The 57671-nt window shown below is 32.3% G+C and carries 43 protein-coding genes (1 of these 43 cut by a window edge); 10 read left to right on the forward strand and 33 right to left on the reverse strand.

What is annotated here, in order from left to right; translation table 11 throughout:
• On the forward strand, positions 1 to 138 hold the final stretch of the coding sequence (locus NYQ10_RS17260; RefSeq protein WP_289877462.1) for a hybrid sensor histidine kinase/response regulator. It extends 3828 nt beyond the left edge of the window; only the last 138 of its 3966 coding nucleotides appear in the window; the start codon falls outside the window, past its left edge; the stop codon is at positions 136 to 138.
• Between the two features lie 26 nt (positions 139 to 164).
• Here NYQ10_RS17260 and NYQ10_RS17265 read toward each other — a convergent pair whose 3' ends face one another.
• Positions 165 to 698 carry a hypothetical protein gene (locus NYQ10_RS17265; RefSeq protein ID WP_289877463.1) on the reverse strand — a complete coding sequence of 178 codons (534 nt, stop codon included), beginning with the start codon at positions 696 to 698 and terminating at the stop codon, positions 165 to 167.
• Between the two features lie 738 nt (positions 699 to 1436).
• On the opposite strand from NYQ10_RS17265, the gene NYQ10_RS17270 reads away from it, so the two are divergent.
• Both NYQ10_RS17270 and NYQ10_RS17275 read left to right on the forward strand, forming a co-directional pair.
• Complete coding sequence (locus tag NYQ10_RS17270; RefSeq protein WP_289877464.1) at positions 1437 to 2417, forward strand: helix-turn-helix transcriptional regulator; 981 nt, start codon at positions 1437 to 1439, stop codon at positions 2415 to 2417.
• 34 nt (positions 2418 to 2451) lie between these two features.
• On the forward strand, positions 2452 to 3444 hold the full coding sequence (locus NYQ10_RS17275; protein WP_289877466.1) for a helix-turn-helix domain-containing protein: 993 nt from the start codon (positions 2452 to 2454) through the stop codon (positions 3442 to 3444).
• A 79-nt stretch (positions 3445 to 3523) separates the two neighbouring features.
• On the opposite strand, the gene katG is transcribed toward NYQ10_RS17275, so the two are convergent.
• From katG to NYQ10_RS17330, 11 genes are all read right to left on the reverse strand, one after another.
• Positions 3524 to 5794 (reverse strand): catalase/peroxidase HPI, encoded by a 2271-nt coding sequence (gene katG / locus NYQ10_RS17280; protein ID WP_289877467.1) that lies wholly within the window; start codon positions 5792 to 5794, stop codon positions 3524 to 3526.
• Positions 5795 to 6146: 352 nt separating this feature from the next.
• On the reverse strand, positions 6147 to 8936 hold the full coding sequence (locus NYQ10_RS17285) for a M16 family metallopeptidase (protein ID WP_289877469.1): 2790 nt from the start codon (positions 8934 to 8936) through the stop codon (positions 6147 to 6149).
• A 385-nt stretch (positions 8937 to 9321) separates the two neighbouring features.
• Positions 9322 to 11256: a protein-disulfide reductase DsbD family protein gene (locus tag NYQ10_RS17290; RefSeq protein WP_289877470.1), complete on the reverse strand. Its 1935-nt coding sequence runs from the start codon at positions 11254 to 11256 to the stop codon at positions 9322 to 9324.
• 15 nt (positions 11257 to 11271) lie between these two features.
• Positions 11272 to 11718: a protein-disulfide reductase DsbD domain-containing protein gene (locus tag NYQ10_RS17295; protein WP_289877471.1), complete on the reverse strand. Its 447-nt coding sequence runs from the start codon at positions 11716 to 11718 to the stop codon at positions 11272 to 11274.
• 80 nt (positions 11719 to 11798) lie between these two features.
• Complete coding sequence (locus tag NYQ10_RS17300; protein ID WP_289877472.1) at positions 11799 to 13013, reverse strand: TlpA disulfide reductase family protein; 1215 nt, start codon at positions 13011 to 13013, stop codon at positions 11799 to 11801.
• A gap of 29 nt (positions 13014 to 13042) precedes the next feature.
• Positions 13043 to 14254: a TlpA disulfide reductase family protein gene (locus tag NYQ10_RS17305; RefSeq protein WP_289877473.1), complete on the reverse strand. Its 1212-nt coding sequence runs from the start codon at positions 14252 to 14254 to the stop codon at positions 13043 to 13045.
• An 18-nt stretch (positions 14255 to 14272) separates the two neighbouring features.
• Positions 14273 to 15481, reverse strand: a complete 1209-nt coding sequence (locus NYQ10_RS17310) for a thioredoxin family protein (protein ID WP_289877474.1) — start codon at positions 15479 to 15481, stop codon at positions 14273 to 14275.
• 189 nt (positions 15482 to 15670) lie between these two features.
• Positions 15671 to 17167, reverse strand: a complete 1497-nt coding sequence (locus tag NYQ10_RS17315; RefSeq protein ID WP_289877475.1) for a RagB/SusD family nutrient uptake outer membrane protein — start codon at positions 17165 to 17167, stop codon at positions 15671 to 15673.
• Positions 17168 to 17198: 31 nt separating this feature from the next.
• Entirely contained in the window at positions 17199 to 20678 is a 3480-nt protein-coding gene (locus NYQ10_RS17320) for a SusC/RagA family TonB-linked outer membrane protein (protein ID WP_289877477.1), read from the reverse strand.
• Between the two features lie 124 nt (positions 20679 to 20802).
• A complete protein-coding gene (locus NYQ10_RS17325) occupies positions 20803 to 21954 on the reverse strand; it encodes a FecR family protein (RefSeq protein ID WP_289877478.1) in 1152 nt (383 codons plus the stop codon).
• 144 nt (positions 21955 to 22098) lie between these two features.
• A complete protein-coding gene (locus NYQ10_RS17330; RefSeq protein ID WP_289877479.1) occupies positions 22099 to 22647 on the reverse strand; it encodes an RNA polymerase sigma-70 factor in 549 nt (182 codons plus the stop codon).
• A 1210-nt stretch (positions 22648 to 23857) separates the two neighbouring features.
• Here NYQ10_RS17330 and NYQ10_RS17335 point away from each other — a divergent pair.
• The 3 genes from NYQ10_RS17335 to NYQ10_RS17345 all read left to right on the forward strand — a co-directional run bounded on the left by NYQ10_RS17335 (position 23858) and on the right by NYQ10_RS17345 (position 28244).
• Positions 23858 to 25561, forward strand: coding sequence for a T9SS type A sorting domain-containing protein (locus NYQ10_RS17335; RefSeq protein WP_289877480.1), 1704 nt, complete (start codon positions 23858 to 23860; stop codon positions 25559 to 25561).
• A 46-nt stretch (positions 25562 to 25607) separates the two neighbouring features.
• Positions 25608 to 27101, forward strand: coding sequence for a hypothetical protein (locus NYQ10_RS17340; protein WP_289877481.1), 1494 nt, complete (start codon positions 25608 to 25610; stop codon positions 27099 to 27101).
• 159 nt (positions 27102 to 27260) lie between these two features.
• Complete coding sequence (locus NYQ10_RS17345) at positions 27261 to 28244, forward strand: SDR family NAD(P)-dependent oxidoreductase (protein WP_289877482.1); 984 nt, start codon at positions 27261 to 27263, stop codon at positions 28242 to 28244.
• 307 nt (positions 28245 to 28551) lie between these two features.
• On the opposite strand, the gene NYQ10_RS17350 is transcribed toward NYQ10_RS17345, so the two are convergent.
• Positions 28552 to 28995 (reverse strand): response regulator, encoded by a 444-nt coding sequence (locus NYQ10_RS17350; RefSeq protein WP_289877483.1) that lies wholly within the window; start codon positions 28993 to 28995, stop codon positions 28552 to 28554.
• A 274-nt stretch (positions 28996 to 29269) separates the two neighbouring features.
• On the opposite strand from NYQ10_RS17350, the gene NYQ10_RS17355 reads away from it, so the two are divergent.
• The 3 genes from NYQ10_RS17355 (at position 29270) to NYQ10_RS17365 (ending at position 31328) form a co-directional block, all read left to right on the forward strand.
• Positions 29270 to 29728, forward strand: a complete 459-nt coding sequence (locus NYQ10_RS17355) for an RNA methyltransferase (RefSeq protein ID WP_289877484.1) — start codon at positions 29270 to 29272, stop codon at positions 29726 to 29728.
• Positions 29729 to 29903: 175 nt separating this feature from the next.
• Positions 29904 to 30482 (forward strand): TetR/AcrR family transcriptional regulator, encoded by a 579-nt coding sequence (locus tag NYQ10_RS17360; RefSeq protein WP_289877485.1) that lies wholly within the window; start codon positions 29904 to 29906, stop codon positions 30480 to 30482.
• Positions 30483 to 30536: 54 nt separating this feature from the next.
• Positions 30537 to 31328: a glucose 1-dehydrogenase gene (locus NYQ10_RS17365; RefSeq protein WP_289877486.1), complete on the forward strand. Its 792-nt coding sequence runs from the start codon at positions 30537 to 30539 to the stop codon at positions 31326 to 31328.
• Positions 31329 to 31407: 79 nt separating this feature from the next.
• Here NYQ10_RS17365 and NYQ10_RS17370 read toward each other — a convergent pair whose 3' ends face one another.
• The 9 genes from NYQ10_RS17370 to NYQ10_RS17410 form a co-directional block, all read right to left on the reverse strand.
• A complete protein-coding gene (locus NYQ10_RS17370) occupies positions 31408 to 34602 on the reverse strand; it encodes a glycoside hydrolase family 2 TIM barrel-domain containing protein (RefSeq protein ID WP_289877487.1) in 3195 nt (1064 codons plus the stop codon).
• 262 nt (positions 34603 to 34864) lie between these two features.
• Positions 34865 to 36859, reverse strand: a complete 1995-nt coding sequence (locus NYQ10_RS17375; RefSeq protein ID WP_289877488.1) for a RagB/SusD family nutrient uptake outer membrane protein — start codon at positions 36857 to 36859, stop codon at positions 34865 to 34867.
• 40 nt (positions 36860 to 36899) lie between these two features.
• Positions 36900 to 40415 carry a TonB-dependent receptor gene (locus tag NYQ10_RS17380; protein WP_289877489.1) on the reverse strand — a complete coding sequence of 1172 codons (3516 nt, stop codon included), beginning with the start codon at positions 40413 to 40415 and terminating at the stop codon, positions 36900 to 36902.
• Between the two features lie 124 nt (positions 40416 to 40539).
• Positions 40540 to 41664, reverse strand: coding sequence for a FecR family protein (locus NYQ10_RS17385; RefSeq protein ID WP_289877490.1), 1125 nt, complete (start codon positions 41662 to 41664; stop codon positions 40540 to 40542).
• 75 nt (positions 41665 to 41739) lie between these two features.
• A complete protein-coding gene (locus NYQ10_RS17390) occupies positions 41740 to 42270 on the reverse strand; it encodes an RNA polymerase sigma factor (RefSeq protein ID WP_289877491.1) in 531 nt (176 codons plus the stop codon).
• A gap of 423 nt (positions 42271 to 42693) precedes the next feature.
• On the reverse strand, positions 42694 to 44061 hold the full coding sequence (locus tag NYQ10_RS17395) for a 3-keto-disaccharide hydrolase (protein WP_289877492.1): 1368 nt from the start codon (positions 44059 to 44061) through the stop codon (positions 42694 to 42696).
• 12 nt (positions 44062 to 44073) lie between these two features.
• Complete coding sequence (locus tag NYQ10_RS17400) at positions 44074 to 45288, reverse strand: Gfo/Idh/MocA family protein (RefSeq protein ID WP_289877493.1); 1215 nt, start codon at positions 45286 to 45288, stop codon at positions 44074 to 44076.
• Between the two features lie 18 nt (positions 45289 to 45306).
• Positions 45307 to 46326, reverse strand: coding sequence for an FAD:protein FMN transferase (locus tag NYQ10_RS17405; RefSeq protein WP_289877494.1), 1020 nt, complete (start codon positions 46324 to 46326; stop codon positions 45307 to 45309).
• Positions 46327 to 46368: 42 nt separating this feature from the next.
• Positions 46369 to 47796 (reverse strand): Gfo/Idh/MocA family protein, encoded by a 1428-nt coding sequence (locus tag NYQ10_RS17410; RefSeq protein WP_289877495.1) that lies wholly within the window; start codon positions 47794 to 47796, stop codon positions 46369 to 46371.
• Positions 47797 to 48322: 526 nt separating this feature from the next.
• Here NYQ10_RS17410 and NYQ10_RS17415 point away from each other — a divergent pair.
• Positions 48323 to 48610: a hypothetical protein gene (locus tag NYQ10_RS17415; protein ID WP_289877496.1), complete on the forward strand. Its 288-nt coding sequence runs from the start codon at positions 48323 to 48325 to the stop codon at positions 48608 to 48610.
• A gap of 325 nt (positions 48611 to 48935) precedes the next feature.
• Here NYQ10_RS17415 and NYQ10_RS17420 read toward each other — a convergent pair whose 3' ends face one another.
• The 11 genes from NYQ10_RS17420 to NYQ10_RS17470 form a co-directional block, all read right to left on the reverse strand.
• Positions 48936 to 50228 (reverse strand): hypothetical protein, encoded by a 1293-nt coding sequence (locus NYQ10_RS17420; RefSeq protein WP_289877497.1) that lies wholly within the window; start codon positions 50226 to 50228, stop codon positions 48936 to 48938.
• Positions 50229 to 50435: 207 nt separating this feature from the next.
• Positions 50436 to 50810 carry a hypothetical protein gene (locus NYQ10_RS17425; protein WP_289877498.1) on the reverse strand — a complete coding sequence of 125 codons (375 nt, stop codon included), beginning with the start codon at positions 50808 to 50810 and terminating at the stop codon, positions 50436 to 50438.
• A gap of 137 nt (positions 50811 to 50947) precedes the next feature.
• On the reverse strand, positions 50948 to 52228 hold the full coding sequence (locus NYQ10_RS17430; RefSeq protein WP_289877499.1) for a PIN-like domain-containing protein: 1281 nt from the start codon (positions 52226 to 52228) through the stop codon (positions 50948 to 50950).
• A 151-nt stretch (positions 52229 to 52379) separates the two neighbouring features.
• On the reverse strand, positions 52380 to 52634 hold the full coding sequence (locus NYQ10_RS17435; protein WP_289877500.1) for a HigA family addiction module antitoxin: 255 nt from the start codon (positions 52632 to 52634) through the stop codon (positions 52380 to 52382).
• Between the two features lie 5 nt (positions 52635 to 52639).
• Positions 52640 to 53809: an AAA family ATPase gene (locus NYQ10_RS17440; RefSeq protein ID WP_289877501.1), complete on the reverse strand. Its 1170-nt coding sequence runs from the start codon at positions 53807 to 53809 to the stop codon at positions 52640 to 52642.
• Between the two features lie 5 nt (positions 53810 to 53814).
• The gene (locus NYQ10_RS17445; protein WP_289877502.1) at positions 53815 to 54669 is read right to left on the reverse strand and encodes a hypothetical protein; all 855 of its coding nucleotides are present in this window, start codon (positions 54667 to 54669) and stop codon (positions 53815 to 53817) included.
• Position 54670: 1 nt separating this feature from the next.
• Entirely contained in the window at positions 54671 to 55489 is an 819-nt protein-coding gene (locus tag NYQ10_RS17450; protein ID WP_289877503.1) for a hypothetical protein, read from the reverse strand.
• Positions 55486 to 55701 (reverse strand): hypothetical protein, encoded by a 216-nt coding sequence (locus tag NYQ10_RS17455; protein WP_289877504.1) that lies wholly within the window; start codon positions 55699 to 55701, stop codon positions 55486 to 55488. The genes NYQ10_RS17450 and NYQ10_RS17455 overlap by 4 nt, the downstream gene beginning before the upstream one ends.
• A gap of 308 nt (positions 55702 to 56009) precedes the next feature.
• Complete coding sequence (locus NYQ10_RS17460; RefSeq protein ID WP_289877505.1) at positions 56010 to 56219, reverse strand: hypothetical protein; 210 nt, start codon at positions 56217 to 56219, stop codon at positions 56010 to 56012.
• Positions 56220 to 56296: 77 nt separating this feature from the next.
• Positions 56297 to 56425 (reverse strand): hypothetical protein, encoded by a 129-nt coding sequence (locus NYQ10_RS17465; RefSeq protein ID WP_289877506.1) that lies wholly within the window; start codon positions 56423 to 56425, stop codon positions 56297 to 56299.
• 324 nt (positions 56426 to 56749) lie between these two features.
• Positions 56750 to 57595 carry a toprim domain-containing protein gene (locus tag NYQ10_RS17470; protein WP_289877507.1) on the reverse strand — a complete coding sequence of 282 codons (846 nt, stop codon included), beginning with the start codon at positions 57593 to 57595 and terminating at the stop codon, positions 56750 to 56752.
• Between the last annotated feature and the right edge of the window lie 76 nt (positions 57596 to 57671).

Below are 57671 nucleotides of genomic sequence, written 5' to 3' on the forward strand. Positions count from 1 at the left end.
ATTGGTCAGCACAAAGTATATGAAATTGCTGAAATAGTAGGTTATAATTCGCAAACAACATTTGGACGTAATTTTCAGAAACAATTTAAAATGACGCCTACAGAATATGCGCAAATAAATGATAGCGGTACAAAGTAAAAAAGAATTATAGCAAAATATAATTGCTACACTTTTAAAACCTGGATAACATTTTTTTCTAGAAAATCTACCAATTCCTGCATTTTTCTAAATTCGCAGTTTTTGGTAGATATTGAAATAATGTATGCATTTTGCTCTTTTAAGTAAAGAAATAAAGAATCTTTAGTTAGAATTACTTTATCAATTTTAGACCATTTATGCGTCAGCTCTATAAAAGGCGAGCAAATACAAATATCTGTGTAGTTAAAAACTAGTTTATATTGTCTTTGAAATTTATCAAACTTTAATAGTCGCTTTATTATTCTATAAATCATTTTAGAAATAAAATCAACCGTTAACATCTGAATGATTACTATTAAAATGATAAATATTAAACTTTTTATCAACCATTCTGCTTGAGAATCTGTATTAATAAAATCTAAAATGACGTAAAGGCTAAATACGACAGAAAAAGTGCAAAAGACAATATTATGAAGCAAATTTTCAATATACATCTTATTCAGTTTTTTTATTTCAGAATTCTTTAGTTGGAATTCTAATAAAAAAGCAACTTTACTCATAAATTTTATTGTTTGGAAATTCTATTTTCTGCACAAAAATATTATAGAATAAATTCTTTCTTTGGATGCATAAGATTTTAAAATATCAAAATAAGACTTTTTAACTTCGGAAAAGTACCATAAAATCAAAAGGCCTCAAAAAAGGATAAAACGTATTATTTTTCATAAAAAATTATATTTAAAAAAATACCTTACAAAGGCATAATTATAGCACTATAAGCTAAAAACGTAATTTATATTTAGTTTATTTTCAAATAATTAACAAAAAATATTTTTTAAGATTAAGCTGTAAATTATATATATATATTTGATGCAGATTTATAATTTATCAGAATATTTCTTATCATAAAATATAGTCTAAATACAGTTTTTTAAAGAAAAAAGAATAAACTATTTTGTATATATTAAAAACAAAAACTACCTCAGATACGGCCAGATTTTACCCAAATTTTTTTCTAGAATATTTCATAAAAGAAATTACAAAAAAAACAATTTCGTATCATTTCTGTTGCCAAATTTTACCAATCGAATTACCGACATTAAAAAAGTGAAATCTAATTAATGAATATAAAATAAACCATTTTTTTATACGGATAATTCGTGAATAGCTTCTAAAATTATAACCACCATAGAAGTATTATTCATTTAAAAAAACTACCACCTTAACCAAAACAATTGAAAATCAGAAATTTATTAAAAAAATTTTCTTAACTTTATTATCAAACACATCATTTTCAATTGAAAACAATCGAACATTATTACAGCGCAGATTTAAATTGGGTTGAAAATTTTGCGGCCCAGCTAGGAGGAAAAGTTGAAGGCAATTTCATTACTGCTTCTGAAGATATTCAGACAGGAATACGCTATTTTTTAGAATGCCAAGAAGGAATCATTGCTTATTATATTGATGTTGAATACAAAAAGAACCTTCATCTTATCCAAAAAAATATTGATAAAGATTTTATTGGTTATTACTACAATCTTACAGACGGAGAAGCCACAGTTTCAACACATAATTTCATTTATAATGTAAGCCGCTGGCAATATAATTTATCCGTAATAGACGGAACTTTAGATTCAGAATACAACGTTAAAAGAGGAAGTAAAACTTTTGCTTTACTAATATTTATAAAAAAAGGAATAATTGAATCTTACATTAGAGAACATAATATAAATCTGCCTGATGTAAAACAATTGATTGATCCTACGAAAAATACTGTTATACGCTTTGACAGAATGAGCAACGAGAGTTTTCATTTACTGCACGATCTTCGAAAATTAAAAGTCGGAGGTCCTGTATTTGATTTAAATTTAGTTGGCACCGTTCATCTTTTAATTTCAAATTATCTTAAAAAGATTTCGAAAAATCGTATTATAATGCAAACGGTTAACCAGCAGGATTTAAATACAATTATTTCAATTCAAATTTATATGATTGAGAACATTATGCATCATTTTCCTAGTATTAAGTCATTATCAGAAAAGGCGAATATGTCTGAATCAAAATTCAAAAATCTTTTTCTCAAGATTACCGGAAATACACCAAACGTTTTCTTTATGGAAAACAAACTACTGCGTGCCAAGGAGATGCTGCAAGAGAAGCAACTAACAATTTCTGAAATATCCGACAAGCTTAATTTTACAAATAATTCTTATTTCGCTTCAAAATTTAAAGAACACTTTGGAATGTCTCCCAAAACATTTGTAAAAGAATTATAAAAAAGGTTATTAAATATTCCTAAAACCATTTATCATGAAAAAGATATTTCATTACTACAGTTTAGATACTGAATGGTTATATAAGTTTGCAGAACAAGTTGACAGCAAAGTAGTAGATAATTCTACGATAGTTTTTCCAAAAGAAATTGGCAAAGGACATTGCTATTTTACACAAATAACAACTGGAGTTTCTGTTTTTTTTATTGATATTAACTTAGAAAATCCCATAAAGATATGCAGGCAATCGTCTGAAAATGAATTGTATATTTTTCATTACGATTTAAGCGAACATGTTAATTTAATTAAAATCAATAATAAAGATTATGAAATTGGCTCTTATGACAAACTTGATCTGGCTATTATTGACAATCAAATTGAAAGTTCTTATAAACCGGCTCTAAATGAGCGAACATTTGCATTGCGCATACTTGTTGATAAAAAACTGTTAACTGATTTTATAAATAAATTTAAAAAGAAAGAATATAAAAGTCCGCCAAAAGGAGAATCTGAAAAACAGGTTTTTTATCACTATGGCAACATCGATAGTAATAGCGCCTTACTTATTCAATCTCTTAAAACAGTTTCTATTTATGACTTATCATTTGAATCTTTTCTAAAAGGGATTTCACTCAAATTGTTAGGTAATTTTTTTAATCGTTTTTACGAAGTTGAAAATAAAAGCAAATTAACTGATATTGAAAGTAATGCTCTAAACAAAACTCGTGATTATTTATTAGATAACATACATGGACCATTTCCTTCGCTAATTTTTTTGGCGGCAATGGCAGGAATGTCTGAAACAAGATATAAAGCAAAATTCAAGGAATGTTTCAATATTACACCAAAAAACTTTTTTATTGAACAAAAAATGATACGTGCAAAAGAACTTCTGCAAAGTGGAAAATATAATTCTCTAACTGAAATAGTTTATGAACTAAACTACACAAAATTAAGTTACTTTACCTCAAAATACTTCGAACTTTTTAATAGAAGACCTATTGATGATTTTATAAAAAACAGAACATAAATCAATTTTCTTTAGATAAATTTAAACATAAAAAAAGACGCCTAAATTAGGCGTCTTAAAATGATATTTTTTAGTGAGATTATAAGTTAAATCTATCTAGATTCATGACTTTATTCCATACTTTAATAAAGTCGTTGACAAATTTTTCATGTGCATCAGTACTTGCATATACTTCTGCAATGGCTCTTAATTCTGAATTAGATCCAAAAACAAGATCTGCACGAGTTGCAATCCATTTAGGCTGTCCTGTTGTCCTGTTGTTTCCAGCATATAGTTCTTTATCATTTGAAACTGCTTGCCATTGTGTATTCATGTCTAGCAGATTTATAAAAAAATCATTCGTTAGCTTTCCTGGTCGATCTGTAAAAACGCCATTTTTTGAACCATCGGCATTAATGTCTAATACTCGAAGACCACCTAAAAGCACAGTCATTTCGGGAGCCGTTAAAGTCAATAAATTAGCTTTGTCTATAAGAAGTGCTTCTGTTGCTATAGAAGATTTTGTTTTTCTGTAATTTCTAAAACCATCAGCTTTAGGTTCTAAATATCCAAATGATTCAATATCTGTTTGTTCTGAAGAAGCATCCATTCTACCTGGTGTAAAAGGTACTTTAACAGAATATCCTGCATCTTTAGCCGCTTTTTCAACTCCAGCTGTACCTGCCAGAACTATTAAATCTGCCAATGAAACTTTTTTTCCATCGTTTTGTGAAGCATTATATTCAGATTGAATATTTTCCAATTTACTTAAAACCTGAGCAAGTTTAGAAGGATTATTTACCTCCCAATCTTTTTGTGGCGCAAGTCTGATTCGTCCGCCATTGGCACCTCCACGTTTATCCGAACCTCTAAAAGTCGAAGCTGATGCCCAAGCCGTAGCAACTAATTGAGATATAGTTAAACCTGAATTTACTATTTTCTCTTTCAGTTGGTTAATATCATTTTCATCTATTAATTTGTGATTTACTGTTGGAATAGGATCTTGCCATAATAATTCTTCTTGCGGAACATCTGGCCCTAAATAGCGCTCACGAGGTCCCATATCACGATGCGTTAATTTAAACCATGCACGCGCAAAAGCATCTGCAAACTGATCTGGATTTTCTAGAAAGCGGCGTGATATTTTTTCATACTCAGGATCTAATCTTAACGATAAATCTGTAGTAAGCATAGTTGGAAGATGTTTTTTTGTGCTATCAAAAGCGTCTGGAATAATAGCATCTGCATTTTTTGCAACCCATTGATTTGCGCCCGCAGGACTTTTAGAAAGCTCCCATTCAAATGCAAATAAGTTTTCGAAAAAATTATTACTCCATTGAGTTGGCGTTTTCGTCCAAGTAACTTCAAGTCCGCTTGTAATTGCATCAGCGCCTTTTCCAGAACCATAACTATTTTTCCATCCAAATCCCTGTAATTCTAAATCAGCGGCTTCAGGCTCTTTATCTACATGGTCTGAAGGAGCGGCACCATGCGTTTTACCAAAAGTATGTCCGCCTGCAATCAATGCAACTGTTTCTTCATCATTCATAGCCATTCGTCCGAATGTATCTCTAATATCTTTTGCAGCTAAAATAGGATCAGGATTTCCGTCTGGACCTTCAGGATTTACATATATTAATCCCATTTGAACAGCTGCAAGTGGTTTTTCTAGATTTCTATTATGAACTTTTCCATCGGCATCATCATCGGATGAAACAACTCCATGATCTTTAGGCACACCTTCAGAACCATTCGCGTAACGTTCGTCACCGCCTAACCATGTAGTTTCAGAACCCCAATAAACCGATTCGTCTGGTTCCCAAACATCTGCTCTACCTCCAGCAAATCCAAATGTTTTAAAACCCATTGATTCTAGAGCAACGTTACCCGTTAATATCATTAAATCTGCCCAAGAAATTTTTTGTCCATATTTTTGTTTTATGGGCCAAAGAAGTCTTCTTGCTTTATCAAGACTGACATTATCTGGCCAACTGTTTAAAGGTGCAAACCTTTGTTGTCCTGCTCCTGCTCCACCACGACCATCATGTACACGATAAGTTCCAGCACTATGCCATGCCATTCGGATAAATAGACCGCCATAGTGACCAAAATCGGCTGGCCACCAGTCTTGCGAATCAGTCATAAGATCATGAAGATCTTTTTTTACTGCTTCAAGATCAAGACTTTTAAAAGCTTCCGCATAATCAAAATCTTTGCTTAAAGGATTAGATAATGTTGAATTCTGTCTCAAGATATTCACTTTTAGCTGTTTCGGCCACCAGTCGTTGTTTTTAGTACCTGATGCCGCTTGATTATCAATGCCACCATTATGAAAAGGGCACTTGCTGATGTCGTTTGATTGGTTCTCCATAGTTCAAAAGTTTTTTTACTAATTTACAAAGTATATAAAGAGGATGTTACTAGTTAATATCATTAATAATTCTTAGCTGATAGATAAAATTTATTCTATCTGCCACTAATAATAAAAGATAACAATTTCACGAATAGATTAATGACTGTCTTAATTGTTTTTTGTTTTAGTTTTTATTAAAGTTAATACATTTAAATAGAATTTTTAGACTTCTTATTTCTGCAGATTTCAGATTTAACTTCTTTTTATGATGTTTTCATTCCATATATAAATTGTTTTTTCAATTCATGATGTTATAAAAAAAAGCAACCCTAAGGTTGCTTTCTTAAATAATAATTATGGAATAAATAACTTATTTCAAAGGATTCCCGTCTTTGTCTAAAGAACCCGATTTGATGATAATCATTTTATCCAGTTTCACATATTTTTTAATGGCATCGTTTACCTGCTGCAAAGTTGCTTTTTGGATATCATTCGGATATTGTTCAATGTAATTTGGTTCCAATCCTCTTTCGATAAAATTCAGAATCGTTCTCGCCATTCCGTTTGTGGTTGACATTCCGACTTTAAAGCTTCCGATAAGATTGGTTTTCTTGTTTTCCAATTCCGATGCCGTAATTCCTTCTTTTACCCATTTGTCAACTTGAACCATAGTTGCATCAAGCCCTTTCTGGAAAAGATTTGGATTAAATGAAGCATTTACAAACCAATAGCCTCCAGTTTCAATATTTCCTCCCAAACCGGAAGAAATGTTATAAGTAAGTCCGTCATTATCACGAACAGTCTGCATTAAACGGCCTGCAAATCCAGCGCCTAAAGTATAATTTCCGATGTAGAACGGAATATAATCGGCATCGGCTCTTTTTAAACCTGTAAATTGTCCAATATATAATTCTGCGCTTGGCTTTTCTGGAATTGTAACCACTTCCGTTTTTGAATCTGATTTTGAAGCTTCCTCAAATTTCAGTTTTTCCGTAACGCCGCCATTCCAGTTTTTGAATGATTTTTTTAGGGAAGCATTTAAATTGGCACCGTCCGTATCTCCCACAATTACCAGACGCATAGAAGCCGTTCCGAAATATTTTTTATGGAAAGCCTTCACTTCTTCCAAAGTCGCTTTTTTGATGTTTTCGATATTGTCTTCAACGCTTAAGCTGTAATTTGGATTTGTTTTCGGATAAATCGCCTGAGACAAAGCGATATCGCCTCTTTCGCCAGGATCGTTCAGGCTCTGCTGCGTGTTTCCTATAAATTGCTGTTTTAAATTTTCGAATTCTTTAGCATCAAATAATGGATTTTTCAATTCTTCAGCCAATAAAGCAATTACCTGATCCAAATCTTTTTTCAGGCATTTGAATCCGATGTTGATTTTGAAAGTGGAAGCGTTTACATTTAAATTAACGCCCAGTTTCTGAAGCTTTTCTGAGAACTTGAATTTGTCATTAAGCGTTGTTCCTTTTGAAAGCATTGAAGCCGTTAAAGCAGGAATAATGTCATTTTTAGTTTCGCTTGCATAATTTCCTAATGAAATGCTCGCTGCAACAGTCACAAAATCTTTTGCCGAAGTTTTCACGGAAACCACATCAATTCCTGAAACTTTTTCTCTTTTAAAAGCCGATGCCGATTTTTCAATTGCAGTATCATCAAAAGCTGTTTCTGGATTATTTTTTCCTTCTAAAGAAATAGCTGCCGGACTTTCTTCATGCGAATGATCATTTTCTGGATGTCTGTAGTAAAACGGACCGTTTTCTTCGATAAAATTATTTGCTTTGGCTGTGTCTTTATTTTGAGGACTAGACTGTTTCGGAATAAAATATCCTGTTGTGCTCTGGTCTTCAACCAGATATTTATTGGCTACACGCAGAACATCGGCTGGAGTTACTTTTTTCAAACGGTCAACTCCTGTAATATAATCTGTCCAATCGCCCGCAGCAATCGCTTCGTTTAATGCCGATGCAATTACTCCGGAACCATCGCGAGCCAAAATCGTTTGGGCGCTGATTTTTGCCACAACGCGGTTTACCTCATCTTGGGTTACGCCTTCTTTTTGGATTTTCGCCACAACTTCGCTGATTTTCGCATCAATATCTTCGTGTTTTGAAGTCGTCGGAAATCCAACCCCGATTGTAAATAATCCAACTTCTTTAAAGTCTGTTGCACTTGCGTATGAATAAATTCCTAAACGGGTGTCAACAAAAGTTTTGTTCAGAATTGCAGAAGGTCCATTTCCGATAATTTGAGCTAGAATTCCTAAAGCAGGAAGATCTTCGTGCAACGCTCCAGGAATTTTATACGCTTTGTTTATAACACCAAGTTCTCCAGGTTTTCTAACTGTAATTTTACGCGGACCATATTGCTGAGGCTCTTCCGTGTAAGGCTGCGGCATTGCGTGCGGTGCTTTGGTGATTTTTCCGAAATACTTTTCGATCAGTTCAAAAACGTTCTCTTTTCTGAAATCTCCGATAATGGTCAGCGTTGCGTTATCTGGCCAATAATAGGTATTGTAGAAATTCTTCAAAACCTCAATCGGCGCTTTTTCGATATCAGATTTCCACCCAATTGTAGAATGGTGATATGGATGAGCAATATAAGCCGAAGCCCAGATTTCTTTATCCAACAGACTATTCGGATTATTTTCGCCACGTTCAAATTCGTTGCGGACTACCGTCATTTCTGCTTCTTTATCTTCTTTAGTTAAAAGAGAATTTCTCATTCTGTCGGCTTCAATCTGGATTGCCAATTCGATTTTATCGCTCGGAAGCGTTTCAAAATAATTGGTTCTATCATACCAGGTTGTGGCATTCAGTTGCGCTCCGGTATTCTGAAGAACGTCCGTAATTGTATTTCCATTTTTTTTGTTGAAAGTTGGAGTTCCCTTAAACATCAAATGTTCCAAAAGATGCGTCGATCCCGTGTTTCCCAATACTTCATGTTTAGAACCCACGCGATATACAATCTGCACCGTTGCAACAGGAGAAGCATTGTCCTGCAGAAGCAGAACGCTCATTCCGTTTGGCTGGTACAGATATTCTTCGATTCCGCCCAGTTCTTTGATTTTCTTAAAATTAACCGATTTGTTCTGCGCTGAAATTAGGGTGCAGAATGCAAGCGAGCAGTAACCCAAAAAGATGTATTTTTTCATGTTTTATAATTAAGATTATTTTTAGTTTGCAGTCGCAATTTACGGTTTTCAGTTTTCACTCAGACCGAAAAATGAAATTTAAACTAGAACAATTTAGTTTATTTCCTTAAAATATGCTTTTACTAACAATGATGATTCTTTGGAAATCATGACCGAGAATTCTCGATTGCTGATTTTTTTAAATTCTAATTTTTCACGCCAGTATTTCTTAAATAATTTCAATGGTTTCATAATGTCTCAGAATTTATAGTTTTTTATCCAAAGCTTTTCAAGAGTTTTAAATCAGAGTTAAAAGAGCTGTTTTCACAGCTCTCCTATTTGGTTTTTCTGTTAAATTACTTTTTGCTCACTAATTCAAAATAAAAATTGAAACATAGAAAAACCGTTATAACAATTTGAAATTGCTTATTCCTTGCTCTAGCCAATTCTTGTAAAAATCAATATCAGGATTATATGCCGTTGGAGTATTCAGAGCTTTTCCTTCATGATCAATCATTACATAATAAGGTTGTGCGTTGGTTTTATATTTCAGAATCTGAAATTCACTCCATTTCTGTCCTGTATATTTTAATTTTTCTCCCGTGATTTCTGAAACCGTTTGTTCATTTTCAGGTATTTCTCTTTTATCATCAACATACAGAGAAATTACAATCACATCATTTTTCAAATGTTTTAAAACATTCTCATCAGGCCAAACTTTTTCTTCCATTTTTCTACAGTTTACGCAAGCATATCCTGTAAAATCGAGCATTACGGGTTTATTTTCTTTTTTAGCGTAAGCCATTCCTGCTTCATAATCATGAAACGTGATTATATTATGCGGTCCTGATTCTGCACCATTTGGAATAGCTGATTCTGCAGTTATGGCTGAACTCATCGAAGTTCCAATTCCATCTGGAGATTCGCTGTAATGCATTGGAGGAGGAAATCCACTAATTAATTTTAAAGGTGCGCCCCAAAGTCCAGGAATTAAATAGATTGTAAAAGTTAAAACCAAAAGTCCAAACCCAAGTCTGCCTACTGAAATGTGGTTCAGCGGAGAATCATGAGGAAGTGTAATTTTTCCAAATAAATAAAAAGCAAGTGCTCCGAAAACTGCAATCCAAATAGCTAGAAAAACTTCTCTTTCTAACCAATGAAGCTGTAAAACCAAATCTGCATTGGATAAAAATTTGAATGCCAGTGCGAGTTCCAAAAATCCAAGAACTACTTTTACTGTATTAAGCCAGCCTCCAGACTTTGGCAATGCATTTAACCAACCCGGAAAAGCAGCAAATAATGAAAACGGAAGTGCTATAGCGGTTGAAAAACCAAGCATTCCTGCAATTGGAGCGATTCCGCCTTTTGAAGCCGCTTGAACTAATAATGTCCCCACAATTGGTCCTGTACATGAAAAGGAAACAACTGCCAAAGCCAAAGCCATAAAAAAGATGCCTATTAATCCGCCTCTGTCTGCTTGAGAATCTACTTTATTTGCCAGTTTATTTGGAAGCACGATTTCAAAAGCACCAAGAAATGATATGGCAAAAACTACTAATAAAATAAAGAATATTAGATTAAACCAAACATTTGTAGAAAGTGCATTGAGCGAATCTGCACCAAAAATTGCGGTTACAAGCGAACCTAATAAAACGTAAATAATTATAATTGAAATTCCGTAAATTATAGCATTTCGGATTCCTGCTGCTTTTGTTTTACTCTGTTTTGTAAAAAAGCTAACCGTCATCGGGATCATTGGAAAAACGCAAGGTGTTAACAATGCAGCAAAGCCTGATAAGAATGAAACAATGAAAATTGCCAGAAGTCCTTTATCTGAATCTGATTCGTTTTTTATGGGTTCTGAAATTGCATTTTCTTTCTTTGGCGAAATAGTTTTGGTTAAATCAAAAACCAATTCAACACTTTGAAGTTCAGAAACTGATGTTTTATTTCCTATTGCAAACTCAACGAAAGCTTTAACCGAATTTGTTTCTTTTGAAACCTTGATTTTCTGTTTAAATGTGACTTTCTTTTCAAAGACTTTTGTTTTAGATTTTAAAACAGAATCTTCTATTATTATACCCTCATCTTCAGTTGTGTTTCCTAAAAGGCTAAAATTACCTTCACTGTCATCAAACATAAAAGTAGTTGCGATTGTGCTTTTTCCCGAAACATTTTGAGAATATAAATGCCAATCTGGAAGAATTTCTGCTTCTGCCGACAAAATATATTCTTTATCTGATATTTTTTCTACCGCAGTTTTCCAGAGCACCGAATCCGTTTTTTGTCCGTAACTAAAAGTCAAGGTTAAAAAGAACAGTAAATAAATTACTTTTTTCATAAATCTGGATTTCTGTTATTTCATTTTAAACAACAATTCAGCTTCTTTTGGCGGAAGACATTTTGTATCATCACAAGCCATAAATTCAACAGAAGCCTTAATCTGTTTGGGCGATTTATCTTTTAATTTAATGCGCTGTTTAAAAATGGTTTTATTTTCAAAATATTTGATTTTCATTCCGTAAATCGGATCATTTACAACATGTCCTTCTTCTTCTTTGGTATTTCCTTTTTTCAAATATTCTCCTTTTCCCTCAAAAGAAAATTTAGTTGGAAGAGGTCCTTCTTCTGGAACGGTTTGCGAATATAAATGCCAGCCTTTTTCTATTGCCGCTTTTGCAATAAGTTCATATTCTGATTCTGAGATTTTTACGACACTTGTAGTCCATTTTACTGGATTGTATACTTGAGCTTTAACCCCCACAGTCAACAACAATAAAAGGATTGCTATTATTTTTTTCATTTTTTTTACTTGTTTAATCTTATTTTACTGCGATGTTTTTACCTGCCTAAATTCAATATTTAAGCAGGCCTATTTCAGAATTATTTATTAGCAAAAATTCTTTTTAAATCTTCGTCCATTCTTGCGTCATCATCTTCTCCTCCATCATATCTGGCAACGATAATTCCGTTTGGATCAACTAAAATTTTGGTTGGAAGTACATGAATATTATAGCCTTCGCTAATATCTTTTTCAGGATTTATTTTTTCATAAGTTCCTTCTTTAAGCTCATAACCTCTAAGAACATGTTTCCAAACTCCAATTCCGTCTTTTTCTACCGCTTTTCTCCATTTATCATGCGCTCTATCATCGTCAGAAACGCCTAAAATTTCCAATCCTTTTGGTTTGTATTCACCATACAATTTTAATAAATGCGGATTTCCTTTTCGGCAAGGCACGCACCACGAAGCCCAGAAATCAACCAATAAATATTTTCCTTTAAAATCATCTAGTTTTATCGGATTTCCATTAATATCAACTGTGTTGAAAGGTCCAGCCGCTGCGCCAGGAACGCCTTTTTTCATGTTTTCTATATCGGCTTCCAGACTTTTAGCCATTTCTCCTTTTTTGTATAATGGATTAAAGCTATCATAATACGCTTTCGCTTCATCGTATTTAAGATTTCTAGTATTCATTCGTAACAAAAACAAGCTATAATATGATTTTGGATTGTCCTTCATAAACTGAAAAGAGGCATTTTCGTATTCTTTGTACATTGGTTCTAAACGTCCTCTTGCATCATTGTCTTCATACTTAATGGCTTCAAGAACTTCTTCACTTTTTTTAGCAACTCTTGCGTCATCGTATTTTTTTCTAATGGCATCAAACTGATCTAATTCCTTTTTATATTTCAATCTAATCTTGTCGGTGATTGCATTGTATTTATAGACATCGTCCTGAGCTTTTGAACCTTTAAGTTTTGATTTTGATAAATCTGCATAATTTAATTGCAACGTCATTGGAGACGGTTCTGCAAAAAGAGATACATAAGCTTTCTCAGTCATTTTTCTTTGATCAGAAGTATTGGCGAATGCAACGTATTCAACAGGATCTTGTAATTCTCCAGTAATCTGAAATTTTCCTTTATTTACTTGAATACTGTCCGTTTTTTTTCCGTGCATAAAGTAAATTTTACCATCAGTTAATCCCGTTACAGTTCCGTCAATTTTAAATTTTCCTTGCGCTTCACAGTCATTTGCAAAGCCTTGAAACAGCAGACATACAAGCGCTGTCTTAATTATATTTAAGTTTTTCATTTGCTCTTTTTTTAAGTTTTAACAATCGATTATTTTGTTTTAAAAATCTTCGCCAAATCTTCATCCATTTTTTTGTCGTCTGCTTCACCACCGTCATATCTGGCAACGATAATTCCGTTTGGATCTACTAAAATTTTAGTTGGCAAAGAATGAATATTATAGCCTTCGCTAATATCCTCATCGATATTTATTCTTTCATGCGTTCCTTCTTTGTATTGAAGTCCTCTTAAAACATGGCGCCAAACTCCAATTCCGTCTTTTTCAACAGCTTTTTTCCATTTATCCTCATTTCTATCATCATCAGAAACACCTAAAATTTCCAATCCTTTTGGTTTATATTCTGCGTATAACTTTAATAAATGCGGATTTCCTTTTCGGCACGGAACGCACCAAGAAGCCCAGAAATCAATCAAAACATATTTTCCTTTAAAGTCTTCCAATTTTAAAGGATTTCCGTTAATGTCTTTGGTATTAAAAGATCCAGCTGGAACGCCAGGAATACCTTTCTTCATTTTTTCTATTTCAGCCAGTAAGTATTTTCCTGACTCAGTATTTTTATAAAGCGGATTAAAACTGTCGTAATAAACTTTAGCTTCGTCATAAGTCATTCCGTTAAGGTAGTACAACAGCGTATTCATACTGAAATAAGATTTCGGATTATCCTTGATGAATTTCAATGTTACCGTTCTCATTTCAGCGTAAGCTGGTTCTAAAAACTCTTTTGCATCATTAATTTCATATTTGATGGCTTCCGTAGTTTTTTCATCTTTTTTTGCAGCTACAGCGTCATCGTACTTCTTGCCAAGAACCTCAACTTTGTCAAACTCTTTTTTGTACTTTTTTGTAATTTGAGCTATTAAAGCATCGTATTTATAATTATCATCTTGCGTTTTAGATCCAGTTAAAACACCTTTTCTAAAATCAGTATAATTTAGTTTTAAAATCTGATTGCCAGGCTCCACAAAAAAAGACACAAAGGTTGATTGATCTCTATAATTTATTTCTGAATTTTTCATTAAAGCCACATTAGCTACAGGCTCAGTCATTTCAGCTTCAAATTGAAACTTTCCATTTTTTACTTCGAGCGGTACAACAGTGTTATTTTTATAGGTGTAGATTTTACCATTAGTTAAACCTGTAATAGTTCCATCAATATGAAATTTCTGCTGCGCCGATACCTCATTCAAAGCGCACAAGAACAAGCTAAGAACAGTGATTTTTATTATTCCAAAATGTTTCATAATGCTATATTTTTAATTTTATAAATTTTCGATTTTGGTTTTTAGAGCCAGTACTCTTGCATTTGGTTCATCGCCTTTATCAGAAGATTTTTTGATGTAAGCGTTGATGTTTTCTAATCCTTTTTCTTTATTAGACGTTTTAAGATAAAGACTTGCCAAACAATAATTTACTGCCAATGATTCTGGATCTGCATTTTTTACATTTTCAACCATTGTAATTGCTTTTTGTTCTAAACCTGCTTTTTCTAAATCAGGATTAACTGCTACGCTGTAAGCCGTGTTAATGTAACTTGACAATGCTTCTTTAGGATTCTTTGCAAATGCTTCGTCTGCTTTTTTCTTGTTGAAATCAAACCAGGTATCATATTGTTTTTTAGCTAAATAGTATTGTCCGTAGTAGTAATTATTCATTAAATCTTGCTGTGGAGAAACATAATCTTTCTGTGTTTCTGCAATCGCTTTGTCTAATTCTGGCAATGTTTTTTTAGTGGCTATTTCTGTTACATAATTTGATATTGCCGTTCCAATTACATAATCATAACTTTCTTTTCCGATGTATGGCTTCTCAAGAAAAGCTTTCTTGTTTTTTATAAGATAATTGTAGATTTTGCTTTTATAATCAACTCCAGCATGTGCAATTACAGTAAAACCATCTTCTGTTAAATATTGTTCTGGCTTCATTGTTGGAAAAACATCTTTGCCCACTTTTGCTATGGCTTCTAAATTGTATGCTGTATATAAAGCTTTTACATATTGTGCTAAAAAAGCCATATCACGATTTCCAGACTGATATTGTTTTTCAAGATAATCAAGCTGTTTTGTAGGATCGAAAGCAATTTTTGCCTGCTGAATAAAATCTTCTGCTTTTTCTGCACCTGTAGCTCTGTGTACCACTTTGCCATCAGAATCCATAAAAAGCAGCGTTGGATAAGCATTTACACTATACGTTTTTGCTAATTCGATTCCTTCTCCTTTTTCCATATCCATCTTGATGCTTACGAAATTGGCATTCATATATTCTCCGACTTGTGCTTGCGGAAAAATTTCTTTTGCCATCATTTTACAAGGTCCACACCAAGTCGTAAAACAATCCATAAAAAGCAGTTTCTTTTCTGCTTTGGCTTTTGCCAGCGCTTCTTTGAATGTATTGTGCTCAAAAGAAATTCCTTGTGCGCCTAGTTTTGGTAACACCAAAAACATTACTATTACAATTGCGATTTTTTTCATTTTTTGTTGATTAGATTATTTATAGTTATTATTTTTTCTTTGAAATTGCCTTAAAAAAAGACATAAGAATGGCTGTACACCTATAAAAAATAAGTGAATTCTTAAATTTTTAAAATTCAAATTGAATAATTAAGACTAGGGAAATTTGCAGAGGAAAAAATCAAATTTCCCTAGTCTTTATTTTAAAGATTAATACGACGGATTTTGTTTAATAACGTGATTCCCCGCATCTATAGATTCTGTTGGAATTGGCAGAATAAATTTGTCTGAATTTGTTGCTGTTGCTTTTACATCAGACACTTTAAATCCAGTTCCAAAACCATCAGCATAATCGTATCTGATTAAATCAAACCAAGTTTCACCGCCTTCGGCATATAATTCGGCTAATTTTTCAAAACGAACAGCTGTCAAAAACTGAGATAGAGAAATTATATTTGGATAGGTTTCAAAACCATTTCCGCCAGTTGTTACTGCTCCTGCTCTGGTTCTAATTGTATTTATTGCCGAAAGTGCATCGGTAGTTACTGCATTATTTGCTCTTGCGCTGGCTTCGGCTAAAATTAAATAAACCTCCGCCATACGCATATGGTAAAACAATTCATTAGTTCCTGATGTGAAATACGAAGTATATTTAGTCGTATAAAAACCTCCGTATTGAAGATTGGTTATAAAAATAGAAGTTCTTGCAGTATCATAAGTAATAGTTTGTGAACCAACAGTCATACTTCCAGCAATAGCATTTTTATAAACTTGAGAAATATTAGCCGAAAATCCGCTGTAATAATTTCCAATTCCCAATCCTGCATTTGATTCACCAGCTGTTCCGAATAAAATTTCAGAGCTTGTAAAAATAGTAGCCGAATCATGATCGTCAAAAATAGCTCCATAAGTCGGTTCTAGTTTAAAATTAGAACCACCTGTCGCAATAATATCTTTACATAAAGCTGCGGCATTCGCATAATCGCCTTTATACAATAATACTCTAGCTTTTAATCCTTTTGCAAAGGTTTTATTGGTGTATTTTTTATTTCTAAGATCCGGTGCATTTGCAATACCTTCATCCAAATCGGCAATTATAGCCGTGTACGTTTCGGCAACTGTATTTCTTGGACTTATTTCTGAATTTTTTACTGGCGCAGTTCTAACTAAAATTCCGTATTCTGAATTCACATCATAAAACTGTCCGAAAGTACGAAGCAAATAAAAATGCCCTAATGCTCTTAAAATCTTGGCTTCTGCCAAAATCTCCGCTTTTCTTCCTGGCGTTGTAAAAACTTTATTATCAAGTAACGTTACTTTTTCGATAAGCCAGTTTGTACGGTTAATTAAATCATATAAACCACCGTAAATATATTTTGTATCTCCAGCTCCTGTTGCAATTGGGTTATTATTTGCCCAACCAGATGGTTCAGGTTGTGCAGCTCCACTTGAACCGTTATTACTGTAACCGCTCATAATATCTGGAACTAAATAAAATATCGGAAATGCACCTCCCGCACTTTTTTGTCTAAATGCTGCATAAGCACCTGTAAGCGCTAATTCTGCTGACGATTCACTATTAATTGCTACATCAGCTTCTAGTGCGTAAGGCGGTTTGTAATCATCTAAATCTTCAGTTAACTGGCACGAAGTTACAGTAAGCGCCGCACTTACTAAACCTATGTATATATATTTTAAATTTTTCATTTCTGTCTTTTTTATAATTATTTACAATCAATTAGAAAGTAACATTTAGAGAAAATGTAAAAGTTCTGACATTTGGATATGAATTTCCACCGTCTCTTGTAAAACCAGTTGTTCTGTTAGCAAAAGAAGTCGAAATAACATCTTCAGGATCTAGTCCAGGATAATCTGTAATTGTTATTAAATTATTACCGCTCAAAGACAATCTTACTTTAGAAAGTCCAGTATTTTTAAATAAACTTGAAGGCAAATTATAACCAATAGAAGCAGAACGTAACTTGATGTAAGATGCATCTACAACCGATCTAGATGTTGCTGTATAACCATGTGTTGGCGATGCATATCTTGCGTAAGAAGCATTTGGATTTTCTGGTGTCCAAGTGTCAAAAACCTCTGGAGTAGGATTTGTAATAGCATCTGTATAGTACAAATTTGAAATTTTCTCGTACTGTCTTTGCGCTCCTTGAGAGAAGTTCCAGTTCATTGTGAAATCCCAGTTTTTATAGGTTACAGTATTATTCCAACCACCAAAATAATCTGGATTGATATCTCCAATTGGGCCACGATCTAAAGTGGTGATTTTTCCATCTCCATTTATATCTTTAAAAATATAATCTCCTGGCTGTGTTAATGTACTTTGGTAAACACCACCAGCTGAAGCGTTCAATGCATCTATTTCAGCTTGCGTTTGTGCAATTTTAATAACATCATAACCCGTAATAACACCAAGCGGCTGTCCTTCAATAACGGTTTGTGATCCAGCACTTGCTCCATAAATATTGTCAACATTATTTTTTATAGTTGAAATATTGAAAGAAGAATTCCATCTGAAGTTTTTAGTTCTAAAAATATCTACTCCAATTAAAAATTCCCAGCCTTTATTAGAAACGTCTGCTACGTTTGTGTTCCAGCTGATAGATCCTGTTTCATAAGGAAGCGGAGTAAATAAAATAATTCCAGAAGTATTTTTTTCGAAATAAACTAATTCTCCAGTCAATCTGTTATTAAACATGCTAAAATCAATTCCTAAGTCTAATTGATTGGTTTCTTCCCATTTAATTTTAGAATTTGGAACTCCTGTAACCGCAATACCATTTTTGCCATCATAGAAAGAATCTCCATTCTCTAATGACTGATAATAAGCTAAATAAGTAAATGACGGAAGATTATCAGAACCTGTTCTACCAATAGAAGCTCTTAATTTTAATTGATTGACAAAAGAAACTTCTTTCATAAAATCTTCATTATGAACATTCCAAGCTAAAGCTCCTGAAGGGAAAAACCCGTAACGATTATCTGGTCCGAACTTTGTAGATCCGTCTCTTCTGGCTGTAAAAGTTGCTAAATATTTTGATTTATAACTATAATTTACCCTTCCGAAGATCGAATTAAGTCCTTGTTCAATACTTTCACTTTCAACGCTATCAGTAAAGTTAGAAGAACCAATATTGATTAAAGTATCGTCATCAGGAAATCCTCTGTAATGTTGAGCGTTTGCATCATAACGCGTACGATTCCATGAAACACCCGCCACTGCATCAATTCTATGATTTTCACTTATTGTTTTATTATAGCTTAAAGTATTCTCAAAAGCAGTTGTCCAGCCTTCGTTGTGCTGTACATCAAGTCTTGCACCTGGTCTGTCATAGTACAATCCATAAAATAAAGCATTAGTACTTTTAGAAGTTGAAAATCCGTTTGTTTCGTCTGAATTTACAGAAGCGTTTAACTGAGACTTGAATTTAAGTCCACTAATAATCTGTACTTCAGCATAAATAGAACCAAGTAAATTTTTAGAAAGTGCTTTAGATCTTGTTTGCATTCCGTCGCCTAAAGCCGTGTATTGCTCTCCATAGTTTCCTACGAAAGTAGAATACGAACCATCTTCATTAAATGCAGGTAAGTCTGGCCTGAAACTTCCAAGCGCAAGCGAATTAAATCCTTTAATTTTATTTATAGAATAATTGTAATTTACCGATCCTCCAACTTTGAAAGAGTTTGTTATATTCGCATCTAAATTTGTACTAAATGTATAACGTTTAAAATCATTTTCGATCATAACCCCTTGCTGATCAGAAATTCCGGCAGACATCATATAATTAACTCTTTCGCTTCCACCATTTACATTAAAACTATATTGAGTCCACAATGCATTTTTGTTGGTAATTAAGTCTTGCCAGTTAGTATTGGCTTTTCCGAAATAAGTATCAGGATTATTTACAATTGCAAATTCTTGCGGAAAATAAGACCAATACATCTCTGGATATTGATTTAAAGTTTGTTGTGCTTTTTCTGTAGAGAATTTAATATATTGATCCGCAGACAAATAATCATACATTTTTACAGGATTCTGAAATGTACTTGAGGCATTAAAAGAAAATCTTGGTGCCTGATTTCTCTTTCCTCTTTTTGTCGTTACGATAATTACCCCACTTGCAGCTCTAGAACCGTAGATTGCCGCAGCCGATGCATCTTTTAAAACGTCAATACGTTCTACATCATCTGGATTAATTGCCAAAAGCGGATTTTCTCTAGAACCATAATTAATCAATCCTAAACTTTCTGAGTTTGGTGTAATCGAGATTGGTGTTCCGTCAATCACATATAAAGGCTGGTTATCTCCTCTGATTTGTGTTAAACCACGAATATTAACAGAAGATCCTGCTCCTGGAGCTCCACCTCTGCTCGATACATTCACGCCCGGAATTTTTCCGATCAATGCATTATCAATTGTTTGTGTTTTAATTTGCTGAATATCTTCAGAAGTTATAGAACTTACAGAACCTGTAAGGTCTTTCTTTTTTGTAGTTCCGTAACCAACCACCATTACTTCTTCAAGAGCGCTTACTTCTTCTTTTAAAATAATAGAATAAGTAGTTTTACTTTTTGTGATTTCTTCTGTATAAAACTGAAAACCAATACCACTCGCTACCAAGTAATATCCAACTTCGGCTGTTATAGAAAAAGTTCCGTCGAAATCAGTTGTAGTTCCTCTGATAACAAAGTTTTTAGTATTGGCATTTCCAGAAGGTTTGTAACTAGAAACGTAAACAGTAATTCCAGGAATAGGCTGACCGTTTGTATCGGTAACTTTTCCTTTTATTTCGATAGATTCTACTGCTTCTGTTTTTTGTGATTTCTGAACTGGAATTTCTTTAATAATTATAGTATTATTTGAAGCTACTTCGTATTTAAAATTTCCTTTTGAAAGACTTTTTTCTAAAAGAGTACTTACACTTATTGTTCCTTTTTCAAGTTCAATCTTTGGCAAATCGTCAAACATATCAGAACGATAGACAAATCTGTATTGTGTTTGTCTTTTAATGAGTTCGAAAATTTGATCAACGGTTGCTTTTTGATCCTTTTTAATTACAATTTTGACATTCTGAGAAAGTAATTCCGATGGGGCAAAGCTAAAAAGCGCCAGAGAAAGAAAAAGAATAAGGGTGCGCATAATTAAAGTTGAAATGCTTTTTCTTTTAAAGAAAACAGCTTTAATAAATTTAATTTTCATAATTTTGGTTTTGGTTTATCAGTTAATCTTGAATTAATTATAAGTCCTATCACAGGAAAAGATGGTTTGTACTTCGACCCACGAACCACTTTTCCTTTTTTTATTATTACTTATAATCTCCTTCTTACTTAAAAATTACAGTTTTTTGGTTTATTTCATACGGTATCTTATTTGTGTTACTTATTATATTTAAAATTTCCTCTATTTTCTGATTTTTGTCTAATATTCCATTGAAAGTGCTGTTTTCAATTGCTTTATTTTTGAAAACAATTTTGATATCATACCAACGCTCTAAAACTTTCATAATTTCTTTTAAAGGCATTTCCTGAAAACTGAAAATTCCTTCTTTCCAAGATACTTCATTAAATACATCAACCGCAGCAACTCGAATATTATGATTGTCTAGTACAGATTGTTGTCCCGGTTTTAGAACAGTAGTTTGAAAAGAACCAGATAAATTCACTTTACCTTCTACAAGCGTAGTATAAATTGCAGGAGAATCCTGATATGCTTTTACATTAAATTCTGTTCCTAAAACTTCAATGTTTTGATTATCGGTTAAAACATTAAAATGCGAACCTTTATGATCGGTACTTGGAGAAACGTCAAAATAAGCTTCACCATAAACTAATTCTACCTGACGCGGTTCGCCATCGACAAAACTTACAGGGAATTTAAGTTTAGAATCTGAATTCAGCCAAACCTTAGTACCATCTGCCAATTTGATAAAAAACTGTCCGCCTCTTGGTATTGTCAGGTAGTTATATGCAATTGCGTCTTTATCAGAATTATTGTTTTTATAAATAATTTCTGTTCCGTTGCTATGTATTCCTGTTGCGTTGTAAACAGATCCTTTTCCTAAAGCTACTTGTTTTCCATTTGCAAGAACTAAAATCGCTTTGTCCGTTCCGGGATTAATGACAGATTTGGTAACAACAACTTTATTTTGTTGTTTATCTTTCCAATTATTGTTAGTAAAATAAACTGTAGAAACCATAATTAATACCGCTGCGGCTGCGGCATATTTCCAAATAGAAAGTTTTCTTACTGGAACTTCAATTTTAGATTCAATTTCTGACCACGCTTCTTTTTTGTCAATTTGTTTTAATAAAGCTGCACGTTTAATAAGTTTCTCATCCGTAAGATGTTCCAAAATATATTTCTTATCCGAATCTGTAAAAAGATCCGAATCTAAAAACTCTTTTGGTTTCTCATGCTTTAAAATTGAGGAAGCAATATGATTAGAAAGTTCAATTATTTTATTTAAAACAGGCATCTTATAATGGTTATATATCACTAAGACGACTAAAAGAAAAAGAGGGGTGAAAAAAGAGTGAAAAAAAATTACATTTTTTTTAAACTATTTTAAAATACCATGAATTTTTCACATCGATAAATAAAATAAGATGATTATTAGGCATCAATTTCTAATCTCGAATACAAATGCAATAATGAAGAAACAATCTTTCAGCAAAGGTTTTAAGCGCTTGTAAGCAATCTTTTTTTGTGTTTTGATAGTATTTAAAGAAACTCCTAATTCTTCAGAAATTTCAGTATTACTTAATCCTTTAATACTCAATTTAATAATTTGAGCGCATTTTGCAGGTAATGTATTTACAGCTTTTTCAATAATTATAGAAGCTTCGGAAATAACCACTTCTCGCATAAAAAATGGATCGGTTTCCATTTGCATAAAATCTGCATCTCCAATAGAAAGAGTGTCTTTGTAACGTTTGCTTTTTATATAATCAAGCGAACGATTTTTAACTGCCGTATATAAATAAGATTTTATTGCTGAATCATTTTGGAATTCGATTTTATCTTCCCATACTTTAATAAAAACCTCCTGAACTATATCTTTTGATATATCTAAATTTTCAAGATACTTGTTAGAAAATAGGCACAATGAAGGATACAGCGTATTGAAAACGCTTTTATATTCCTTTAATGTTAAAATTTTTACGCCCATATTATCCTTTTTTTGAAGGTTTTAAGAATAAGTCTTAATTTGTATTTGTTAAGAAACTAACTTTTTGAATTTAAAATTGTTATTATTATGCTAATATAAATAAATTGTTAATTGATGCGTAAAATGCCTACGATCAGAAAAATGTACTTGATTCAGCAGCATTATTAAAAATTTTAAATTAATACACCTCAATCTTACCAAATAATGCGTTTTTTGCGATTTTGATATTTAATTTAATTAAAAATTATATCATCGAAAAAAATGCTAAAAAGATAAAATTTTAAATATTTAACACCTAAAGTAAGATTATACCGCTGATTTTCTATTTTAAATTCAATCATTCGAATATTTGTTAAAAATACAATAATGTCACTTTTATAAAAATCAACTAAGAAAAATAATTTACTTCTTTTCTTATTCTTCCACTATTTCTTTGATAAGATTTCTTGATTACAAATTTATATAAATTCTATAGAATTAATAGATATAAAACAGTGAAATTTGTTAAAAAAGGCAACTTAAATGACAACTTAAAACATAACAAATTAGTAATTAAACAGTTGTCTAAATATTTTTCTTCAGTTTAAATCAAACTCTGAACAGACAAAAGTAAAAAAGCTACTAAAATTATATTGCAATATTTCTCTAATGTAGAAAGTCAATTTAACAATTTTAAGAAGCAATTTACCCTATTTATCAACATCAGAAAAATCCTAGTTAAATGTAAGTTTTTATGATATATATAATTTTTTATTTATTTAAATTTGAGCATAAACACTTAATTTATTGAAAGTTACAAACAAAATTCAATCAAAAACAGAATAGAGTAATGCTTAATTGAGTGAATAAAACGCCCCTTTTTAACACCCTTTATATGAAAGCCTACAAAATAAAATTCCTCGCCATTTATATCTTTTTACATCTTCAAGCAAGCACTTTTGCTCAAGGCGGAGGCCCGCCACCACCGGGTTTACCAGACGACGGAACTCCCGCAGTACCAATAGATCGATACGCTAAACAATTATTAGCCGCTGGACTCATTTTAGGTTTCATTGTGATCGTCTCGAGAAGAAAACTCTGAATCGAATATCTCTCAAAATCTACCGAAACAAAATTTACACTTGATTCATGAAAAAAAAAACTAATACTCTTTTGTCTACTCGTCAGTTCGACAATAACTTGCCAAGTATTCTTTAGCTCTAACTCAAATATGTATGTAAAAAATGAAGTTTTATACGTACAGCAAAATATTCAATTAAGTACAAACTCTAATTTATACTTAAGAAATAATGCACAGCTAATTCAAGGTGGAAATACAAGTTCCACAAATACAGGTTTAGGATCTTTGTCTGTTTATCAGGAAGGAACATCCGACAATTATGATTACAATTATTGGTGTTCTCCAATCGGAATTCCAACCGCGGCTACAGGAAATAATAATTTTGGAATCGCAGCTTTGGGACGCCCAACTACTGCAACAGCTACAACTCCAGCAATTATTCTGCCAGCAGGAAGTTACGACGGTATTTCTAATCCGTTATCGATTGCTTCTTCTTGGATTTATAAATTAATAAATGCTAATAATTATTCTCAATGGATTTTAGTTGGAGGAGCATCTACAATTGCACCTGGCGAAGGTTTTACGATGAAAGGCACTAGCGGAACTGACTCTGTTGATCCTGAAGGATCAGGAGTTACAAATAATCCAGGCAGTGCACAACGATATGATTTTAGAGGAAGACCCAACAACGGCAATATTACAGTAGCATTAGGAGCTAACAATGCTACTTTAACAGGAAATCCATATCCGTCAGCATTGCATTTAAATGAATTTTTATTAGATACCGACAATCGAACAATAACAGGTGGCACAGCTTATTTCTGGCAACAAGACAGAACAATAGATTCTCATTATCTCAGCGCTTATCGAGGAGGTTATGGCTCCTATGCTCCTATCAATACGACCTCTAATGGTGTTTATATTCCACCCGTTTTTAATGCATACAAGCAAGATGGAACCGTTAATCCTGGTCCAGGTTCTGGAACAGGAACAGTTTTACCGCGCAGATACGCGCCTATAGGTCAAGGCTTTTTGTTGAACGGAACCGCTAACGGAATTGTTACATTTAAAAATGCTCATCGTGTATTTTTTAAAGAACTTTTGGGTGGATCTCAATTTGAGAAACCTTCAAAGAAAAGCGAGGCGAATGAAGAAACTGAAACTTTGTCGTATTTCAGAATAAATGCTATTATAAATAATCAATTTACTAGACAGCTGGCATTAGTTTTTGTTCCTGAAGCAACCGATGGAATTGATACAGGAATTGATGCATTAAATATGACAGCAGATCTTCCCGATGATGTTAATTTCTGGATAGAAGACGCAAATTATTTAATTCAAGGTGTAAATTTTGATCCTTCTAAAAAGATTCCGCTCGCGGTTAAAGCATCAGCAAATACTACATTAAAATTCAGCATTCCAGAATTCACCAATTTTGATACAACTCAAAAAGTGTATATCTATGATAAATTCGATAACTCTTATCACGATATAAAAAACGGAAATTACGAAGTTACTGTTACTGCTGGTACTTATAATGATAGATTTCAGGTTGCATTTTTAGATCAAACACTTGGTGTGGAAGAAAATTCAGAATTAGGCAATTTTATCATTTATCAAGACAACGTTTCTAAAAATATTAAAGCTTCAAATCCGAATAGTTTAGCCATAAAATCTTTTACATTATATGATATTACAGGAAAAACGGTATTGTCTAAAAAAGATTTAAAAACAGATTCCAACTACAATTTTTCGACCATTGGATTAAGTTACGGAATTTACATAGCAGAATTTTTAACAGAAGACAATCAAAAACTTACCAAAAAAGTTTTGATTTCTAATTCTGGAAAATAAACCCAACTATTTTAAGAGAACATTTTTAAAACCTAAAACTACACATATGCTTAAGAAATCTACTTTACAAAGCCAAATCATAATATTGTTATTGTGTTTCTTATTAGTTCCAAATACTTCAAATGCACAAATCGGAATAGGAACAGTTACGCCAAATTCTAGTTCAATATTAGATATCACATCTACAACACAAGGTATGCTCGCTCCAAGAATGACAACGGCACAACGAACAGCAATTACAACTCCAGCCGAAAGTTTATTAGTTTTTGATACCACTGATAAAGCTTTTTACTTTTATAACACCGCAACTACGGCATGGATAAAGATTGCCAATGAAAGCGCTCTTAAAAGAAACAATTACAAATTGGTAAAATCTGCAGCAGATTTAGCTCCAGAATTAGCTTTAGGAGGAGGGTCTTCATATTTATTGAATACCAATACGCTTTATGAAATTAACGGAACCATCAATCTTACTAGTCCAATAAACTTAAACAATGCCTATGTTTCTGGTCTTGATGCAAATGAAGATGTTTTGTCATCAACAGGAACCATTTTCTCAGGAAATACAGGAGGAAGTATTAGAAATGTAACTTTAAGAGGCGCTACAGCATTTTCTATAAACGGACCAGGTATTGCAACTGCATCCTCACTTTTGGTTCAAAATGTGGTTGTTGACGGAATGACAGCAAGTGTAGGAACAATTAATGGAATTGGATTATTTTTTGGCAATATCATTCAATACATTAATAATACTAATGGAATTACTTATTCTAATATTGGCAGTTTGTTGTTAAACAATCAGGCATGGACATCTAGCAACAACGGAACTTTTGAAACCTTTACCGGTACATTTGGATTGATACAAAAAAATAGTGGTTTCAGCACAATGAACGGAGCCGATGTGGCAATGGATGTAAGCAACGCAACGCTTAGCGTAGGAACTGGAGTTCTGTTGGGTACTGTTTTTTCAGGAACCACTACAAATGCTAATGGATATATTAACCGTTATCCTGCTGCATCAACTTATACAGGATATAATTTTAGCACCGCTTGGACTGTAGACGCGCCTGGTATTCCAAGAGAAGGCGATTCTGACTCAACTGGCGATATTAATCTCGATGCTCCTGTTGGTTCTGGCGCCGCAACAACTTTTACTGGCACAAGTACATCCAGTAGGATAAAACTTAGCGGTACAACTACATCAAACAATCTATTTAGATTTACTAAAGATGGTAATAATAGAATTACTTATCGAGGAAATAAGACCAGATATTTTCAGGTAACAGCTTCAGTTTCGTGTCAAGTTACCAGTACAGACATAACACTTATCTTATATATTGCAAAAAATGGCGTTGTACTCCCTGATACAAAAGTATATGGAAAACCTACTACAGGTTTTTTGGCTACAGCAGGAATTTTAACTCTTCCAATCGTGGGAACCATGCAATTAAAAAAAGATGATTATATTGAAGTCTTTGCTGAACGTTATGATGGAACAGCGAATATGTCTACAGTTTCTCTAAATCTTAGCGCTAGATAATTTACATAGAAAATAATTTTATAAAATTGATTTCTAAATTGAATCTTTATTCCCCATGTAAATTAAAGTTTTATTAAATCATACCCATGCAAAAGTTATTTTTAGTAACTTATATATCTGATTATTAGACATTTTTTTTGTCTATTTAAATGATAAAACATGGAAGATATTAAAATAAATAACAGCGTTCTTAAAGGTAAAAATGTTGTCATAACGGGTGCAAGCAGCGGTGTCGGAAGAGCTGCAGCCGAAGCTTTTGCAATTGAGGGCTGTAACGTAGTAATAGTAGCCAGAGGACTTAAAGGCATTAATGAAACAGTAGAATATTGTCGGTCGCTAAATGTTTTGGCAATTGGTGTTCAAGCAGATATGTCGATTGCTGAAGATGTAGAGCGAATAGCAAAAGAAGCTTTGGCTATGAACGGAAAAATTGATATCTGGGTGAATAACGCTGGAGTAATGGCAAGCGGAAAATTTGAAGAAATTCCTATGGAAATTCACGAGCAGGTTATTAAAACCAATTTGTTTGGATATATGCATGGCGCTTACAATGCCATTAAAATTTTCAAAAAACAAGACCAAGGTATTTTAATAAACAATGTTTCCATCGGCGGATTTATGCCAGCACCTTACAGCGCAGTTTATTCTGCAACAAAATATGGGATTCGAGGCATGATGGAATGTCTTCAAGGAGAAATTTCTAATCATAAAGATATTCATATTTGCAATCTTTATCCGCAATTACAAAATTCTACTGGAAATCTTCATTCAGCCAAATATTCAGGTTTCGATATGAAAATTTCTTTTATTGCTTCGGATCCACGCCATACAGCGGCTAAAATGGTAGATTTGGCTAAACATCCGCAAAAAGATTTATTTCCAGATTTACGTTCCGCGGCAATCACAAATATGTATCGATTATTTCCGAAGACAATAATTAATACTGCATCTGCGGCAGTACGCACTAAAATGAAACTAAACGATGTTAAAGCAGAAAATCCTGGAAATGTTCTCACCAACTCAAAAGAGCCGTTACGTGTCTACGGAAATTTACCTTCAAAGAAAACACACAACATTGGTTTAGCATTCCTTGTAGGAGTCGGAATTACAACCGCTTTATTATTAATGGGTAAAAAGATTTAGAATTTTAAATTCCAGATTAAGAATATTTTAAAAAAAAGCTCCTTAAAAAACTTAAGGAGCTTTTCGGCAGCCGGCGGATGCCTGAGGTATGCGGTAACTAACTAAATCTTTGTCCAGATCCTCCAGACGAACTCCGCCGGTCCCCTGTCTTTTTATGTCTGATTACAAAGTTTATATACCATTCATCTTAGCAAAATTACCAAAACCATAATTTAAATTCTTACAGAATCTCATTTTGAGCTTATAGTATTTTAAGGTTTGAAGAAATTTTAAAACCAAACATTAGATGATTATATGAGTAATATTGTTAAGCTAATAAGAATTTATTAGCATCTTTTCTTAAGCTTTTAAAATCTGTTAAAACTCTCTCCAAAAGCTCTTTAAGCCCTTGATAACTTCCAGGTTTTACAGCATAAAAATCGGCTCCCAATTTATAAGAAATTTTAATATGTATACTGCTGCTGCTCGTAGAGAGCATAATAATTTTTACATTTTTTAAATCACCAGAAGCACTTCGAATTTCTTTAAGACATTCAAAACCATTTTTGCATGGCATATTAATGTCTAGAAAGATAATTTCAGGAAGATGCTCCGCATTGCGAAGGGCTTTGAGCAACTCATTTCCATCTGTCGTCTGCACTACATAAAGTGGCATACGTAGTTCTTCTACTGCATCAAGAAACAATATTCTGTCATCTTCATCGTCATCAGCTAAATAAATAATTTTCTCAAAGTTGGGTTGTGGCGACATGGCTTTAAATTTTAAAAATGCAAATTAAGAGTAAAGATTCTTAATACTTGCAGTGGTTACTAAAAAATTCAATCATTAATTTTTTTTGAATCAAATTGTAACTGAGGGGACAGCCTATATAAAGATAATCATTTTTTCTTAAGAAAACACTTTCAAAATAAAAGAAAAAATATGGTAATGATTTACATTTCAAATTATTAACAAGATTTAATCTTTTATTCTTTCGTTTCAATAAAAATTGATTTATAAACTTACTGTTTGTATTTTTGCAATTATGAATGATAACTTTATAAATGAATATTTTGGGATAGGAATCCAAAATGGAAAAACACCTGAAAACTTAGGCGTTTTATGGAGATCCGCTCAAAATCTAGGAGCCACTTTTATATTTACGATTGGTAATAGATATGCCAAACAAGCCTGTGATACACATGATGCTGTAAAAGCAATTCCTTATTTTCATTATGATACTTTTGAAGCTTTTTTTGAAAATTTACCGAAAGGTGCGAGATTAGTTGGTGTAGAATTATCTGAAAAAGCATCTGATTTAGAAACTTTTGAACATCCGCGACGCTGTGTTTATTTATTGGGAGCAGAAGATCATGGTTTACCCAAAAAAGCAATGGAAAAATGCCATCATCTTGTAAAATTTAAATCTGAAAAAAGCTTGAATGTAGCTGTCGCTGGAACTATTGTGATGTACGATAGGAACTTGGCTAAACCACGTTCTTAAAATCTAAACTACATTTTCTGCCCAAATATTTAATTATCAAGGTACATTTTCAATTACTGCAATTTATAATATTGCAACTTTACTTAATTTCTTGTGCTTCTTTAAATTCCTTAAATAAAAGTTATATTTTAAATATTTACATTTAAATGAATATTTTTTCATTTAACTTTACAGTATGAGACCATTAGATCCTGATAAAAGAGAGAAAATTTTACAGTCTGTATATACGCTTACTGGCAGACAAGGACTCGCGAGCGTCAATATTTCAGGCATAAGCAAAACCGCTGGAATTGCTACAGGTACGCTTTATATCTATTTCAAAAATAAGGAAGAGGTTATACAACTAGCCTATGCCGCGGTAGAAGATAAAATGACACAGGCTATGTATCATGACTTTGATCTTAATCTCCCAATAAGACAATCGCTTAAGAAGATTTACATCAATATGCTTAACTATAGATTAAATCATTATGATGAAACCATATTTATTGATCAGTATCAGCAGTCGGGTTATATACAGCTAAATTTCTCCAAACAACTTGCCGAGTACGAAAAACAAAATAAACCACTGTATGATCTTTTAGAAAAAGGGAAACAAGAAGGAATCATTAAAATAGTAGATTCTATTATGCTTATCAGTTTTTTTGATGGCGCAGTACGCTCCTGCTCCACAGGTATAATGCAAAAGTTGTTCTCATTAAGCCAGCAGCTTATTGATGACAACTTTGATATGATATGGAGAGGCATGAGTTAAAAAATTTTATTCTTAAATGAATATTTTTTCATTAATAATTTAATAACATATATTATGAGTATTTTCAAAGACAAAACTATTGTCGTTACCGGAGCCGCAATGGGTCTCGGACTTGCGGCAAGTAAAGCCGTAGCATTAAAAGGAGCAAATCTTTCTCTTGTAGATTACAATAATGAGGCGCTTGAAAAAGCAAAAGAAGAAATTCAATCGGTTGCACCAGAAGCAAAAATCTTAACTATAGTCGCTGACGTTTCAGATGAAAACGCAGTAAAAAATTATGTAGACAAAACAGTAAGTGAGTTTGGCAGCATAGATGGTTTTTACAATAATGCAGGTATTGAAGGAAAACAAGCTCCATTAGTGGAATACGATGTCAATATATTTAAAAAAGTAATTGACATTAATCTTATGGGTGTTTATTACGGACTGAAATATGTAATTCCTGTAATGCAAAAACAAGGCGGAGGAAAAATTGTAAATGTAGCTTCTGTAGGCGGAATCAGAGGTGTTGTTAATCAGATGCCATACGTTGCGAGTAAACATGCTGTTTCTGGTATGACTAAAAATGCTGCCATAGAATACGGTAAAGATGGTATATATACCAATGCAATTGCACCTGGAGCTATTCTGACTCCAATGGTTGCAGAAGCTTTTAAACAGGTAAATCCAGCCGATCCGAAAGCCGCTGAAACAATCTATGCACAAAGAAATCCTACTAGAAAATTAGGAAAACCAGAAAATGTGGGTAATCTTGTAGCCTTTTTGCTAAGCGATGAATGTCAGTATGTAAATGGACAAACTATCGCAATTGACGGAGGAGAGTCAAATCTGTATGGTAATTCATAAATAATAGTATCTATACAGAAAAAACGGATTACAGGCATTCTGTAATCCGTTTTTTTTATAATCATATAAAATAAATAATCTATTTTTTTTCTGTCAGTTGAACCTGATAACTGAATGTTGTTGGTTTAGCATAAACCATAAAAGGTTCCAATGGTCTTGGACCACAGCCATTTGAACCTACTCCTAAAGTTTTATGGCTTACGCATAAAACTGTTCCTTTGCTTTGCGGAAGATCGATTTTATATTCCACCAAATCCATTTCTTCATCGCTGTATGGCAGCGCAGATACCTGCATCAAGTCATCAACCTTTTTTACTGCTATCCCTGCTCCTTTTTGAGCGCTTAAATTTGCCCATCTTACATCTTCATGATTTCCACATTCCATAGGTTTCTCATAAGGTGTTAATTGTTTTGCGACCGTACTTGCGTAATGACCAACATCAAATCCGCTTTTGCGATCTGCGTAATTTTCCATCGGGCCACGACCTAAATAATCAAATTGATCGATGCTTTTATTTAAGAACATTCGAACACCGATTCTTGCTAAAATAAGTTTAGGATCACTAAAACTCACTTCATTTGTAGAATTAATAATTCCGTTTCCGTCAATGGTGTAGATTACTTTATGCTGTACTTTAAAATTCTCTTTGCCTGTACCAGTTAGACTTGCAGTAATTTCAATTACGGTTGCCGAAACTTTTTTGCTTTTTACTTCATTTGTTACCCATGAAATGTTTTTTAAGCCGTATTTTTCCCAATCACGGTACGCCCACATATCGTCGGTTTGGTGCGGTGCACGCCATAAATGAAGCATAGGACCTCCATTTTCCTGCAATACATTCTCTCCATTTTTCTCCAATTTTGTAAATGTTCCTTTTGCTTTATCAAAAGTAATACTGAAGTCTGAACCTTTGATAATAATACTTTCTTCTGTATCATTTAAAGTTAAGTTACCAGCTTGTGGAGCTTTTTTAGTTTCAGCTAATGGCGTACCTAATTCAAACTGTTGAGAAGCTACTTCAAAACCTTTTTTAGCCCAATTTTGATCTTCTGCCAAATAAAATGACACTCTTACAAAGTATTCCGCACCTGCTTTTGGGGAAAAAGCAAACGGTATTTTTACGTCTTTTTCAGTACCAGGATTGATCGTCCCAACTGCTAAATCACCAGAAAATAATGGCAACCCATTTTCAGTTAATTCCCATTTAGCCGTTACGTTTTCAAGATTAAGAAACTGATAACGGTTTTTAATCGTAACAAAACCATTTTTAATGTCTTTGTCACGAATTGTAATCCATTGATAGGCATGTTTTAACTCTGGAAAATGCGGTTTAGGCGATCTGTCTGAAAATACCACACCTTTGTGTATGAAATAATGATCGTTTGGAAATTCACCAAATCCGCCACCAAAAGCCGTTATAGGATGTTTTGGATCACGATTATTATAAATTCCCTGATCCTGCCATTCCCAAATAGCTCCGCCAAGAAGCTCCGGATACTTATCAAACATTTCATTGTACAGATCTACTGATCCCATTGAGTTGAACATGGCGTGTGCATATTCACATAAATAAAATGGTTTGGTTAATGAAGCATTTTTTGCATGTTCTACCATAGGGGCAATTTGCGTATACATTTGGCTGTCAATATCCGCAGGATTCTTTTCACCAATACCAAATCCTTCATAATGTGTAGGACGGTCAGGATCAATTGCTTTTATTGCTGACAAAGCTGCTCTGAAATTAGTACCGCCTGAACCATTTTCATTACCTAATGACCAAATTAAAACCGAAGGATGATTTTTAAAACTTTGAACATTCGCAACATTACGATCTACAATAGCCGCTTTTATTGTTGGCACTTCATTAAACTGATTTTGCTCTTCATGACATTCAACATTGGCTTCGGCTACCAAATAAATTCCATATTCGTCACAAAGTTCATACCATCTTGGATCATCAGAATAATGACTCGTACGAACATGATTACTGTTAGTTTGTTTAATTAAAGTGATGTCTTTTATCATTTGTTCCTCTGTAACGGCGTGACCATCATCTGGGAAATTCTCGTGACGATTTACCCCTTTTAGTTTAATAGGAACACCATTTACGGTAAACAAACGTCCTTTAATTTCAATCTCTCTAAAACCTGTTTTTGAAGATAAGGTTTCAATGGTATTTTTTCCATCAGTTAAGTTCAAGACAGTTGTATATAAATTTGGTGTTTCAGCCGTCCATTTCTTTGGATTGCTTGCATGAAAACTCAAATCTACCGTTACTTCCTGTCCTGGTTTTAAAGCAGGAATCATTTTCTTACCTGATGCTCCATCGACTGGAGTTGTACCTTCGTATAATAAAGCATTTAGTTCCTGAGGTCTAGTTGTTTTGGTTCCGTAATTCTTTACTTTCGCAGAAACCAATACCTCAGCATCACGAAATTGATTATCCAAATTCGTTTTAATAAAATAATCGCGAATATGAACCTGAGGCGCACTCCATAAAGTTACATTTCTGAAGATACCGCTTAATCGCCACATGTCCTGATTTTCTAAATAACTTCCGCTTGTAAATCGGTATACTTCGACTGCCAGTATATTTTTTCCAGGTTTAATGTATTTGGTCAGATCAAACTCAGCAGCATTACGGCTATTTACACTGTAACCCACTTTTTGACCATTTACCCAAATAAAGAAACCGGCATCAACTCCGTCAAAAGTGATAAAAGTACGGCGTCCTTTCCAGTTTTCAGGAATTGTAAATTCACGTCTGTAGCTTCCTACCGGATTTCTTTCAGTAAAATTGGTATATTTCTCAGATGGAATTCCCATTACATGTGGAAAATCCTTTTTGAAGATATACGTAAAGTTGCTATAGTTCGGCGTTCCGTAACCTTGTACTTGCCAGTTAGACGGAACTTTTATCTCTTTCCATCCGCTTACATCATAATCAGTTTTATAAAAATTTACAGGACGTTTCTGAGGCCAGTCTACCCAATTGAATTTCCACATACCATTTAAGCTTTGGCTAAATGTTGAGGCATGTCTGTTTGCTGCTAACGCTTCTTTGAGTGAAGCATAAGGCATTAAAGTAGCGTGAGCGGCCTCCTTATTGATTCCGATATTTTCTGGATCTTCAATTTCTTTAGGAACTTTAGCAGTATCTTGAACGGAAAGATTCTGATCCTTTTTTTGGAATGCAAAACAGGGATTTTGAATTAAAGCCAGCACTGAAAATAATCCAATTTGGGCAATTTGTTTTTTTAATAAACGCTGCATCATAATGTTTATGTTGTAATTTGAAAATTAATTATACTGTAGTGTGAAATTTTAATATTCATTGTCTTTAATAATTTGTAATTTAAAATGATCAATAGCATTTTAGAAATGGCAAGATACAGCGCAAAAGCTTTTATACACTAACCACATATCTCCAAGACATTTCAACTGCCGATCCATACCATTTCTATTTAGCTATCAAATTGATATTTTAGAAATTGTGTCCACTACAAAGATTTTATTTCTAAAATTTATTTGTTTTCTAATTTTTCGGACCTTGATTTGCTGTTAAAGGCCAATTCGGATTCTGATAAATAGGCGATCCAGAAACGTCATTGTTTGGTGATGTAATCAAAAAATGCTGAATTGCTATCGGATTCAAATAATGCGCCATTGTCCAGCGATATCCATTGTATGCCAATGAAGTCGTGTTCTTTTCATAAATACGCAAATAACTGCTAATCGCTGGATCTGAAACTGTACTTCTGTCTCCTATTCCATATGTTAATTTAGTAGCATCATACCATTGTTTCATTGGTCCCCATAATTTAAATCCTTCAATGTGATAAGAATTGTCTATCATTTGGTCCATCGCTCTCCATCTGCGTAAATCATCCAAACGGAAACCTTCTCCCAACATTTCTATTCGTCTTTCTCTACGAATATTATACAATGTAGCATCGATCAGTTTATTGGCAGAATAAGCTCCCCAGTCATTTTTTGCTTCTAAACTCATATTTGTCGCTGCAATGGTTTTTTGAAAATCTGAATCTACTCCTGCTCTTTCTCTGATTTTTTTCCAATATGCAGAAGCTGTTCCATCAATGCCTCCATTTTTTTCATAACTAGCTTCAATGTAATTCAGGTAAGCTTCTACTCCTCTAAAAGCTATACTTCCCATTGAACTTCCTGTATGCTGACCGTAATTGGCTCCATCGTAATTATTCCCTTTTGTATGATGATAACCAGTTGGCTGATCATGATTCCCTAATAAATTCATGATATCCGGCACAATGGCTACATCTGTACCATGCGTATTTAAAGGAGAAGGATACAAAATATTAATTTGTCCAGGTTCTGCAAGCCAAAGATTTAAACGCATATCTCTTTTCTTTCTCACATCTGCCAAATAATCATCGCCAACATATCCAGATCCAGAAGCGTAAATTGGCAGACCATTTGCCATTAAACAATTATCAACAAAACCTCTTGTGTAACCAGCGCCACCGCCTTGTACTGATATAGCAAATGAATTGCTTACTCCTAGACCGACATCATAGGCACGCCATAAAAGCACTTCATTGTACTTGCTTAAATCAACATCGCTAAACATCTTTAGAAACGGATTTGCATCACTCGCTTTGGCAAAATCTAAATATGATTGACCTGCAATTTCTGTTTTTTGTGTATTTTGAGTTAATGTAACTTGATCTGCAACAGCCTTCGCCGCGTCCATTGACTGTGTCAAAAAATAATCAATTTCTCCATCAATACTTCCCGAAGGAAATTGATAACCTTGATTGTACGCTTTTTCGGTGCCTGGCCAGCCCGGACCATTTGGAACAAAAGCAGTTCCTTTAAAATATTTCTCCCATGTTCCTTCATAAAGTCCAACTCTCGATTTCATTAACTGAGCCACCATTCTAGATAATCGGTTTCCTTTACCATCAGGTCCTGAATTACTCATCAAAGTACTGGCAGAATCTAAATCGGAAATGATAAAACGAGCAACTTCATTTCTGGGTTTTCTTTTACTGTAATCTACCAATTCATTTAAATCCAATTTTGGAACAGTTTTCACGATTGGAAAATCACCAAGAGCAACCAATTTCTGATAATAAATATATGCTCTCAAAAAATACATCTCACCGATATAATGATTTACATTGGTAGGATTTCCAGAAATCTTGTTATTTTTCCATTTCGGAATCACTTGCTGCATGAAGTAATTGCACTTATAAATAGTTTCAAAATTCCAGTCACCTCCTTGTGCCGGTACAAGCCATTGTCCAGGAACATAGCGATTATCATAACCTCGATCTGCTTCTGTATCGGTATCGCTATCTCTTGCGTAGGCTTCCATTACTGGAAAAACACTATACAAGTCAATAGAATAAGCTGCCAGCTGTGATTCATCGTTTAAATAATTCTCTGGAGTAATTTGAGACAAAGGCGGTTTTTCCAGAAAGTCATCTTCACAAGATGCAAAGACAACAGTTAAAGCCACTGCTAATAGTCTGATTAGATTTGCTCTCATTATAATATATTTTTAAATTTTTAAATCGTTTTTATCATTTTTAAAGGGAAACATTAACTCCAACTGAGAAGGTTTTTGACAACGGATAAACATTACCATTTTGCCCAACCTTATCAAGAGTTTCTGGATCAAACATGTCTGGAATATCGGTCAATGTCCAAATGTTTTCTGCCGAAAAATAAAATCTTACGTTTGTCATCCCAAACTTTTCAACAGTTTTAGAGGGCAATGTATATCCTAACTGTAAATTTTTCAGTCTCATATAAGCGGCGTTGATAAGATATCTAGATTGTGTTTTTTGGTTTTTATCTTGTCCTACAACTGGACGCGGATAATAAGAATCGAGATTCAAACCAAGCGGACTACTGGCATCATCTCTGAAATAATCCAAATGCTGTTCTAAACCACTAGAATCCCAAACACTGCCTCTCATTCCCCAAAAAAGTGTGGTATTGTTCCAATAATCTCTTTTTCCGACTCCCTGAAAAAATGCTCTAAAATCAAAGCCTTTATAATTTGCGCCTAAATCGAGACCAAAAGTGTATCGTGGTGTGCTGTTTCCAATTTTAACCAAATCTCCATGATTACTAAGTGTATTCGCTCCATTATTAATTACACCATCTCCGTTTACATCTCGATACATAATATCTCCAGCATCCCAATTATTCCCAAGACTGTTTTGTCCACCGTTTGGCAGGGAATTTAAATGAGCATCCATTTCTGCCTTTGTTTTAGCAATACCAATAGTTTGATATCCCCAAATATTTCCATCTAATTGCCCTTGAATATACGTTCCTAAATCCCCTGTCAAGTTTGGATATCTTGTAATTTTGGTCTGATTGTCTGCAAGCAAGCCTGTAATACTATAACCGAATCCGTTTGCTAATTTTTGTTTCCATGTAATATTCATATCAAAACCATAAGTTTCCAAATCGGTATTATTTGATTTTGGAACAGCTGTTCCCAATATAACAGGTAATTCACGAGCTGGACCTATCATGTTTTTTGTTGAACGATTAAAGTAATCAAAGGAACCGGTAAGCTTATTTCCAAATAAAGCAAAATCAACTCCTACGTCCCATGTTCGAACAGTTTCCCAAGTTAATGCCTGGTCAATTAAATTTGGTGCGGTAGCTGTATTCGGTCTGCTGCCATTTACTAACCATGATCCATTGGCAATTCCTACAGGCATCGTTGTATAAGTCGGATACCAATTTTTTGTGTCTTGATTGGCTAAAGAACCGTACGATCCTCTAAATTTCAACATTCCCACAACATTTTCCAGTGGTTTCCAAAAATCTTCTTTGGCCACATTCCATCCTACAGATACCGAAGGCGACCATACCCATCTACTGTCAGAACGAAAGCGTGAAGAACCATCATAACGAAGATTACCTTCAATGAGATAACGCCCGTCATAATTATAGTTGATACGTCCAAAATAACCGTTAATCGCCCAATCACCATACTTTCCGTTTACATTTGGCGGAACAAGTTTTCCGTAAAAATCAGTTCCTGAAGTAGCATCAATTACGGGAATATTAGGAACAATGATTCCCTGTCTTGTGGCACCAAGTTCTCTATTATCAGTAGATTCAGCCTGCATTCCTAAAAGTCCAGTAAAATGATGTTTCCCGAAACTTTTATTATAATCTGTATAAAAATTAGAGTTGAAATAATCCTCTTTGTAAGCATCTTCGTGAATTTCAGATTTGCTGTCGGCCACGTATGGATTTCCTGCAACATCATGATTGTATGTCATTTGAAGATCCCAATGCTGAAAAGTATTGATTGTTTTATAAGTAAAATCCCATTTCAGTTTCCAGTCGGGAGTTAATTTAAAAACTAAATTTAACTGCTGTATAAAACTATCCGAAATTTTATTTTGTTGCCCGCCATCTCTAAGAGGTAGCGCTGGCGAAGGGCTGTCATACAAATAACCGTTAGGATCGTACAAAGGCAATACTGGCCATCCTTGACGCGCCAAATCGGCAAAAGTACCATCTGTCATATTGGTTGGTCTTGCATAATCTTCTCTTATAAAACGATTGGTATAACTTAGAGAAAGCCATTTAAATAAATCAGCATTAATTCGTATTGATGTATTATATCTTTTATATTGATCTCCATTAAATCTCATAAAACCAGGCTGATCTAAATATGCCCCCGATATGAAATAAGTAAGTCCTTCTTTGCCTCCGCTTATGCTTAGATTGGTTTCTTGTGAAATTACAGAAGGTTTAAAAATTGCTTTATACCAGTCAACATTATCATTTCCTTGATCGTAGCCGTCTGCCCACCTAGTAGGATCGCCGGCTCTGGTTGGTATTGTGTTTGTAATTTTACCATCTTGAAAATCTTTTATTCGCTGTATACGCTCATCGGTAAAAAAAGGCGTATATCCCGCATTTAGGAATCCATCATTAAAAAAAAGTGCAAAAGAATAAGAATCCAACATATTCGGAATTGTAACAGGACTGCTGATTCTAGTGCTGGTATTTATATTTACAATAGTTTTTCCTGATTTTCCTTTTTTAGTTGTAATCAAAATGACACCAAAAGCTGCTCTTGATCCATAAATTGAAGAAGTAGACGCATCTTTTAGCACCGATATATTTTCTATATCACTTGGATTTACTGTATTAATATCTCCTTCGGCTCCGTCAATAAGAATAAGCGGATTAGCGTTTGATCCATCTCCAATAGTTCCTGTTCCACGAATATTAATTGCCGGTCTGCTGTCTAAGGTTCCACCGCCAGATTGTGTAATGTTTAAACCTGCGACTAAACCCTGCATTGCTTGAGCTGCATTTACAACAGGGCGGTTTTGTAATTCTTCACCATCAAGCTGACCAACGGCACCTGTAAGATTGGCTCTTTTCTGAACTCCATAACCTACAACAATAACCTCATTTAATACATTTCTGTCTTCACTCAGCGTAACATTAATTTTAGATTTTTCATTTACCTTTATTTCCTGAGTTTTAAATCCTATATAAGAAAATAACAGTGTAGATTCTCTACTAGAAACATCAATGCTATAATTTCCATCAAAATCCGTTGTTGTAGCATTATTTGAACCTTTTTCTGTTACGCCCACTCCAGGAATTGGAATTCCTTGCGCATCTGAAACATTTCCAGAAATCTTAATTGCTTGAGCTTGCTTCTTTGAAATTTCTGGCTTTTTATCTGTATCATTATTCGATTTTAATACAATAAGGTTGTCTTTTATAATATACGACACATTTTTATTCTTAAATAAATTATCAAGAATTTGCGTTATCGGTTTGTTTTTCATCTTAATGGTTACCAATTCTTCGTCGTTTATTTTCTTGTTGTTATAAACAAAATTATAATTGGTATTTGACTGTATTTGAGCCAATACAGCACGTATTTTGACGTTTTCCATATTCAAAGTAACCTTCATATTCTGCGAATAGCCTCTACTGTGAATCTGAAAAACAGAAACTAATAAACATAAGATACTCAATTTCATAGTTTTATGTAATTGCAGGTAATAGAGTATTTTCATACCCATCCTATTGGTTTTTTTCATAATTTTGGTTGTTGTTTAGTTAACTTTTAAAAGGTTGATTATTTAATTAAATCGGGAAATTTTGGCCAATTTTCCGATTTGCTTTTTATTGTTGTTTTTTCTTCATAGGCAACTGATTTTAAGATTAATAGATAATAACTTTTTTGTTTTCTATTTTATAATTGAACTCGGTATCAACCTGAAACGTACTTAGAACCTGATCGATTGAAACATCTTCAAATTCAGCCGTGTATATCTGATTGTTAATCGTTTTATTTCTGTTTTCTATTTTAACTCCATAATATCTTTCGAGCTTAGTTATTATTTTGTCAAAAGGAAGCTGTGAGATGACTAAACCTTTTTTCATCCATCTTGTTGCAATTGAAGTATCTACCTTAGAGAAATTGATTTTCTTACTTTTAGGATTCCACTCTGCTTCAAAGCCAGGTTTTAAAAATTGCGCTTTAGTTCCTCTTTCAGCCAATTTTACCGATCCTTCTACAAGCACAGTCTTGATGCTAACATCTTCAGGATAAGAACTCACGTTGAATTTGGTTCCAACAACCGTAATGTCCAACTGATTAACATTAACAATAAAAGGGTGTTTTTTATCTTTGCTAACTTCAAAAAAAGCTTCCCCTGTAAGCTTTACTTTTCTGAAATTTTCCAAAGAAAATACGGTAGGAAATTTTAAGGAAGAACCTGCATTCATGTGCACTAGAGTTCCATCAGCTAATCGTACATTAAAAGTTTTACCGTTTGGAACTTTCAAACAATTATACGCTGTTTCATTTCGCTTAGCAGCTTTGGTATAATCTATTTCATTACCAGTTTTTTTTCCAAGAAAATTACCATCTTCATCCAGTATATCTTGCTGATTTTGATCTGAAAGTGAAATGATATTCCCATTTCCCATATCCAGAGTAACAGCATGTGGATCAATGACATTATTATGATTTGAATTTGAGAATTGCCAAACACTATAACCACCAACTATAAAAATTAAACCGATGGCCGCATATTTCATGACCGTTTTTATGGAGCGTCTTTTTCTTTTGGATTTAAAATTTGATAGCACCTTATCAAATGCAACAGAAGAATCTATGGCAGAAATATCAGGGGTTTTTCCTGTTTTGAGCTTAATTAATTCAAGTCGTTTATAAAGCTCCCTATTTTCAGAAGAAGACTCGTACCATTCTGTAAAAAATTGCTTTTCTACTGTATTTAGCTGTTCATTTAATTTTTTGATTATAATCTCTGCTATATCCATTTTGATAAGTATTTAAGTAGGTCTGATATAAAGACCTTTAATACGACAAAACGGGTAGTGAGAAAATTAAAAAAATTAAAAAAAGATTTTTGTTAAAGCAATAACAAGCAATAAAAACTGATCTTGAAGTACAGATCTTAAGGTTTTATAGCTTTTTTTTAAGTGATATTTTACCGTATTGATTGAAATATTAAGTGTTTCTGCAGCGGTTTCATATTTTAAACCTTCGATAACACATAATTCAAACACTCGTTTAGATTGATCTGGCAAAGTATCGACCATGTCTAAAATATAAGTGTTTCTTTCGTAATTAATTAAATTTTCCTCGTGCGAAACTTCAAAAATATCATTATCTAAAATTGTCGAAGTTCTTTTACTTTTTTTAAGACGCTTGATGCTATTATTTTTAACAGCAATGAAAATGTAACTTTTAAGATTTAGTATTTCATTTGAATTGTTTAATTGTGTCAAAACCTTCTCTACAACATCCTGTACAACATCTTCGGCTTCATCCATATCTTCCAAGTAGCTAAAAGAAACCAGACACCATTCACGATAATGGGCATGAAATAAATATTCTATATTCTCTGAAGTAAAGCGCTCCATTTTCAAGTCTTATTAAATATTTCACAATAAATATTTTTTTAAAATTTGTCTGGGTTTCAAATTTCATATAATACTCGCAAAAGAAATGCAAGTGTACAAACTTAATAAAACGTTTTAGCAAAAACGAATACAATTATATATTTCCTAAAAAAATTACAATTAAAAAACATATATCGTTTTTAATATCAATTATATTAAAATATCAACAACAAAAACCTCTTAAAATTATTTTATATTCAATGATTTCGTTATCAAGAATTGCAAATGCATAAGTGTAATCAATTCCCTATATAAACGGTAATACAAATCATAAAACAGCGAGTTTTTTCCTTAAAATAATTGTAAAAAAAATAATTCAGAACTCTATTTAAAAAAAAAGCAGATCAAACTCTGATCTGCTTTCTTAATCTTAAGTAAAAAATATTATTGTAATTCTTTGATTTTAATACTTCTAAAACTTACTTCGTTACCATGATCTTGTATCAAAATATGCCCTTTTTCTGCTTCTCCAAAATTTGGCCATATTTTGTATTTGCTTTGCGCCACCAAATCACGGAATGCTTGCGAGCCTCTGTCATATTCTAAAACTTTAACGCCATTTAGATAATGTTCGACATGATTATTAGGATAAACAATCACTCTTCCTGTATTCCAATTTCCAGGCTTACGGAAAAAACGTTCTATTTTTTTAGCTTTAATTAAATCATAAAGCGAAGCAAGTGTACGATTGCCATCTCTGCCTAATTTTGCATCAGGGTGAACATCATCATCAAGTAATTGATATTCTAATCCTATTGCAGAACCTTTACTTTGTTCATTTAATGTTACAAAATATTTTATACCGCTATTAGCACCTTTTGTTAGTTTAAAATCAAATGATAAATCAAATGCCTCATATTCATTTTTACTCACAATATCTCCTCCGTTCGTAGACTCATCTCCATTTGATGCCATTACCTGCAAGATGCCTTCTTTCACTTTCCATCCTTTTTCTGGAAAAGTATTTTTATGAGCTCCAACCCAGCCATTTGTCGTTTTTCCATCAAACAATAATTTCCAGCCATTTTGCTCTTCGTATGAAGTTAATTTATTAGGAGTCAAACCCGCAACATAAACTCCTTTTGGAAAAGGAAGTTCTTTTATGTTTTTAGTCTGAACCCTAATATTTTTCCAATAAATTTTAATGCCAGCATCTTTAGCTTTTCCAATAGCATGAACTTGCAACGCAATAATTCCCTGATTTGCAGATAAAGTATCTACCAGAAAAGAAACTGGCTGATCATCAAGCCATGTTTTTACCTTCTGACCAATACATTCAATACGAACCTTGTGAAAAACATTAGGAGTAAAAAGAATTTGTCCTTTTGGATTGTTCGAAACTGGATAAAGCCATTCTCTTCGTCCTTCATCGTAGATTCCGCCGCTCCATTTTCTGGAAGTCGGATCTACATCATATTGATATCCATAAACTTTTCCTTTTCCGTCATTGGCTTTTGGATCAAAATTACTTTTAAACTGTACTCCAGAATTAGAAATACTATCAGACATCATGGTTTCCATTTCCAGTACAAAGTCTCCTGTTATGCGTGTATCAGATGCCAGAAAAGAATTTGGCGATTTATCTACCGTAGTACCAACGATCATTCCGTTTTCTACGTTATAATTGGCAGAACCTGTGAGCTGTTTCCATCCATTCAACGTTTTTCCATCAAATAACGATTGCCAGTTACCAGATTGTGCGTTGCAAAATAATGCTGTAAATAAAAAAAAGAGTGTTGCAATTTGTTTCATTCTATATGAGGTTTAGATATTAGTAAGATTAAATTCAGGTTTCCATTTTTGGATGGAATCTTCATATATTGATTTATTCATTAAGTGTACGCAGAAAGCAGTAGTAGCGCCTGTAATGACATTCGATGCTGGCAAACTTCCTTCATTAATCGTTTTATAAAATTCCTGAAGAGCGTACCAACTTCCATCTTTTGATTTCTCTTTCAAAATTGGAATACCACCATCATTGTTCCATTCAATTTTTGTAGCGCCAGTAACGCCATCGACAACTTCCAGTTCTTTTCTTGTTTCTTTTTCAGGAAAGAAAACACCTTCATCTACCAATAATTGAATTGTACCTTTTGTTCCTTTAATTTTAAATAAATAATCGTCTTTTGCATTACTGCAAGTAGCACCGAAATTTCCAATCATACCTTCTTTACTATATCGAAGAATAGTCTGAACGTTATCATAAGTTTCTCTGCCATCTTTATAATAATCTATTCCGCCCGTTCCGATTATTTCGTCAGGATGTGTGTTGAAAGCCCAGTTTATAAAATCTACCTGATGAGACAAAAGTTCGGCTGGTAATCCTCCAGAATATTCTTTGTACATGCGCCAATTTATTTGTCTGTCAGTACAGCCTGAAGGAACAGGTCTTCGCCAGCTTGCATTACGATCCCAACGACAATCAATTTGTGTAACCTTTCCAAGATAATTTTTATCAATCATCTCTTTTACTTTAAAATAAAGCGGTGTGTATCGGTATTGGTGTCCAACTTGCAATACTTGCTTCGGATGCTGTTTCATTAAATTAACCAAAGCAAGCGCCTGATTGGCATCATAAGTCATTGTTTTTTCGAGATAAACATGCTTACCAGCTTTAATTGCAGCCGATGCTATTTCGAAATGAAGATATAATGGCACAGCAATAATTACAGCATCAATTTTTTTGTCATCCAAAACTTTACGGTAATCTGTTTCGTACTTTAAATTATTTGCTTTGTTGATTGTTTTTGCCTGATCAAGTCTAAAAGGCAAAACATCACAGACAGATTTAAGCGTAAATTCATTAGGCATTTCTTTAAGAACAAAACTTAATCCGTTTCCTCTGTCGCCGCATCCAATTACTGCAACAGCAATATTTTTTTTCTTTTCATTTAAAACTGTTGCTTGTAAAATCTGTTGGTGCAGTAACAAACCGGTTGTGAATAAGCCAGTCTGGCGTATAAAATCTCTGCGTTTCATGTGGTTTATTAATAATAGTTAGTCATTTTTTAATTGTAAAAAAGCACTGCTGGCTTTTTTAGAAATAGTTCCAGAACTATTCTTATAAATAAAATAAGCCGCAATGTCTTTTCTTTTTTCAACAAAATCCATTGCCTTTTCGAGTCCCATCAGCATTAGAGCATTATCATAAGCATCAGCAGTTATAGCATCTTCTGCATATACTGTAACGCTAATGAGTTCATTATCTTGCGGAAAACCTGTTTTAGGATTTATAAGATGCGTAATTTTTCGGCCATTACTTTCATGAAATTTTCTGTAGCTTCCAGATGTTGTGATAGCTCCTTTATTTAGTTTTACAATTTCATTAAAAGACTGAAAATCAAATTCATCTTCTGTAGGCGATTCAATTCCAATTTTCATTTTCTCGCCAGAAGGCTTTTTTGTTCCTTTTACTCTTATCTCTCCTCCTAATTCAACAACATAATCATTGATTTTATATTGTTCTAGCAAATCTGCCAAAACATCAACACTATAACCTTGCGCTATTCCATCGAGATCGATTTTTACGCATGGCTTTTTCTTAGAAAGATAATTTGCTTTCAATTCTATTAATTTGCTGCTTACACAATTTCTCAGCGAAAGTATTTCAGAATCATCTGGAATATTGTTTGACTTTGTTTTACCAAATCCCCAAACTTCTACAAGAGGATAAATAGTTATATCAAAAAGTCCATCTGTATCTTTATTTACGATTAATGATTTTTTGATAACAGCAAGTAAATGATCATCCAGAACAATTCCTTTTTCAGAATTATTAAACTGATTTATTTTTGAATAGTTTTTATATAATGAAAGTGAACTGTCCAGCTGAATTAATTTTTGATCAATTGTTTGTTTTGTGACAATACTGTCTTTTCCATAATAAACAATATTGTAAGTTGTTCCTTGAGCTTTACCTGAAATGACATATCGGTTCCATTCAGCAGGACAATAAGATGTTAAGCTGAATAGAAAAACAATAAAAATCAATAATTTATGTACTCGAATGTTTATCAATGGTCAATAATAAATTTGTTTTTTATTCTATTATAAAAAAGATTATACTTTGTAAAATTGCTCCCATTCTTTACGCGGCGGCGGTCCGACAAGAAGTTCATTCGCATTTTTACTGCTGGTGATTATTTTATTTTTCCTATCAAAAACAATTTTTTCTCCAGTCCATTGCGCTAAAACTCCAAGACAGAAAACCTGGCTTAAAGGTCCAGCTATCTCAAAAGGAGAACGTGTTTTTTCTTCTCCTTTACAAGCTTTTAGAAAATTAGCAAAATGATTGGATGTACTTTCTGGTACAAAAGGCAGTCGTGAAGCCATTTCTTTTGCTTTTTCTTCTGGAATAATCGACAAAGTACTTCCGTGTGAACCTCCCTTAAAAGTCAAATCTTTACTATAAATAATTTTACCCGGATTTAGTTTTGCAGGTAAAACAGCACCATTGCTTGGCGGTGGAATATTCGGATCTAAACCTTGTTCTCCATAGCCTGAAGGTATTGGCGGAAGATTGTCAACACCATCGTACCATTTTATTTCGACTGGCGGTTTACTATCTCTTTTTGGAAATTTAAATGAAAGTGTAGTCGACATTGGAAAGAAAAAATCATTGTGACCATCTAACTTAATAGGGTCTACTTCATAAGGAAGTCCAAGATCTAAAAACTGATGGGCTGTATCCAGAATATGCGCTCCCCAATCTCCTAATGCTCCCATTCCAAAATCAAACCAGCATCGCCATTGACCGTTTACAAATTCTTTATTAAATTGATGCCCATAAGTCTGCATCTGCCAAATTTTCCAATCTAAAGTACTTGGTATAGGTTCAGCAGGTGGAAACGATTTAATTTTAGGATCCCATCCGTGCCAGCGTCTAGGCGAATTCATGTGCGCCGTGATGGCAGTTACATCTTTTATAATTCCTGCTTCTGTCCAAGCTTTAAACTGAAAATAATTAGCTTCAGAATGACCTTGATTTCCCATTTGGGTTACTACTTTCGGATGTTTTTTTGCAGCTTTCATCATAAGCTCAACTTCATTAAAAGTACGCGACATCGGTTTTTCTACATAAACATGTTTCCCAAGATTAATTGCCATCATTGTAATAGGAAAATGAGAAAAATCAGGAGTACCAATGCAAACTGCTTCTATTTGATTTCCCATTTTATCGAACATTTGCCTGAAATCTTTAAATCGAGGCACATTAGGAAACTGTTTCAATATATCTAAAGTTTGAGGCGCTTCCATATCTACATCGCAGAGTGCTACGATATTTGCTAATCCTGTATTATAGAGTTCACGAATTATATCTGCACCGCGATTACCAATTCCGACACAGGCAAGGTTTACTTTGTCGGCAGTTGTTTTAGGAAATTTTAATTCATTCGAAAACAAAAAGCTTGGTATTGCGGTAGCAGCTGCAGTGGCTAATAAAGTATCGGTTAAAAATTTTCTTCTTGAATAATTGTTGTCTGACATATATATGGTTTTTTAGATAGTCGATAAAGAGATGGGACTTTTTTAAATAATCAAACTTCAGCATTTGCCGAAACTTCTAACGATATATTTAGTGGAAAAAACAATCTTGAAAAAAAACTGTAAGATTGTAAGAAAGTTCATTAATCAAAGAACAATATTATTATTGAATTTAAAAACACAAATCGTGTCAATTTTTAAACTTTTTGATTCATATAACAGCTAAAACTATATGTAGCGCATGTATTTGTATTAAAAAAATAAATCAAACCAATTTTAAGTTTATTGATAAAGATAAAGAAAAGTCAGTTTCAAAAGCTTTCGGGATTACGTAACTTTTTATTACAATTCATCAGGTTGCGAAAAATTCTAAACAATTCCTTCTTTTTTACAACTCAATTTTTCGCAAATGAAAATTTGACAATACTGGAATAAAATCATATAACAAATCTGATATTCTAAACAGTAATTTTAAAATAATCTAATTGAAAGATTAGATATGCTTATTCAATCTATAAAACTTATCAATATGAGATCTCACAATTACACATCTAATGAATTTGAATTTGAAATGAATTCTTATGAGGAACAGCTACTTTTAAATTACGATGATTATCTAGAAGGCGATTACAGCAATAGTCTGAAATCTTCTAATCACTATAATCTAGAACTTGGAGATTTGGAAGATAATTTAGAATATGATTTCGAATCAGAGTATGATGAAAATGATTGGGAAGAAGAAGATTTAAATGAAAATTCTGCTGGGGAATATGATGCAAATGAAGAAAAACCAGGAAGTTTTGAAATGCTTAGCTAAACTAGTTCTTCCAGATAATTATAGATATACTGTAAATAAAAAAGCCGTTCCGTAATGGAATGGCTTTTCTATTTTGATTGCGTTTATAAGCGTGAAGCTACTTTATCATATTTATTTCCCGATGCAATATCTAACTTTCCTTTATCTATAAGGGGTTTAGAATGTAAAGATGTACATTAGGTGTAGTTATTAGATAAAGTTTAGAGTAATTAATGGTAGTAAAAATAATTAGTAAATTCCTAATTTTTAATTTTGTTACGTCCTTCATTTCAATATTCAGCTAATTTTAGTCAAGTTGCAGTTTCAAATCTATCAACTACATTCATCATTGTACAGCTTTTTTTGTGTAATTTATTATAGCATTTCTTGCCATATTTGACATTAATTCAAAGGTTATTAATTTGTCCTGGGTTTTAGTCCATTCCCCAGATGGACTTTCTACTCGATTTTCTTTTTTCATTTTCTTAAGTAATACTTCTCGTCTTTTAATATTATCTATAATATGAAAAAAACGATTGTTAGATGTATTATTGGTGCTTGTGTGTGGTAAAGATTGTCCCTCATGAAAAAATTTAGAACGGAAATGGTACGTATCTTTAATAATAATTGAAAAATCTTCCTCTGTTAATTCATTGGGATTTAATTCTGGTCTAACGCTTATTTCGCTTGGGAATAGCTTTCTGTAATTCGGGCCTTCAGTTATTAATTCATTGTAGAAAACTTCTTCCCAATCTGTATTCGTAGTATAAGTTATTAGAAATTTTACAAAACGTTTAGTTAAATCTCTATTATTAATTTCTGAGTTTACATAAGCTTGAACTTTCAAATACTCTTCAAACAGAGTTCTTGCAACTTCGCTTGTTTTAGAAAGGTTTTTCCATTCATTATAACGATCATGCTTTTTTGAAAAGTCAATTTGAGCTATTGCTAATTGTGATATTGCTTCGATACCTGCAATAATAAACGAAAATCCTAAATCAAAATCTTCTTTCTTATTTATATGTGCCAACTGTATTAATCGAAAACTTTGCATCAAGTTTTCATAAGTTACATCATGTCCTTCACTTTCTGATGAAGTAAGTTTGTCAAGTAAGCTAACTACTTCTATTAATCTTTGTTCCCAGATGTCAATTATCTCATTGTGAACTCTAAAGCCTCTTGCGCCTGGTCCTAGTGTTGTTCTTGGAAATTCAACTCCGATTTCTCTCAATCCATATTCATTAGCAACTTCAAATCCATTGTAATAATCATTTTTTGTAGAAACGACAGGTCTTTCAAAGGCAAAACTACAGATTGCACTAAGCCCTAAAGTAAAGTAGTGAGAATTGATGTAATTAATTCTTTCTGGCATTTTAACAGGCGAAACATAAGCTTTTTTTACTGATTGGCCTGATTCACTAGTTACTATATCTACTTCAATTGATTGCTCAATTGTAAAATCTTTAAAGTGTATATCTTTTGGTAATTTGAAATCTAAAATTAGATAGCTGTAAATTCTTTTGTCTTCTGAAGTGTTATGTACTTTATAAAGCTTGACTTCATTTCTTTTGTCAAATGCTAATATTCCATCTTTAAACTGATTGTCATCGTCAACATATTGTCTCATGTTTCTGTCCATTTTTCTTCTGAAAATTTTGTATATACAAACGTCTAATACCGTATTATAAAAATAGTGCATGTAAACTTAATCGTTTAAGATATCGTTTAGATTAATTGTACAATAGATCAAAAGAATTAATTTTTTTATTATTTATTTCAATTATTAGTTCAAATAATATCTTATCTAATTCTGTTGAAAGTCCTCTTCCCTCTATAAGTTCCATTTTTACAATTTAATCCGTAATCTTTCCATTTCATCAACCACTTTAGTTAATTCAATAATTTCAGAGTCTCGATTTAGATTTATGTACAATTCTGGGTCTAACCAAAATCTTGATTTATTGTAAAGAATTTCTCCGAGGTATCTATCAACTAGCAATATGGATGATGATGCTTGGTTCCATGCCTCGGCCAATTCTATATTCGGAATATATTTTCCATTATTATTTTTTAAATAATTATATGTTTTTATGAATGCTGTATTGATATCTCTATGTGCATTAACGACATTTTCTTTATTTTTATCTTTTCGTTCGTTTAAGAAAGTTACAACATCATTAAATACTGTCCATAATATTGTAATATCAAAAATTTGTGCCATATTTTTATTTTCTATTTTAAGTTTGATGCTCTTTAATTATTACTCTAAAATTCGCATACCTTTTACTGGTTTCTCGATATCCAAAGCCCTGTAGATTTACATTTTTTCTAGTAATCGCTTTTCCTATACATTGCAAATCATTTTTTTAAATAATTCTTCTTTATGATTTCATAATTGTCTAAAATTCTCATTCTTTTTAACTCCAATAATTTGAGTTCTTTAATAAGTTTTTCTTTTTCATCTTCTAGGCCAGCCTCCAAATAACCTAAATTATGAGCGTATTCCCTTATATCATCTTTTGAATCACTCGTCTCATATAAATGATTTCGATATCTAGAAACCTTTTCATATTCACTATCATTAAAATCTATCTTTTCAATTACTGCATTTATATCATTTTCTACATGTTTAATATCTAAATTGAATTTTTCTGCAATATCGTAATCTCTGTATCTTTGATAGTTTTCATCAATTAAGTTCTGAGCCTCTGTAATTGAGGTTTCTCTAATTTTATCATCTAATTCTTGTTTCGCATATTTTAAAAATGTGGATGTATTATAAATGTGAAATCTCTTTAATTTTTCACAATGATTATAGATTTCATTAAGTAATTCTTTTCTTGGCCCTAATTTTCTGCCTCTTTTTTCTTCCCACCAATCTTCTTTTACGTCACCAGTCACTAAAATAACATACTCATAATCAGTTTCTTTTGCAAATTTAATTATCTCTTTCCATAAATATAAATCTCCAAATCTTCTTGTAAAAATTAAATCTTTATAAAAATGAGAACCTTCTTTTTTAATATCTTTATAACCTGGTGGAATATTATTTTTATATCTATTTTCTCCTTCCTTATTTATAATATCAATCTCTTCTTTGGTGAATTCTTTTCCAATTTTATCTTTAAAAATATCAAGTAAAACATCTTTTATATTATCAATATTGTTTACGTCCAAATGTTCAGCTTCCGATTTTCTTAGATATTTTTTAAACTTCTTAAAAATTTTCAATGTATTCGTAAGTTCCCCATCATTAATATACTTAGAAGGATCAATTTTGGAATGTCTTTGTGCTAGATTGAGTTTCTTAATTTCATCATGATAAGAATTATTAAGTTCAGTAATTTTACAGACATGTTCTTCGGTTAAATTCATAACTTTAGAATACATACTTTTTTGTTCACCGATGATGTTTAACCTATTATTTAAAAATTCAAGTGCTACTTGAAAACCAATCCAAATTCTAGAATTGATAATTGGATTTTGCAACACACCTAATAAATCATCTTTAGCTTGTAGAGGTAGTCTATACAAATCTAAAAGAACATTTGAATCAAAGATAAAAATACCTTTTTCCCAAATTTCCTTCACTTCATCTTCATTAATTTCTTTGTGTATTTTTTTTAAGTGTTCTATCATTTGTTAATTGAGTATAAAGTAATTATAATTGCCATAGAATATTTTTCTAACATGCATAAAATTCACTGAATTTTATAAATCAGCTTCTTATATATGATAAAAAACATAGTAAATTGTATTCTGAATAAACTAATTTAATAAATCCTGATTTTCAACTATTTTTTCTCTCTTGTAAATCATATTTATCCTGTAAACGTAAAAATAAATCAGCAGTACCCCCAAATACAGTTTCTAATTTTGAGGCTAAATCAGGAGATATTTTTGCGTGCCCATTTAAGACATTGTTAATATCTAGTAAACTATAATCTAACAATTTAGCAATTTTACTAACAGAAAGCTTTCTTCCTTCAACCAATTCCATTTTTAAAATTTCTCCTGGATGAACGTTTCTCATTTTTCTTTCCATAATATTTATAAATTTCGTGGCTTAACTAAACATTCAACAAATGCGTTCTTTATACTTTTGTTTAAATCACGCATGTTTTTAAATTGACTAACATTAACTTTTTCAAGAATTTCTTCTTGAATGCTTTCCGGTAAACTTTTTTCAAAGTGTTTTTCAAATTTTTCAACTATCGATTTTATTCTAAAATCTACAAATTTTTGTTTATCGCGATGAAATAAAAGAGTAAAATATCCTTTGTAATCAAAACGCGATCTTAACTCAGGAGAAATTATTTCAGTGAAATCTTGTTTACTAATATTAGAGGTAAAAATTATAATAAAGCCATTTAAGTCAATTTCTTCAGTTAAAGAACTTGACATTTTTCCATTTTCAAGAACGTCTAAAAAATAGTTAAAAAGTGTAGAATTAGATTTTTCAAACTCATCAATCAAAATTAAACCAATATCTGAGTTTTTAACACGTATAAATATTTCACCTTCCTCACTTCCGATATATCCTCTAGGACTTCCTATTAAGGAATTCAAAGAATTATCACTACTATAATTACCAAAGTTGATTTTTGCTAATTTTCCTTTTCCTCCCAAACATCTATGAATTGCTCTAGCGACCTCAGTTTTACCAACACCAGAATCACCCATTAAAAATAGAGACAAAATTTTATGTTCTCCAAGCTTATTAAATACTCTAAAATTTGTTATTAATTTATTAAAATCATCTTTAAATTTTTCGTGACCATATAATTCAGAAGAAAATGCTTTTAAAAAATCATAGACCTCTTCATTACTTAAATCGATAATTTTTCTATGTTCTAAAGGTTTAACAAATTTTACTTCAGAAGCATCATTTACAATTATTCCTTCAACAACTTCTAAATCATTAAATTCATAAAAGCAAAATCTCAGTTCATATTCAAAAAGTTCTCTATGTTCTTTATCAGAAATAAAAATTATATTTTCGTCAAAAAAAGGAAAAAGACTTTCTGCGTTGTATTGTAAAGAATTGAGACCTGCAATTGAAGAAATGTCAATTATCTGGCTATATTCATCTGCGTCATGCGCAAGCTCAAAATTACGCATGAAGTCAGTAACAGTTATTATTTTAAAACCTTCTTCTTCTTTACTTTTTTTATAATAATCGAAATAGTTTTTATCGTAAAATAAAAGTTCTTGTATCATTGTAATTATTTAGGAAATGTCACATTCTGAACAATAGCTAATAAATCGATATAATGAAACTCTTTATTACTTTGCGCAGTACTTGCAAACCAAAAATTATTGTTTGTTTCACTTTGATATTGGCTATCTTGAATCTCTTCATTAACTGGGCTATTCAAAAGATTTTGCATAGACCCTAGTTCTTGAAAAAACTCTAAAGAATTTTTTAACGCCTCAATCTTAATTTTTCCTTTGTACAGGCCAACTATCGAAACTTTTCCGATAAACAAATCATCTACACTATAAGAACTCTCGAATTCACTTTCGAAAGTAAGAGGTATTTTCACTAAAATAGCTTCTTCACTACCTTCTAACATTCCCTTCATTTTATAAGCGTAATCTTTAAACATTGAATTAAAAAGATTGTTGATATCAAAACCATTTGCTCCTGGAACACTCATTCCTTTGAATGATCCGCTGGTAAATAGTTTTACAGTTCTTAATTCAGGCTCATTTTCGAGAGATAAAGTAACATTTTCAATTTTAACCAATTGACCTTCTTTTAGATTGTTAAAATTATTTGTCCGTTCACTACGTTCTATTATCTCACTCAAAATGATAGATTTCGTAGTTTTTATTTCAAATGTTTCTAGAACTTTTTGTGAGTCAGATTTAGAATTTTTATGAGAAGCTTCGGCATTAATTCCAATACCAGTGTTGAAAAAATTTAAAAAATTAACTCCAAGTTTAGCTTTATAATCAATTTGTGTTTGATCAGCCGAATCTGTTTGTTTTTCACGATTCAACGTTATAACATTACTCAACATCATCTTGATTTCGTAAACTTTAGGGAAATTTATATAGTAAATGTTAAATATCATATTAAATTATTTTATTTGAAAATTCCTTACATATCATTCCTAACCTATTTATTAGTTCATTGCTAACCATACTCAATTGATTAGTATGTATTAACAATCTTGTAGGTTTTTCTAAATTATCAAAATGAATATTAATATATTCGTTTTGCAGTCGCTCTGAATATTTTTGGGAGAGGTCTTCATTAAAGTTAATTTGGAAAACATTTTCCAAATCAATTTTAAAATCTCTCACATAATGTCCCACAGCAAGAATTATGATAGGAAAATCTCTAAAGAAATTAGAATTAAATAATTCTTTTCGAAGTTCAATACTAGCTGCTCTTTTATTCTTTGGAACATCTTTACTGTAACTTCCTGTTTCCTGATTTAATTCTGAACAAAAAGATAGTTCATGAAAATTAATGAACTCGCTCGGAACACCGTTAAAGTAAATCGAATCAATAATTTTTTGGTAATTATACCATGTCTTGCTAGTACCACAATGACCACTGATGATTTTACCACTTTTATCTCTTCTTTCTACTTTATTGATTTGTCCTTTATAAGGATATAAACTATTAAATATTGGTTTTCTATCTTTTATAAACCAATTATCTACATCATTAAGTTGTTTATTTGTACTGCAATTTAGATTCCAGTCAATAGTATTTTTAGAATATTCTTCTTCATATTGACCTGCTGATTTTTCTTTATCAATAGCAGCTTCCTTACCTATAAATAGAATTTTTGAATTTGGATTACCTGAACCTATAAATAATCTCTTATTTTTTGCTAGCTGAATTACTTCCTTAAAATTAGAATTATAAACTACTTCGTTCATTTTTTCAAATTTGAAATTTTTTCTTTCTCTTTTTTAATTTGGTATTTCAATGTATCTATCTTCTCCTTAGCACTTTTTCTATAATGAGCTTGTGTCTTGTTGACATTATTTTTCTTTATAGTTTCAATTTGCTTTTGAAAATTTTCTATTCGCTTTTTACAATTCTCTATTTCTAACTTAGAATCTGATGAAAATAATGAAAATAATCCCATGTTATTTTTGTTTTACTTTTTAATATTTTTCACTTTACTATCTGTTATTTTAAATAACATCAATTAATAATTTTTCATTGCTGTTTTTATAAATTTAATTACTGAAAGAAATTCCTATCAATTTAATACTCACAAAAGCTCTCAAACAAAAGTTATAAATCTTTCTTTATAAAAATTAGAAATGCTAAATATATTTAATATAAACTTAAGCAAAGTACGGAAAACCGTAATATCATTAAAAATATTATTCTTTTAGTTTCTTTTAATATGCTTTGATTAACAATAATTTATTTGAAAAGAAAATTAATTTATACAAAGTCGAAAATAACTTTCTCAAGTTCCACATTTAAAAAAGTTTCATACAAACAATCATAACTAAAATCAGTCAAATATTCATCTTCGATCTCCTCTTCATATTCAGCAGTAAATTTAACCAATACAAAAGATGAAAATATAAATTGATATTCCATTCTAAAGCGTTCGTAGTCTTCCGCTAAACTTAAATAGATTGTTTTCAAAGATTTTAGATTAAGTTCTCCATTATTTTTTTCCAGGTTACATAAAGTTAGAAAATCAATACAATGTCTTATGAACTCTAATGAAGTAAAAAACCTAAACCACGATTAGTTTTCCATTCAGGAAAAGACATATCCATAAAATGAATTATTTCTGTAAACAATTCTGTTTCTGAATGTTCATTCATCAAATCATAATACTCCATCATAAAAAAATATTAAATAGATAATTTTATTAATTAATAAATTAAGAAGTATACTTTTATAATATTATAAAAGTATACTTCTTCTGAAAAATTAAACATATTAAAAATTGAATTATTGATTTCTAACGCAGTCTTCAATTTTAGTGTAGAGCTTTCTCCTTTTCGTTTATAATCCATATTTTTTTCTTTAAATTAGAAATACGACTTTGGAGTATTTCTTTCCCGATAGGGCGAGATGGTTGTCCATATAAGAAACTCAAAATCGTAGATTTTTGGTTTTGACATATGTGTAAACACACCTTGCTAAATGAATAAGTAATTATTTTTTTATTCCCCTTTGGTTAACCATTCATTTAAATCTTTATGGTTTTTATACAACTTTCTAAGATCTAAAGAGCCAGGAAATTGCTCCAAAATTATAATAGTATATTTATCTCCCGTTTGATCATTATCCAAGTACAATTCTATCTTTTCATACTTTTCTAAAAGAGCTATCTTTTTTACTAATAGAGCTGTAGAATTTAAAATCAAATAATCGGATTGCTCCAGATTTTTACTATGCCTAATTTGGACAAATGATAAGTAATCGAAAAAACCTTCAAAAATCCGTAGTGTTTGAGATTGGTTTGAAATTAGACTGACATCCTTTTTACCAATACATAATTTAGCATACTTAGATCTGATTTCAAAACCACCACTTTTATTTTCAAAACCGATTGCAAAATATTTTTTATCATTGACGATATAATGAACTTCTTTCAGATTGTTTTCTTTTTCAAACTTTAAAATATTCCTGCTTGTCAAATATTGAATTAGAGCCAAATGTCGAATTTCAATTACTTTTTCAATTTTGATATTACTTTCTAAATTTACTGGAGGTTCAAAAATTTGCTTTTGAAAAGAAAAAAAAGTGTCGAACTTCTCAAGATAACTTAAAGCTTCTGAAACGCTAAAACCAAATTTGAATATTACAAAATCAATCGCATTTCCACCTTTTTGTTCGCCATGATCAAAGAAGCGATTTAGAGTTCTGCTTAGTTTAAAAGAAGCGGTTTTTTCGACTCTAAAAGGAGACAAATACCAACTTTCATTTTCATTTGATTTTATCGGTTCGTATCCTAAATTTTCAAGTATTTTTTCTATCGAAATTTCTCTTGCTTGGGTCGAATTCATGTGTTTTCCTGTTTTAGGTTTAAAAAAGTTAAAAAAAATGATGATTTGATGACAATATGCTCTAAAGCTAATACTG

Origin of the sequence: Flavobacterium johnsoniae (genome assembly GCF_030388325.1) — a bacterium.
In the GTDB taxonomy this organism is placed as follows: Bacteria; Bacteroidota; Bacteroidia; order Flavobacteriales; family Flavobacteriaceae; genus Flavobacterium; species Flavobacterium johnsoniae_C.

Excerpts from the sequence above, each read along its gene's own strand:
- NYQ10_RS17265 (WP_289877463.1), bottom strand. The coding sequence starts at position 698 with ATGAGTAAAGTTGCTTTTTTATTAGAATTCCAACTAAAGAATTCTGAA.
- NYQ10_RS17275 (WP_289877466.1), top strand. The coding sequence starts at position 2,452 with ATGAAAAAGATATTTCATTACTACAGTTTAGATACTGAATGGTTATAT.
- katG (WP_289877467.1), bottom strand. The coding sequence starts at position 5,794 with ATGGAGAACCAATCAAACGACATCAGCAAGTGCCCTTTTCATAATGGT.
- NYQ10_RS17285 (WP_289877469.1), bottom strand. The coding sequence starts at position 8,936 with ATGAAAAAATACATCTTTTTGGGTTACTGCTCGCTTGCATTCTGCACC.
- NYQ10_RS17290 (WP_289877470.1), bottom strand. The coding sequence starts at position 11,256 with ATGAAAAAAGTAATTTATTTACTGTTCTTTTTAACCTTGACTTTTAGT.
- NYQ10_RS17295 (WP_289877471.1), bottom strand. The coding sequence starts at position 11,718 with ATGAAAAAAATAATAGCAATCCTTTTATTGTTGTTGACTGTGGGGGTT.
- NYQ10_RS17300 (WP_289877472.1), bottom strand. The coding sequence starts at position 13,013 with ATGAAAAACTTAAATATAATTAAGACAGCGCTTGTATGTCTGCTGTTT.
- NYQ10_RS17305 (WP_289877473.1), bottom strand. The coding sequence starts at position 14,254 with ATGAAACATTTTGGAATAATAAAAATCACTGTTCTTAGCTTGTTCTTG.
- NYQ10_RS17310 (WP_289877474.1), bottom strand. The coding sequence starts at position 15,481 with ATGAAAAAAATCGCAATTGTAATAGTAATGTTTTTGGTGTTACCAAAA.
- NYQ10_RS17315 (WP_289877475.1), bottom strand. The coding sequence starts at position 17,167 with ATGAAAAATTTAAAATATATATACATAGGTTTAGTAAGTGCGGCGCTT.
- NYQ10_RS17320 (WP_289877477.1), bottom strand. The coding sequence starts at position 20,678 with ATGAAAATTAAATTTATTAAAGCTGTTTTCTTTAAAAGAAAAAGCATT.
- NYQ10_RS17325 (WP_289877478.1), bottom strand. The coding sequence starts at position 21,954 with ATGCCTGTTTTAAATAAAATAATTGAACTTTCTAATCATATTGCTTCC.
- NYQ10_RS17330 (WP_289877479.1), bottom strand. The coding sequence starts at position 22,647 with ATGGGCGTAAAAATTTTAACATTAAAGGAATATAAAAGCGTTTTCAAT.
- NYQ10_RS17335 (WP_289877480.1), top strand. The coding sequence starts at position 23,858 with ATGTATGTAAAAAATGAAGTTTTATACGTACAGCAAAATATTCAATTA.
- NYQ10_RS17340 (WP_289877481.1), top strand. The coding sequence starts at position 25,608 with ATGCTTAAGAAATCTACTTTACAAAGCCAAATCATAATATTGTTATTG.
- NYQ10_RS17345 (WP_289877482.1), top strand. The coding sequence starts at position 27,261 with ATGGAAGATATTAAAATAAATAACAGCGTTCTTAAAGGTAAAAATGTT.
- NYQ10_RS17350 (WP_289877483.1), bottom strand. The coding sequence starts at position 28,995 with ATGTCGCCACAACCCAACTTTGAGAAAATTATTTATTTAGCTGATGAC.
- NYQ10_RS17355 (WP_289877484.1), top strand. The coding sequence starts at position 29,270 with ATGAATGATAACTTTATAAATGAATATTTTGGGATAGGAATCCAAAAT.
- NYQ10_RS17360 (WP_289877485.1), top strand. The coding sequence starts at position 29,904 with ATGAGACCATTAGATCCTGATAAAAGAGAGAAAATTTTACAGTCTGTA.
- NYQ10_RS17365 (WP_289877486.1), top strand. The coding sequence starts at position 30,537 with ATGAGTATTTTCAAAGACAAAACTATTGTCGTTACCGGAGCCGCAATG.
- NYQ10_RS17370 (WP_289877487.1), bottom strand. The coding sequence starts at position 34,602 with ATGCAGCGTTTATTAAAAAAACAAATTGCCCAAATTGGATTATTTTCA.
- NYQ10_RS17375 (WP_289877488.1), bottom strand. The coding sequence starts at position 36,859 with ATGAGAGCAAATCTAATCAGACTATTAGCAGTGGCTTTAACTGTTGTC.
- NYQ10_RS17380 (WP_289877489.1), bottom strand. The coding sequence starts at position 40,415 with ATGAAAAAAACCAATAGGATGGGTATGAAAATACTCTATTACCTGCAA.
- NYQ10_RS17385 (WP_289877490.1), bottom strand. The coding sequence starts at position 41,664 with ATGGATATAGCAGAGATTATAATCAAAAAATTAAATGAACAGCTAAAT.
- NYQ10_RS17390 (WP_289877491.1), bottom strand. The coding sequence starts at position 42,270 with ATGGAGCGCTTTACTTCAGAGAATATAGAATATTTATTTCATGCCCAT.
- NYQ10_RS17395 (WP_289877492.1), bottom strand. The coding sequence starts at position 44,061 with ATGAAACAAATTGCAACACTCTTTTTTTTATTTACAGCATTATTTTGC.
- NYQ10_RS17400 (WP_289877493.1), bottom strand. The coding sequence starts at position 45,288 with ATGAAACGCAGAGATTTTATACGCCAGACTGGCTTATTCACAACCGGT.
- NYQ10_RS17410 (WP_289877495.1), bottom strand. The coding sequence starts at position 47,796 with ATGTCAGACAACAATTATTCAAGAAGAAAATTTTTAACCGATACTTTA.
- NYQ10_RS17415 (WP_289877496.1), top strand. The coding sequence starts at position 48,323 with ATGAGATCTCACAATTACACATCTAATGAATTTGAATTTGAAATGAAT.
- NYQ10_RS17420 (WP_289877497.1), bottom strand. The coding sequence starts at position 50,228 with ATGGACAGAAACATGAGACAATATGTTGACGATGACAATCAGTTTAAA.
- NYQ10_RS17425 (WP_289877498.1), bottom strand. The coding sequence starts at position 50,810 with ATGGCACAAATTTTTGATATTACAATATTATGGACAGTATTTAATGAT.
- NYQ10_RS17430 (WP_289877499.1), bottom strand. The coding sequence starts at position 52,228 with ATGATAGAACACTTAAAAAAAATACACAAAGAAATTAATGAAGATGAA.
- NYQ10_RS17435 (WP_289877500.1), bottom strand. The coding sequence starts at position 52,634 with ATGGAAAGAAAAATGAGAAACGTTCATCCAGGAGAAATTTTAAAAATG.
- NYQ10_RS17440 (WP_289877501.1), bottom strand. The coding sequence starts at position 53,809 with ATGATACAAGAACTTTTATTTTACGATAAAAACTATTTCGATTATTAT.
- NYQ10_RS17445 (WP_289877502.1), bottom strand. The coding sequence starts at position 54,669 with ATGATATTTAACATTTACTATATAAATTTCCCTAAAGTTTACGAAATC.
- NYQ10_RS17450 (WP_289877503.1), bottom strand. The coding sequence starts at position 55,489 with ATGAACGAAGTAGTTTATAATTCTAATTTTAAGGAAGTAATTCAGCTA.
- NYQ10_RS17455 (WP_289877504.1), bottom strand. The coding sequence starts at position 55,701 with ATGGGATTATTTTCATTATTTTCATCAGATTCTAAGTTAGAAATAGAG.
- NYQ10_RS17465 (WP_289877506.1), bottom strand. The coding sequence starts at position 56,425 with ATGATGGAGTATTATGATTTGATGAATGAACATTCAGAAACAGAATTG.
- NYQ10_RS17470 (WP_289877507.1), bottom strand. The coding sequence starts at position 57,595 with ATGAATTCGACCCAAGCAAGAGAAATTTCGATAGAAAAAATACTTGAA.